Source organism: Catenuloplanes sp. NPDC051500, assembly GCF_044454585.1.
In the GTDB taxonomy this organism is placed as follows: Bacteria; Actinomycetota; Actinomycetes; order Mycobacteriales; family Micromonosporaceae; genus Catenuloplanes.
In genome coordinates this window covers 173,015-230,685 of record NZ_JBITDX010000002.1, presented here as the reverse complement: position 1 = coordinate 230,685, position 57,671 = coordinate 173,015, and the positions used below count along the sequence as shown (strand labels likewise).

Annotated in this window: 17 protein-coding genes (2 of these 17 running past the window's edge); 11 read left to right on the top strand and 6 right to left on the bottom strand. The window is 72.3% G+C overall.

Features of this window, described 5'->3' with window-relative positions; all coding sequences use genetic code 11:
• A protein-coding gene (locus tag ACIA8K_RS04035) for an NCS1 family nucleobase:cation symporter-1 (RefSeq protein ID WP_396054730.1) crosses the window boundary here: on the bottom strand, positions 1-295 show its start. Its footprint begins 1,217 nt before the window's first position; the window shows 295 of its 1,512 coding nt (coding positions 1-295); the start codon lies at positions 293-295; the stop codon falls past the left edge of the window.
• Between the two features lie 542 nt (positions 296-837).
• Between ACIA8K_RS04035 and ACIA8K_RS04030 the strand changes: the two genes are divergently transcribed.
• The 8 genes from ACIA8K_RS04030 to ACIA8K_RS03995 all read left to right on the top strand — a co-directional run bounded on the left by ACIA8K_RS04030 (position 838) and on the right by ACIA8K_RS03995 (position 51,155).
• Complete coding sequence (locus tag ACIA8K_RS04030) at positions 838-2,388, top strand: diguanylate cyclase (protein WP_396054728.1); 1,551 nt, start codon at positions 838-840, stop codon at positions 2,386-2,388.
• Positions 2,389-2,680: 292 nt separating this feature from the next.
• Positions 2,681-13,387, top strand: coding sequence for a hypothetical protein (locus ACIA8K_RS04025; protein ID WP_396054726.1), 10,707 nt, complete (start codon positions 2,681-2,683; stop codon positions 13,385-13,387).
• Between the two features lie 13 nt (positions 13,388-13,400).
• On the top strand, positions 13,401-15,470 hold the full coding sequence (locus ACIA8K_RS04020) for a hypothetical protein (RefSeq protein ID WP_396054724.1): 2,070 nt from the start codon (positions 13,401-13,403) through the stop codon (positions 15,468-15,470).
• A gap of 128 nt (positions 15,471-15,598) precedes the next feature.
• A complete protein-coding gene (locus tag ACIA8K_RS04015; protein ID WP_396054722.1) occupies positions 15,599-25,948 on the top strand; it encodes a hypothetical protein in 10,350 nt (3,449 codons plus the stop codon).
• A 10-nt stretch (positions 25,949-25,958) separates the two neighbouring features.
• Positions 25,959-27,965 (top strand): hypothetical protein, encoded by a 2,007-nt coding sequence (locus tag ACIA8K_RS04010; RefSeq protein ID WP_396054720.1) that lies wholly within the window; start codon positions 25,959-25,961, stop codon positions 27,963-27,965.
• A 124-nt stretch (positions 27,966-28,089) separates the two neighbouring features.
• Positions 28,090-38,595, top strand: a complete 10,506-nt coding sequence (locus tag ACIA8K_RS04005; RefSeq protein ID WP_396054718.1) for a hypothetical protein — start codon at positions 28,090-28,092, stop codon at positions 38,593-38,595.
• Between the two features lie 250 nt (positions 38,596-38,845).
• A complete protein-coding gene (locus ACIA8K_RS04000; RefSeq protein ID WP_396054716.1) occupies positions 38,846-49,111 on the top strand; it encodes a hypothetical protein in 10,266 nt (3,421 codons plus the stop codon).
• A gap of 13 nt (positions 49,112-49,124) precedes the next feature.
• Positions 49,125-51,155, top strand: a complete 2,031-nt coding sequence (locus tag ACIA8K_RS03995) for a hypothetical protein (protein ID WP_396054714.1) — start codon at positions 49,125-49,127, stop codon at positions 51,153-51,155.
• An 8-nt stretch (positions 51,156-51,163) separates the two neighbouring features.
• On the opposite strand, the gene ACIA8K_RS03990 is transcribed toward ACIA8K_RS03995, so the two are convergent.
• A complete protein-coding gene (locus ACIA8K_RS03990) occupies positions 51,164-53,143 on the bottom strand; it encodes an amino acid transporter (protein ID WP_396054712.1) in 1,980 nt (659 codons plus the stop codon).
• A gap of 125 nt (positions 53,144-53,268) precedes the next feature.
• Between ACIA8K_RS03990 and ACIA8K_RS03985 the strand changes: the two genes are divergently transcribed.
• Positions 53,269-54,243 carry an alpha/beta hydrolase gene (locus ACIA8K_RS03985; protein WP_396054710.1) on the top strand — a complete coding sequence of 325 codons (975 nt, stop codon included), beginning with the start codon at positions 53,269-53,271 and terminating at the stop codon, positions 54,241-54,243.
• Here ACIA8K_RS03985 and ACIA8K_RS03980 read toward each other — a convergent pair.
• The 4 genes from ACIA8K_RS03980 to ACIA8K_RS03965 all read right to left on the bottom strand — a co-directional run bounded on the left by ACIA8K_RS03980 (position 54,199) and on the right by ACIA8K_RS03965 (position 56,121).
• Positions 54,199-54,666 carry a hypothetical protein gene (locus ACIA8K_RS03980; RefSeq protein WP_396054708.1) on the bottom strand — a complete coding sequence of 156 codons (468 nt, stop codon included), beginning with the start codon at positions 54,664-54,666 and terminating at the stop codon, positions 54,199-54,201. The genes ACIA8K_RS03985 and ACIA8K_RS03980 overlap by 45 nt on opposite strands.
• A 181-nt stretch (positions 54,667-54,847) precedes the next feature.
• A complete protein-coding gene (locus tag ACIA8K_RS03975) occupies positions 54,848-55,537 on the bottom strand; it encodes a VOC family protein (protein WP_396054706.1) in 690 nt (229 codons plus the stop codon).
• 93 nt (positions 55,538-55,630) lie between these two features.
• Entirely contained in the window at positions 55,631-55,876 is a 246-nt protein-coding gene (locus tag ACIA8K_RS03970; RefSeq protein ID WP_396054704.1) for a hypothetical protein, read from the bottom strand.
• Positions 55,877-55,932: 56 nt separating this feature from the next.
• Positions 55,933-56,121: a hypothetical protein gene (locus tag ACIA8K_RS03965; protein ID WP_396054702.1), complete on the bottom strand. Its 189-nt coding sequence runs from the start codon at positions 56,119-56,121 to the stop codon at positions 55,933-55,935.
• Positions 56,122-56,244: 123 nt separating this feature from the next.
• Here ACIA8K_RS03965 and ACIA8K_RS03960 point away from each other — a divergent pair, with 123 nt between their 5' ends.
• Both ACIA8K_RS03960 and ACIA8K_RS03955 read left to right on the top strand, forming a co-directional pair.
• A complete protein-coding gene (locus tag ACIA8K_RS03960) occupies positions 56,245-57,615 on the top strand; it encodes an AAA family ATPase (RefSeq protein WP_396054700.1) in 1,371 nt (456 codons plus the stop codon).
• Between the two features lie 35 nt (positions 57,616-57,650).
• A protein-coding gene (locus ACIA8K_RS03955; RefSeq protein ID WP_396054698.1) for an HNH endonuclease crosses the window boundary here: on the top strand, positions 57,651-57,671 show its 5' portion. The gene runs 687 nt beyond the window's last position; only the first 21 of its 708 coding nucleotides appear in the window; the start codon lies at positions 57,651-57,653; the stop codon falls past the right edge of the window.

Sequence of the window (57,671 nt, the reverse complement as noted above, 5' to 3'; positions counted from 1 at the left end):
CCACCAGGTTGCAGAAGAAGTAAACGATCGTGATGCCGGCCAGCAGCGATACCAGCACCTGCCAGCTGGACAGCCCGAGCGCGAACAGGCTGCCTGCGGTGACGTACCCGCCGACGCTGTGCACATCGGACATCCAGAACGCGAAGATGTTGTACGAGCCCCACTTCTGCTCCCGCAGCGGGGCCAGGTCCTCGTTCGTCAGGGCCGGGTCGTAGCCGGGCTTCACAAGGCCGCTGCCGACCGGCAGGCCGGCCGCCTCGACGAGATCCTGCGGTGGGTGCAACGTATCGGCCATGGGTGCGCTCCTCAGGTCATATGCCTGGTCATCGGGTCCTCGCGGCCCGTGGAGCACACGCTATGAACGTTTGGTTTCGCAGTGATGAGCGGGAATATATATCTTTCCCCGGACCGCCCGCGGGCGGACAGGTCACGCGGCAGCGACGGGCGGGAGCGGGCTCGGCCCGTCGATCGTCCGCGGAGGCGCACGGCGGATCGGTGTCCGTCGACAGCCCGCCCGGTCAGGGCGCTACCTTCACTGTGCGTATATCCCCTGCGGTGACGCGCTAGAGTTTTCTGTCGTTAGCGGCCATTTTGCGGTCAATCGGGGCAGGGAGGCACACGGGTCTATCGGAGAGATCACGGGGAGATCTTGCGTACAATCCGCGTCTGCGGATCGATCGCCCGTTTCGTGAGGTCGGACCGCCGGATTTCAGCCGAAACGTACCAGCTCGGGGTTTTTGGATCCTGGGCTGGGACCTCTTACCTTCGCGGTTTTTCCGCCGACCGTAGGGGGCGACCGGAAGTAGAGCTTCACCAAGGGATCGGGAGGACACGCTGGTGACCAGTGACCGCCTGCCGGTGCCCGTGTCGCCCTACGGTCCATACCCCGATCTCGCGCTGCGCGTGCACGACCTGACCATCCGCGGCCACCACACCGAGGGCCTCGCCGCCGCGGACCAGGGCGAGGGCGTGCTGCTGCTCCTCGGCGACCAGCGCACCTGGCGCGTCGCCCGGCTCGGCCGGATGTACGCGCTCGCCGCGCTCGGCCGGCACGACGAGGCAGTGACGATCGGCGAGGCGCTGATCGCGGACACCTACTACGGTGGCCCGCGGGCCACCGATGCCAAGATCATGGCGGACACCGCGCGGGCGCACCTGAGCGTCTCCCGGGTGGACGAGGGCCTGCACTACATCGCCCGCGCGATGTCGGTCCTCGACACCACACCGACCGGTGGCCCCCGCTACTTCTCCGCGATGGCGTCGCTCTGCGAGGCCGCGAAGTACGCCGAGCTGTTCGAGCTCGCGGACAGCATCATGCGCCGGGCGCTTGCGGCCTACGAGGCACCTGAGCTGTGGCGTACCTCCGCCGAGCTGCAACATGCCGAGCTGCTGCTGGAGTGGGCGGTCCGCCTGGAGCAGGTCGACCGTGGCGAGGAGGCCGCGGTCGCGGTCGGCCGCAGCCTCGCGCTGGTCCGTGCATGGACGGACCTGGATGTCGACTCGCCGCTGGCGTTCGCGCTGCTCGCGCTGGGTGCGGCCAAGCAGGGGCGGCACGACGAGGCGATGGGCCCGGTCCACCGCTTCCTGGTCAGCATGCGCGACACCGGGCAGAACCACGAGGCGCGCCTGCTTCACCTCGCACACGGCATCGTGCTGCGCGACCGTGGCGACCTTCGGGGTGCCCGCCGTGAGTTCCAGGCCGGCCTCGAGCTGGCAGTGCTCGCCTCTCAGCGGCTGCTCTACCGGTACGAGCTGGCCCGCCTCGCGCTGTCCGAGTCGCCGGGCGAGGCCACCCAGACCGTGTTCGCGGCGCTTCGCGGTCACGTCGAGTCGCTGTGGCGGCTGCGGATGGACCGGCGCACCATGCTCCGGCAGGCCCACCGCCGGGTCGAGCTGGAGGCGGCCCGCGCGCGTTCGGACCACGCGGCCAGCTCGGACGCGCTCACCGGCCTCGGCAACCGCCGGATGTTCGACAGGCGGATGGAGTCGCTGCAGGACGTCGGCTCGCTGCTGCTCATCGACGTGGACGAGTTCAAGGGCATCAACGACCGCTACTCGCACGGCGTGGGCGACCGCGTGCTCGGCGAGATCGCGGCCGTGCTCCGGGCGCACTGCCGGCACGACGAGGTGGCGATCCGGTTCGGCGGCGACGAGTTCGCCATGTTCCTGGCGGTCGGCGAGCGCGAGGCCCGGGTGGTCGCGGAACGGATCCGCCAGGTGATCCTCAACCGTGACTGGCATCAGATCGCGCCCGGCATGCGCGTCACGCTGAGCATGGGCCTGGCGCAGTGCGTGGCCGGGGAGACCGCCCGGGAGCTGTACGACCGTGCGGACGCCCGGCTCTATCTGGCCAAGCGCGGCGGCCGCAATCAGCTCGCTGCTGCCTGACCCGGCGTACCGCCCGCTGCGGTGGATTTGGCGGCTTGTCGCGGTGCCATCCGGCGAGATGTGATGCGATCAGCGGTGAGCTTTACGAAACCTCACCGCAATCTACCTGCTGTTTCGCGTCAGGGGGTGCAGGTCAGCCATCCGGCCGGTCGGCCCGTGTTCAGCGCAACACGTCGGAAATGTTTCAAGAGTGAACCTTTAACAGACGCAGGGTGAACTGCCCCTGACTCCACGTCGTAATCCGGCTCGCACGGGCGCACGCCCGCTGGTACGCCGACGAGGGGATATGGACATGGCCAACCCGCTGGCGAGCCTCTGTCCGGACGGTCGGCTCATCCCGACGGGGAACGGCGTGCTGTTCCACCCGTACTCGATGGAGGTCCCGGTCGACCAGCTGGCCCTGGTCCGGGCCATGCAGGCGCCGCGGGAAAAGGGCCCGGTGTTCTTCCTGACCCACGAGGCGCTGGCCGACCCGAGTGCGCTCGGCACCACCGAACGTGTGGTGAGCGACCTGCTGACCGGCCAGCAGGCGCGCATCGCCACGGCCGCGGGCAAGGGAACGGAAGGCACCGCGATCGGCACCTGGCTCACGGCCGCCGACGCGGTGGGCGTGCCGATCAGCGTGCCGTACCAGTCCTGGATGGATCTGTCGCCGCGGGTGATCCGGGTGGACGCCACCGGCCGCCCCACGGCGAGCGGCGAGTTCGTCCGGGTGCTGCCGAAGGGCCTGACCCTGATGCGGGCCGCGCTCGGCACCGCGGCCGGGTTGGCCACTGACACCGGGCGTACCCCCTGGCAGCGGTTGCAGGAGCTGGTGGCGAGCATCGCCGTGCAGCGGGAGAGCCTTCAGGTGCCCCGCGCCGGCACGCTCGCCGGTGCGAAACGCTGGCAGGCCGGGTTCCAGTTGGCGGCCGGCATCGCGCTCGGTCTCCCGGGCGTGATCGCGCGGGACCCGCTTACCGTGCCGGAGCTGCTCCGGCTCTGGGGCGACCCGGCGCCGGCCGCCACCGTCGACCCGGAGTCGCTTGTCGCACGGCTTCTCGCCCGGCCGGGCCAGGTGGCGCTCGTGCACCGGCGCGCCTCGGCCGCGACCGGGCCGGAGTCGGTGCTCTGGCTGGTGGCGCACGACGGCGGGCTGCGGTGGGTCGACCTGTCCGCCGCGGACGGCGCCGCCATCCGCGAGTTCGACCCGTCGAACCCGCTGGACGCGGCCGCGCTTGCCGCGACCGGCACGTCGGTGCACCTGCTCGACCCGGCTTCCGTCGCCCGGCCGAAGCCTGTGGACCAGCCGGACATGTCGGACTGGCAGCCGGTGGGTTCGCCGACCGCGACTGACCTGCTGCGTGAGCAGTTCCCGCAGCTCGCCGGCCTGAACCAGGATCGCACCCCGGACTTCGACATGGACTGGCTCACCAACTGCGTGATCGCGTCGGTCGCCGCGGTCACCCAGATGTTGAACCCGGGCACGCAGCACCGGTCGATGCCGATGCCGCTCACCGACGTCGACCTGCTGGCGTCCGTCGTGGACAACGGCGAGACGCGGGACACCGACCGGATGGAGACGATCGCACGGTCACTCCCGGTGGTCGGCGCGACAGGTTTCGTCATCGTCGGTGCGGAGCCGGGCCGGCCCAGTCACATCCTCGTGGCGCGGAGGGTGGCGCCGGCGTTGGCGGGTGTGCCTGATGTGTTCGACGGCATCGCGTTCTACGACGCGCAGATGCACGCGCAGGCCAAGGCCCCGGTCGACCCGGTACGCCTGCGCTTCGTCGGGATCACCGGCACCGGCGTGGACACCGCGCAGATGGACAAGGCGCCGACGCGGACCCCCGCGGCGGTACGGCGTGGCCTGTTCTTCGACGGCCAGTCCGTCAGGGACGTCGCCGGGGTCACGCATTCGGCGCCGACAGGTGACCGCGCCGACCGGTTCGCCAGGCTCGCGGCCGATGCGACGGATCTGCTGACCCGGCCCGCGGTGACCGCGCTCCCGGCCGGGACCGCGCCGCTCGCCGGTAGCTCCACCACCTCGGACCTGACGAGCCTGCTCCGGTCCTTCACCGTGGAGAACGGCAAGAAGGACGTGCTGGAGCGGGCCGCGCGGGACGCCGGCACGGCGTTGAACACTGCCTGGGCCGCGGTCGACGCCGCCGACGTGACGGTCACCGATGCCCAGGCTGCTGTGCGCACCATCGCCCGGGAGCTTGCGGACGCCGACATTGAGGAGCTACGTCAACAAGGCCTGCTTCAACTGGCTCAGCTTGATGCTTCCCCGGAGGGCGTGGCGAAGCAGGCCGAGGTGGCCGGGGAGCTGCGAGAGGCCAGGCAGGAAAAGGCGGACGTGATCGTGCGCCAGACGGCGGCGGGCACCGCGCTGACGGCGGCCCAGAACGTCCATGCGGCCGCGATCACCCAGGCCGTGCAGGCAGACAGCGCCTTCCGGAAGGCGACCGCCGACCTGGCCGACAGCCGGGACGCGCTTGCGGACCTGCGGGTGCTGATCGACGGCGCGCAGGAGTGGCCGGCCGTCGCCAGCGGGACGACTACCGCACGGGCGGTCTCGGCCGGGACCGAGGGGCGCCAGATCCTGTCCGAGATCGCCGCGCACCGCACCGCTGCCACGAACCGGGCTCTGGGCCGACGGGCCCAGGTCACCGCGGTGCAGGCACTGGCTACCGCCGCCGCGCAGGCCGGTGCCGCCGTCAGTGCGGCGGAGGCGACTGTCGCCACCCGGCAGCGCGCGCACGCCGACGCGGTCGGCCGAGTGCAGACGGCGATGCCTGACTTCTTTGACAAGGTGTCGCAGTCGATGTCGGCCGATAAGGCGAGGGACGACGCGAAGACCGCGCTGGGACGGGCGAAGGCCGCGTTGGATGCCGCGGACGCCGCGGACAAGCTGGCGGGCGAGCAACTCGTCACGGCCAAGGCGGCGCTTGCCGACGCCCTCCAGGCACACCGGGCCCGGCCGGAAACTGTCTCGGCGCCGAGCAACGCCGGCGTCACCGCGCTGGAGAAGAGGATTCAGGCGTATGCCGCCGACAGGCCTCGGCTCCAGCTGGCGGTGACGTCCGCGGAGCGGGCATTGGCGACGGCGATGGAAGCCGCCACCAATGCGAAAAACGTCGCGAGAGCTGCGGATGTGGCCGGACAGGCCCTCGAGGCGGCGGCCGAGACCGCGGAGGAGGCCGTGAAGGAGGCCGAGACCGCGCTCGCCGCGGCCCTGACCGCGCTGCGGACCCACCAGCCGACAGGCGTGCTGGAGCAGAGGCTGCACGCGACCGGCCGGTCGCTGTCGGACGCGCGTGCGCAGGAGCACGTCGCACAGCGGCAGTTCGGCGACGCCAGGTCGCAGCAGACCGCGCTGGAGACGGCGATCAGGAACCTGCCCGACCTGACCCACTTCGGCAACCGGAGGGGGGACGGCGGCAAGAGCGCGCACAGCTACCTCGCGGTCGGCTCCGAGGTGTCAATGTCCGCCGCGGACGCCGTCAAGGTGCGGAACATGCTGTACGACCGGCTGCCGTCCGATCTGACCTGGGTGCAGCGCGACCGGATCAAGGATGAGCTGGCGCGGATCGCCACGACGATGAAGCTCGTCGGGATCCTGCCCTCCGCGGTCGGCCTGTCGGGCAGCGTCCACGTCGTCGGCACCGGCAAGCACGCGAAACGCCTGTACCTGACGGCCGAGATGATCCGCCATGACGAGCCCGACGTGCTGCCGGACTATCCGACGCCGGCGATGAACCAGAGCGAGAACCGCAAGTACCACGCCTCGTCGAACACCTCCGGCCAGCAGACGGCGAACCTCCGCGACATGCGGTTCTCCACCCAGCCGTTCATCCCGCTGGACTGGGGACCGTTCCGGGTCCTCAACTTCGCCGGCACGGCCCGGGTCACCCACAACAAGTACACCCGGACCACGAACACCGAGCTCGGCGCCGGGCAGGGCACCGTCGAGCGGCTGCGCGGACCCGGACACGGCCACTCGTACACGGTGCGGTGGTCGGCCCGGTACGAGTCGGCAAGCACGCCGGTGCCGGATCCCACCGCCACGCCGACGGCGGCCGTCCCGCCGGCGGACGCAGAACGGGACGCCGGCGGGAACCAGCCGGTCAGCACACGGGTGACAGTGAACTTCCCGGAGCACATGGCGGCCCCGCAGCCACCGGCCAGCCAGACGTGGCCGACCGACGCGCGGCTCGACGAGCTGCCGATGTCGCTCGACACGTTCCACGACCCGGCCGGGATCGGCCTGCGGATCCTCGGCGTCCTGCCCAGACTCGCCGGCATCCCCGGGCTGGTGCTTGATGCGGAATCGCAGCGCGAGGTGATGGAGTTCAGCGGGTTCGGCAACACGCACAGCGCCCTGCCGCCCCTGCGCCGCAAGGACGGCCTGCGCTCCAACACGCTCAAGGACGCCGACGGCACCGTGATCGGTACCCTGCGCCTCCGCGCGAAGCCGAAGGGGGGCGGAACTGGCGAGATCGTCACGCAGAGCACATTCAACGCGCTCGAGTTCTACCACCAGATCCGGCTCCAGGAGCGCGGCACGGCGCGGGTGCGCAACGCGGCGGAACTCGGGGTGAACCTCGGTCTCACCGGCATCATGAGCCCGATCGAGGAGACCACTGTCGCGGGTACGTACGGGTCGGTGAGCGGCTCGCTGACCGGCGCTGTCGGCCACGGCGTCGGCAGCGGCACGAACACCAGCGCGAACTCGGAGATGGGCCGTGGCCTGCGGTCCGGCAAGGACGCGGACGCGACCTGGAAGGGCGGCATCGCGCGGGCCATGGTCGCCGACATGGACACCGACTTCCATGTCGACCTGATCCGGCCCGACGGCACCGTCAGGACCGACTCGTGGACCGGTGAGGCCGACAAGCAGCAGGGCGCGCGGGCGCGCTGGCTGCCGTACACGCTGAAGGACGCCGACAAGAACCTCCACATGACCGCCGGCCTGCTCGACGGCGACGCACCCGGCCTGGTCATCTACGAGAACCTGACGCTCGGCACGCCGACCTGGACCAGGCCCGCGGCCACGGACACGACAACGGCCACGACCACGGGCGGGTCGCGGACCATGCCCGGTGCGTTCGATCCGAACGAGGACATCGCCCCGCTGCCCCGCGACCTGGAGACCGGGGAGTCCGGACCCGCTCCCAGGACAGGCGAGGACGCGGGGACCGTCGCGGCCCGCCCGGCACCTGAGGACATGGACACCTGGGTCGAGCGGAAGCTGCGTACCGGCGGGTTCCTGACGTCCAAGGGCGCCGGTGACACCAAGCAGGGCCTCAACCAGCGCCGGCTGCTGGACACCGCCTCCGACTTCTACCGCGAGGCGATGGCGGACGAGCTGCGCGGCGACGGCATCTGGGTGCCGTACGAGCGCGAGGCCAAGACCGGCATCGAGCGGGTGTGGGTCCGCTACTTCGCCCGGCCTGTGGACGGTGCGGCGCCGACGTACCACGGCAGCACCGACGAGCTGCGGCTGAACACGTCTGTGGACTCGTTCTTCCGGAACGACATGGTCCGGTCACACTTCACCACCAAGCGTGGCGGCGCCAACGTGACCGGCAACATCCCGCTGAAGGCGAGTGCGATCCCGGACATCCCGAAGGGGCTGAAGCCGGAACAGGTGGCCGACTTCATCAAGGAGCACGCGCCCACCCACTCGTTCAACACCGTGCCGATCACCGTGATGCCGATCGGGCAGGCGGCGGAGAACTCGGTGGTCTCGACGAACGGGCAGGTGGTGTCCCGTTCGGTGATCCTGTCCAGCAGCTCCGGCCAGCCGGTGCACAAGTGGACGATGGATCAGCGACTTGACGCGGAGATCTACGACGAGGGCGCGATGAAGGCGCGGACGTCGTACTCGAACGACGTCGGCGCGGTGCAGCCGGCCACGATGGACGTGTGGGCGTCCGACATGCGGGTGACCGCCACGGCGCAGACACGCGCGGCCATCGGGACCCCGCGGGACGCCACCCCGCAGGACCGTGAGCGGCTGATGTACGGCCCGGCCCTGCCCAACCTGTCCGGCGTCGTCGGTGTGCGGGGCAGCACCCAGCTCAAGGCGGCGTTCCGCGGCTGGACCAACAAGATCTTCAAGAGCATCTTCCAGAAGGACTTCTTCAAGGACACGCGCCTCGAGAATCTCCGGGCTGACTCACTGCTCGGGAAGAACCCGGCCAGCGACGCGACGGTCTCCGCGCAGGCCAGGCGGGTCTTCCTCAGCCAGGCACGCATGATCGCGACCATCGACGCGGTGATGCGCAGCTCGGAGTCCACCGAGCAGCCGTTCGAGGACGGCGCGTTGTCGGTTCCCGAGGGCCGGCACGAGCTGCAGGGTTACGTGGCCTCGCCGCCGCGACTGATCCCGCCCAGGCCGGGCGCGCAGACCAAGACCTACGTCGAGGACGGCAGCCAGGCATTCGGCATCACCGAGATCGGCGAACAGCACGCCACCGACCGCACCCATAACTTCGGCGCGGGCCTGACGATGCCGTACGGCAACATCGGCGGACAGTTCGGGTTCGGCCGCGGGCACCGGGAGCAGGAGTCGGACACGCTCACCGGCATCGACTACCGGATCAACAACTATGAACTGCCTGTGCACACGATCGCGGTGCCGGTCACGTTCGTCGGCACGTCCGTGTTCGCCGCGCGGAACATCATGAGCGGCGTACAGGCTGCGTTCACCTCCGCGTCGAAGACCGAGGCGTTCGCGCTCGACGTGCCGGACGCGATCGAGTCGATGGCAAGCGTCAACGACCTGGCGACGATCTGGCAGAGCCTGGAGATGACCTGGCCGCACGACACGACCCGGCCGATCGACACCGGCAGGCTGGACGGCAACGGCAACGCGGTGGGGCCGGAGTTCATCACCGGGTTGCCGGACGCGCTGCTCAACGACGTGATGAACGCGAAGCGGATCCTCTTCCACGCGCCGGACGCGGCACCGCCGGCAGGTGAGGACATCTACTATCCGCCGCGTCGCATCTCCGGGCGTCAGGGCCTCGGCGACGCGTCGATCCTCGACGTACACCTGGACTGGTTGACGCCCTCGGCCACCCCGGCGCCTACTACGGGCACCCCGGCCACCGCCACCGCTACGGGCACGGGGACCGCCGCGGCCGCGCCGGCGCCGATCCGGACCCGCACCCGGGGGTTGTTCGACGACGCGATCGCCGCGGTGAACCGGAAAATGCCGGGCGTGATGGACCCGGGCTCCACTGTGTACAAGGCCGGTCTGTACAGCGACGTCGGCAAGCTCGCGTCATCGCTCGGTCTCCGGACAGCGGTGCGCCGGTACTTCAGCGCCGGGAACACCAACCAGCCGGTACGGCTCGGCCGGGTCTCCCAGGTCGTCGCGGGCCCGGTAGGCCAGTGGGTGATCGAGGTGGAGACGATCGCCCGGCCCGCGGAACGGTACCGCTCCGGAACGGGCGACCCGACCGAGCTCTACGGGACCACGTCGGAGGGCGCCGACCTGGAGATGCACGGCATGTCCGGCCGCGCCAAGCAGTACGGCCGGGACAAGGGCAAGTCCAACTGGGCCTTCAAGGGCGCCGGTGTGCTCCATGACCGGCCCAGCCAGACCGACAGGCTCCGGCTGGCGGGTGCGGCAGTCGAAATCGACATCCTCCGGCAGCACAACCAGGGTGACCAGTTCAAGGAGCAGCAGACCCACAGGTTCATCACCAAGTCGTCGGGCAACATGGCCCGCGCACACATGCCGATTGAGATCGGCGTGCGAGTGAGCATGACACCCTACAGCGAGTGGGTGCCCACGCGGCTCACCTCGACGCTGTCCTCCACCGTGAGCGACTCGTACACGGCCGGAAGCCGTTGGCTGGGCTTCGCCGACCCACCGCCACAGGACGTGACGTGGCACAAGGGGCACGTGGCGCTTGAGTTCATGAAGAAGGACGCCAGTCGTGACCCGCTGACCAGGGACGCGCCCCCCGGGCAGAACCGGCCGGTGACGATCTTCCAGGCGGACGCCGCCGCTCCGGGCCAGGTCACCCGCCTGCCCGATGCCGACCAGCTGGCGCGGGAGACGACCCGGCAACGGCACTTCACCAACGCGGAGGTCCGGTCCTGGGAGCCGTTCGGCGGGCTGAAGGAGCGGTTCCGGGTCAGCCGGTTCGGTGCGGCGCACCTGATGGCCGACGCGGTGAGCCTGGTGCTGCCGAGCGCCCACCCCGCTGAGGTGCAGGACTTCGTGGACAACGAGGTCGGCGGCGGCAACACGTACGAGCTGATGAGTGACGGCGGCGTCGACCACACGCTGCTGAACTACACCGCCGGCCTGGCGCACGACCTCGACCTCGAGATCAAGCCGGTCAGGGCGAGCGCGTGGCGCAAGCCGGTGGACACGTACGTGGACAGCGCCGGGACCGAGCATCAGTTCACCCCGGGTGAGATCGCGTCGGCCAAGGCTCTCGGGTCGGCGGTCTTCGAGTACTTCCCGATCGTCGGCACCAGCACCACCGTGACGGCGAGCACGGGTCAGATCTACGGCCTCTCGGTCGCACCTGTGCTGTCGTGGAACCTGGGCGAGCCGACCCAGAAGATCGACGAAGAGTCGATGGTCCGCAGGCAGGTCGCGGCCCCGCCGAGTAACCCGAGCGGCGGCGGCTACTACAACATCCGCCCGGAGTACGGCGCCGCGCCCGGCAACCAGCAGTTCATGAACACCACCCTGCCCGGCATCAGGTTGCAGGGCGGGCAGAAGGTCAGCTCCGCCTCCGGGGTGGCCCACGTCGACAGGCGCGGTCAGCGGCTGGCCGCCGACGCCGGCGCCGGCACCGATCAGGCGACCCTGCCGTACGTGCTGCGTGAGCGGGACGTGCTCTTCGAGGTCACCGGGAAGACCCCGCGTGCCTTCTCCGAGCTGGCCGACACGCTGGCCCTGGCCGGCCGGTGGGTGGGCGAGTCCACAAGCGAAGGGCTCATCTCCAAGCTCTCGCCGTCCGCGAACCTCGCGACGAGGGCCGGCGAGAAGATCAACGAGAAGTTCACCGCGGCGGCCAAGCTCCTCGGTGGCAGCAGTGACAACAAGGTCGTCCGGACCAGGTACGTGGCGACGACCGTCCAGGTGCGGATCCCGCTTGCGGAGTTGCAGCCCGGCCGGGACATCCAGGCCGGTGAGCACCTGGGCAGCGACCGTACCAACGCCAATGACAACACCGTCGCCGGTACGCTCGCGGCGCACAACGGCTGGACGATGCTGATCGGTGAGGCCCGGACCATCTCCGGGGGACCGCTCGTCGGCGGCCGGACCACGGATTTGATCGTGCGGGAGCTGGACGCCATCCGCCCGCCGGCGGGCACCGGCGTCCCGGCCGTCCCGGCCGGCCCGGCCAACGTGACGCTGATCGGTGGCGACCACGGGGAGGCCGGTCTGCGGCTGTCCAAGGAGACCGGCGGCTGGGTGCTCGCGCAGACGACGCAGCCGAGCCGGGCCCTCAGCTTCACCGATCCGATCGAGGCTCAGCAGCACCGGTACCAGCGCGCGGTGTCCGCACCGTCGGGCTGGGTGCTCTACCACAACGGCACCTACCAGGACGGGTTCCGGGCACCGTCCCTCGCCAACGCGGTGGCGCATGCGGAGGGCGTCAAGGCCGGCCCGCCCGCGACTGCCGACGTGGCCGGATCCCATCCCGAAGCGTGGAAGCTCTTCGGCCAGTCGCGGCCGGTGGACCTGATCGGCGGCCGGAAGCCGTCGCCGGACGCGCTCACCGACACGCTCACGGACTGGCTCGCGGAGAAGCAGCCGCCCGTCACCACGCCTGTCGCGCGCCCGGCGGCACCGGCCCCGGACCCGCTTACGCTGCCGGGTCGCGACCGTGAGATCCGCATGCTCGGCGACTTCTCGACCCCGGCGGCGGTGAAGGCGCTGGCCCAGATCACCGCGGGGGTACGGGGTTCCGCGGGCGGCCCGGTGGTGGCGATCGACCTCGGCGGCACGACTGAGGCCGGGCTGAAGGTGGTCCGCCAGCTCGACGAGATGCTCCGGCACGATGCCTGGCTTGGCGAGTCGCCGATCCTGGCCGCGACAATGGGCACGAACGGGGTGCTCGACGCGTTCGCCGAGGTCCGGCTGGCCCGGAACGTGGTGACAGTGCTGCAGGGCATGGCCAAGTTCGACCAGGTGTGGCAGGTCTACGAGCCGGGCGGTGCGAACCCGTGGCGGCTCTACGAGGCGCCGGACGCGAACCTGTTCCGCCGGGCCGGGGAGCTCACGCCCGTCGTCGGGCACACGCTCGCGCGCCCGCTGGCCGAATGGCTCCGGCACACGGACTGGGCGGCGGCGGAGGCGTACCAGCGGGCGAACGACCTGCCGCTGCGTACCCCCGAGGTTCTTAGTGAACTGCGTGACGTCGTCGCCGGCGAGACCGGTGATCTGCGCCTGCAGGGCTTCCTGACCGCACTGTCGGTGGCGGACCGGGCGGGCGGATTTCCCGCGGAGGCGGCGCCCCGGCTGGTGCCGGCGGCGACCTCGTTCCTTGACGCGGAGCCGGCGTACGACCCGGCCAGGGGCCCGATGCCGGCCACGTTCGTCTACGACTACCTGCGCTCCTCCGGTGGTACGCGGCGCCAGCGGTTCGCACTCGACGGCGTGCTCTTCCAGTTGATGGTGGCCGGCCAGCTCACCCATGCGGAGACGGCCGCACTTGTCCGGGCCACCGCCGCGGACAAGCTCGACCGGGCGAACGCGAAGGTCTTCGAGATGGTCATGGACCTGACCGAAGTCTCCGCCGAGCGGCTGCTGACGGACTCCGACGCGGTGCTCAACGAGTTCCTGGCGCGCGCGGGGCGGGTGGCGAGCACGCTTACCGGCGTCCTGCCGGAGGACTGCCTCGATCCGATCGACCGGACCGCCTGGGTGGCGCGGCTTGACTTCCTGCGCGACAGGTGGCGGGACCACGGCGACCAGCTCGGCCGGCTGCGCGCCCAGATTCTCGACTCGATCACCTACACGCTGTCGAACTGCTGAACCGGGGGCAATCATGGACCTGTCGCTGGCCGCGAACCATCTCAGCTCGATCTGCATCGACCACGTGCTCCCCACCCACACCGGCGCGTTCGTGCACACCGAGCCGATCTCCACGCGCAACGGCGACCCGCGCGTCAGGCAGCTGGCCTCGCTGCCGGGCCGGGACGGGCACGTCTACCTGTCGTTCGGCTCGGAGATCGACGTCGCGATGACGATGCCTGCGGAATCGCCGGGCGCGGGCCGGGGCAAGGCCGTGCTGTACCAGTTCCTGCGCCAGACACCGCCGGAGGTCACGGACCGGGCCGTGCTGCGCCCGCTGTCCCCGGCCGGAATGACGCTTGGCGAGATCGCGGCGCGGGCCGACGCGGCCGGGCTGCCTGTCGAGATCCGCAGGTCGGACCTGGCGGAGCCGAGACCCGGTGAGACGCCTGTCGCCGCGGCCCGCCTGCTCGGCTTCACCGCGACGATGGAGCTGACCACGATCGCGGACGCTGACGTGCTGTGGGTCGCGCCGCTGCGGCACTGGGCGCCGGGGGCGTACACGGGCGCGGATCCGGAGGTGCTCGACACGGTGCTGTCCGTGCCGTACCCCGTCGCGCGGATGGTCTTCGACGGCGACAACGGCGTGCAGCTCGGCCTTCCGCCCGCGCTCGTGCAGCACCTGTACGGCGCCCCGCTGGCCGCGCTTGGGCGTCAGCTCGGCGCGGCAGATCTGCCGGACACGCCGGCGCAGCGGATCGGCGGGTACGGCGACCTGCTGGCCGCGCTGGCGCAGCCGGGCTCCCGCGGGTTCGTCCAGGTGGAGACGGCCGCCGGGATCAGTTCAGTGTTCCTGGCCATGCACGGCGAAAGCGGCCTGGCGTTCCTGGACCCGGCCACCGGCAGTGCGGCGAGCTTCCCACCCGTGCCGGTCCGGATCGGGCTGCACCAGGTCGAGGGCGCGGGAGACCTGGCCGGCTGGCTGTCGGAGATCGGCGGCCGGCAGGTGGCTCCGGTGGCACCTGTGGCAACGCGCACGATCAACCGCTCGTCCCGCATGCACGCGGTCCCGATCGGTGACGGCACCCGCGCGTTGGACGTGATCGGCGGCCCGGGCGCGCTGAAGGGCCCGCTGCTTGCCGAGATCACCACGGCGGCCGCGGAGGTGGAGGCGCCGGTGGTGCTGATCGCCACCGACCGGCCGGGCGCCGCACCGACCCAGCGGCAGCTCTACGATCTGGAGTGGACCCTCCTCCAGCACCAGCGCAACGTGCAGGCAGGCGGCGCCGCACCGATCGTGGTGATCCGCGGTGACTCGCCGCAGGTCATCTCGCACCTGCTTGACAGGTACGACTTCGCGGTGGTCCAGCAGCCGAGCGGCGCGCAGGGCCGGCCCGGCGGCGGGCTCCGGCTGAACCTGGAGAACCCGTGGGTGGGCCGAAGCGCGGACGGCGCCCAGCTCTCCGCACCGGTCCGGGCGATCACCGGCGACTTCCTCAGGTCGGTGGCGGGCAACCGGCCCGCGCAGGCCAAGCAGGTGTCCGTCGACGAGACGGTGGCGGACTTCCTGTCCACGCCGCTCGAGGACGTGCCCGCGGTCAAGTCGATGCTTGCCGAGCACGGCTCGTCGTTGAAGGCGCTGGCGTCGCAGATCGGCACGCTCGGCGTGCAGAAGGACATGTTCGCGGCGTGGGAGGCCATTCTCCGCATCGACGGGCGGCGCGACACCGAGCTCGCCGGGGCCGCGTTCGGCTACCTCGGCGCCGGGGCGGAACCGGAGCGGAAGCAGAAGGCGCTCTCGTTCGTACCCTCGCTGATCGGAAAGGCTCCTGAGGCGCGTGGCGAGGGCTTCGCCGACCTGATCGACCTGACCAAGGGGCCGCTCGACGACGGTGCCAGCCGGGCGCTGTTGAGCGCGATCCAGCTCGGCATCGAGGGCGGGTCGATGGAGCAGATCAAGCATGAGATCTACCAGCACTCCAGGTATCTTCCGGAGACCGGCCGTACCGACTGGATCCGTGAACTGCGCGGTCTGATGCAGCGCAGGCCCGAACACAGCACACTGTTCGAGCAGGTGGCGGTGTTCGTGGAGACGTGTCCGTAAACATTTGAAACAGGTGCGGACTTAATCATTTAACAACTCTTGGTGAACCAACCCTGACAGGCCGTCGTTAACCGGCGTTGAGGCGGGCTCACGCGCCCGGGCGGCGATCCGGTGAAGGGAAGGCGACCATGGCCGGGCTTGATCCCTTTTCCATGCTGTGCCCGGACGGGCGGCTCATTCCCACCGGCAACGGAGGCGTGTTCTTCCACCCGCACCCGATGAGCACCCCCGTCGACCTGGTCGGCCTGGTGCACGCGATGAACGCGCCGCGCGAGGCCGGTCCGGCGTTCCACATGAGCCATGAAGGGCTGCGCGACGTGGGCGCGCTGGAGACCGCCCAGCGGGTCGTCCACGACCTGATCGGCAGGCTCGGCGCCGGCGCGCGGATCACCACGATCCCGGTCGACGGCACCGAGCGGACCGCGGTAAGCGACTGGCAGAAGGCGGCCGACATGGTCGGCGTACCGGTCGGCGTGGCCTATCGGCCCTGGATGGAGCCCTCGGCCCGGGTCGTCCGGGTGGGTACCGAGGGCCGGCCCGACCCGGCGGGCGAGTTCGCCCGGGTGCTGCCGAAGGGCCTGGCGGCGATGCGCGCGGCGCTTGACACCGCGCGCACCCTGGCCGCGGACACCGGGACGGCGCCATGGGACCGGCTGCAGGCGCTGGTGAGCGGCATCGACGCGCACCGGAGCGAGCTGCGCATGCCCAGCTCGGCGCGGCTGCCCGGCGCGTCGCTGTGGCAGGCCGGGTTTCAGCTGGCGGCCGGGATGGCGCTGGGTCTGCCCGGCCCGGACGGCGATCTGACCGCGGTGACCCCGGTCTCGGTCGCGGAGCTGGCCCGGCTCTGGGGCGATCCGGAGCTGCTGCCGGGGACCGAGGCGCTGACGGCGGCACCGGGCACTGTGCTCGTGGTGCATCACGAGCCGCGGGTCGGCGACGGCGAGGTACGGCTGCTGGTGTCGCACGACGGTGCACTGTGGTGGGTGGACCTGGCGGCGCCGGCGGACCGGGCCGTGACCCGCTTCGACCCGGAGAACCCGGCGCACGCCGGCGCGCTGACAGCGCTCGGCACGACCGTGCGCAGCGTGCGCCCGCCCGTCGCGCCGGCTGCCGCGCCCCGGTCCGGCGAGCCGTCCTTCGCGCCGCGGTCCGGGCTTGTGGACGCGCTGCTCGACCCGGAGGTGGGCCGCCGGTCCGCCGGAGCGCTGCAGGCCACCCGTCCCCGTCCCCGGCCCGCCGACGGCAGTGGGGTCACCGAGGGGGCGTCCGGGCCGGAGGCGCTGATCCGGGCCGCGTTCGACGCGGTCGCGGCCGATCTGCGCGGCAACGACGTGGCGCGCCAGTTCGACGCGGTCGACGATCTGCTGACCAACCGCATCCCGCCGATACGGGACAGGTTCGCCCGGGACCGCGACGCGCACGAGCAGGCCCGGGTGGCCGCGGAGAGCGCGATCACCGGCCACGACACGCGGATCGCCCAGCTGACGAAGGACCTGACCGCCGCCCAGGCCGAGCTGACGACCCGGCAGGAGGCCGCCGCCGCGGGTACCCGGAGCCGGGAGGAGGCCGAGGCCGTGCTGGAGGTGGCCCGGTCCGCGCACCGGGACGCGGTGGCCGGGCGGGAGCGGGCACAGCGGGCGTTCGCGGCCGGGCCGGCAGCCGAGCGTCAGCGCCTGGCGCAGGCCGCGCAGACCGCGCTGCAGGACGCGGTCCGGGCCGGCGAGCAGGCCGCCGCGGCCGAGCGCCGACTTCAGCGACTCCGCCGCGAGGAGGGCTTCCTTGAGGACGAGGTCGCGGAGCAGCAGCTGGTGATCGCCAGGGACACCGCTGCCCAGGTGCACGAGCGGGGGGCCCGGGAACTGCGCGTCCAGGACCGGGACCGGGCGATCGAGAACCGGGGTACGGCGGGCGCGAACCGGACGCTCGCCGCCGTGAACCTGGACTACCTGAGGTCGCTTGCCGCCGACTGGGCCGGTCTGGAGCTCGGCGACGCGCGCCGGACCGCGGCCCGGGTCGAGGCGGACCAGGCCCGGCCGTCCTTCGACGCTGCGGCCGCCGAGGTCGCCGCGCTCCTCGCCCGGCCCGTGTCCGAGCTGACGCCCGACGAGGTGGGCCGCCTCGCCTACCTGGCGCACCTCGACGGGGTCCGCGCCGCGGCCGAGACCGCGCACCAGGCCGGTCTGCCGGCGCTGCGGGCCCGCCTGCAGCAGCACCTCACGCGAATGGCCGGTTACACGGGAAGCCCGATCGCGGCGCCGGAGCTGACCCGCCTGGTCGACGGCGCCGTCACGCTGCACCTCTGGACCGCGCTCTCCGACGCGTTCGACGGGGCCCGGGGCGCCGCCGAGCAGGCGCGCACGGACGCGGCCGACAGTGCCAGGGTGCGGCTTGACCGCCCGAACCCGGACCTGGGCGCGCTCGTCGACAGCTTCTCCGACCCGGCCACCCGGCAGGCCCGGCTGCCGCAGACCGGTGGCCACGTCGCAGGCCTCGGCCCCCGGATCGAGCTGGTCCGCGCGCCGTCCGCGCCGTGGTTCCTGCGGGAGAAGCACGTGCTCGGCGACGGGTACGTCCGGAAGGTCAACGACCCGGCGCAGGTGAACGGCATCGCCACGTTCAGTGCCGCGCTCACCGGCGACGCGGCGACAGTGCTCGGCACCTCGAAGATGCCCGGGAGATCGGTGCGCGGCAAGGTCGAGACGTGGCTGACCAAGCAGCTGGTCAGCCAGGACGTCCGGCACTGGGAGAAGCTCATCGAGTCCGGCGTCGGCCGGGACTTCAACGGCCGGTTCGTGCGCCTGCACGTCCGCCCGGCCAACCCGGTCTACCAGAACCTGCCGCAGCCGGGTCTCAAGGCCGGCGACTCGAACATGCACATCAAGGGCGGCGACGTCTCGTACTCCCGGGCCGTCGGTGGTGGGACCGGCTGGGGACTCCCGTTCTTCGCCGCCGTCTTCGTCGGGACCGCGAACGAGGTGGTCCGGTTCGCCATCGGCCCGATCGCGCGGTTCTTCGCCGGTGGCTCGCGGCGCTGGTCGGAGTCGGCAGGCGGCGGGGTCCAGGCGGAGAACATGATCTTCACAGGTGACTTCGCCACGTACCAGTTCGGCGCGGACGCCGAGGTGGTGCTGGAGATCGACGGTCAGGAGGCGGCGAGCCGGCCGCTCAACGACCACCTGGTGCTGGCCATGCCGCAGATCCTGTCAAGCGCGCGCGACGAGGTCGACCCGGCCTCGGTCGGCGTGCCGACCCGGGTGACCAACCCGGCGGCGCTGAACAAGCAGGACTTCGCACTCAGCGCGGCCGCGTTCGAGGACCCGCTCCAGGAGCTGCAGGAACAGCTTCGGCAGCACCCGGATTTCCGGCTCTCCGCGAAGCACGCGGCCCGGGTGGTCGACAAGCTGCGCCGCGAGATGATGAACCCGCAGGGCGCGAAGGACGCCGGCGCGTGGTGGACCACGAACAGCTGGCTGTCGCCGAACGTGTCGATGAAGGTCGGCAAGTGGCGGCGGTTGGAGGGACACCTGCGCAGCGGCGGTCAGCTCGTCGACCTGCGCCGGATCACCGACACCAAGGGGCTCGTGCGCAACGACATGGCGTCGGTCGCCACCCGGGGCGCGGGCCGGGGCGGCGGCTCCGTGGCCGGACGGCGGCTGGGCGCCGAGCCGCCGGTCCTCGTGGGTGAGCACCTGGTGCTTCCGCGCTGGGACGTCGCGTTCCTGAACACCAGCCGGCGGGTGAACCGGTCGATAAACGTCGAGGCGTCGGCCCGGACTATGCCGACCCGCAAGACGGAGCTGATCCGCTACCTGGCCACGGTCTCGGCCGGGCTGACCTTCGACTCCAGCCGCGGGCAGCTCGACGTGCGGCGGAACACGACAGTCGAGATCGCGGTGCCGGCGGCGTACGCGGACGCGTTCGAGGAGCAGGTGATGGCCACGCCCGCGCTGCGCGAGGTGTTCGCGCGGCCGGACGACCCGGTGGTCACCATGCCCAAGGCCGGCCGGAGCGCTAGGCCGTTCCCGCGGAAGGGTGCCGCCTCGCCCGGTGACCTGCGGACGATCGCCGACCGGCACCGGATCGAGGTGTCCTTCGCCGGCGCGGTCAACCCCGGCGGCCGGTGGGCCTGGGCCGACGCCCACCCGAACGTGACGATCCGGGACCTCGACGCGACCGACCACGAGTACGCCGACGTGGACTCGGTGCCGGTATTCCGGTACCTGGTCGACGCCACGAATCCGGAGCTGATCGACGGCGCCACGGTCTTCACCCGGGGCACCGTGCACGTACCGGGGGAGACGCCGCGGCCCGGGATCGTCTCGGCCGAGTTCGTCCGCAATCCCGCGCGGCCGGTGACCAGCCGGGCCACTGCCGCCACACCCGCGTCCCCGGCCGTCGCGACACCGCCGCCGTTCCGCAGCTCCGGCGTGCGGAACGTGACAGACCTGATGCTCAACGCCCGGATCCACCCGATCGAACTGGCCGTGACCGGGAGGTCCGGCGAGGACACCCCGGCCCGGATCGAGGACCTGCCGGCGTCGCTTCATGCGCTGTGGCCGGTGCGCAACCGGATCCTGCTGCGCGGCGACGGCGACTACACGTACCCGGCCACCGCGCCGATGGAGGCGCGGTACCGGTACCTGATCGACGACCGGGGCACGGTCACCGCCGCGATCCCGCTCGGCGACCCGGCCGGCACCGGCGCGCAGCGCACCCGCACGGCCGGCGACCCGCAGCCGAACCCGGCGCTCTACCGGCCCGCACGACCGGCCGGGCCTGTCACACCGGAGCAGGCGCTCGCCGCGGTGCGGTCCTACCTGGACGGTTTGACCTCGTACACCCAGGTGCAGCTCACCGCGGGGGTGCCAGCCGAGGTGGAGGCCGCGCTGCGTGCGGAACCGCTCGTGGAGCTGCTGGACCGGACCGGTGCGCGGGTCCCCGGGCAGACCCCGCCGGCCACCGCCGCGCCGGCCGCCACCCGCAGCACGGTACGGCCGGACGGCGCGCTGAGCGTGGGCCTGCCGCCGCTGACCGGGCCGAGCCGCGAGCCGTGGGCGCTGGCCAGCCGGGCAGGTCTCGGCCCCGGCACGATGAAGGAGATGCCGGGCGCGGAGCTGATCTTCGCGGACCTGCTGCTTCTTGTCGAGCAGCAGATGCGCGCGGTCGGCCGGAAGCTCAAGGGCGAGGAGCGGCAGGAACGGTTCTACGAGCTGGCCGCGAAGTTCGGCGTGCCGGGCATGCGCGGCAGCCAGCGCCCGCTCTTCGACGGCGGCGTCTCGGACTCGTTCACGATCGGTAAGTACACGTTCCACGTCAACCTGACCGGCGCGCTCGGCGACCTGCTCGACATCGACACCGTGCCGGACTACTGGATCGACAACCGGGTGATCGGCAAGTCCGGCGCCGCGATGAGCGAGCGGCTGACCCGGCGGTGGGGGACCCGGCTGGACATCTCCGCCCGGCTCGCCATCCAGGACTTCTTCGGCATGCAGGTGCGGTTCGCCGACCTGCAGTACGCCTGGGACCGGTCCCAGGCGCGCAACACCGGGCAGAGCACGGCCGGTGGGCGGCGGCGGAAGGTCGGCGGCATCGTCACCGAGTTCCTGTACGGCGCCTCGTACCAGCTGAACGTGTCAGTGACCGACGAGGACGGGAAGCTGGTCCGGCCGGCCAGCTCCCGCGCGTACGGCGGCGAGGGCTTCGAGGCACCGGTGCACGTGGCCGCCGAGGACCTCGCGCCGGTCCCCACGCCGCAACCTGCGGGCCATGGCATCACGCCTGTTACTCCGCCCCTGCCCACCGGACCGCCGCCGCTGCTCACCGACGACGAGGCGGTGGACCGGCTGAGCGTGGCCGAGGCGGACGACCTGCGGCGCTGGCTGGCCGGCGAGGACGTGACAGGCGGCGACGGGCAGCTGGTATCAGGCGTGCGCGACGGCATCGACGGCATGTACGTCTGGCTGAACCGGGTCGGGAAGCTGGCCGAGCGGGCGCAGCGGTTCATCGACGTCGTCGACGGCCGGCTCACCTCGCCGGACAAGGGCAGCCTCGGCGAGCTGCTGCAGGATATCGCGCCGGGTGGCAACCGGGTCACCTTCGAGGCCGGCGTCGCCACAGGCGTCACCGCGGACTTCCTTGAGCCGCTGGCCGCCGAGTTGATGAGCCGCACCGGCGCGGTCGTGCCGCTGGACCGGCGGGGCAACGAGATCCGCCAGCTGCGCATCCACCTGGTGCCGGCGCACGCCAGGTACAGCCACCCGACGGACGAGCCGCAGACCAAGGAGTACGCGGCCGGCGCGGTCAGCGCGGGTGCGTCCACGACCAAGGGGCAGCGGGTGCGCGGGCGGGTCGGCCCGTCGCTGTTCGTCCAGACGGGTAAGGGCGCGGCCGGGCTCGACTTCGCGGACCGGGACGTACCCACCTCCACCCGGCTCGCCGACCACGTCAACGTGAACCTGCTCAGCGCCGCGATGAGCAGGCGGAAGGGCGCGTCCGAGGCGATCATCCTCGGCGGCCGGGAGGGGACCCGGGCGTCGTACGAGGGCCGCAGCTTCATCCACTCGTCGGACGCGCTCTTCCTGATCACCTACGAGCGGTACGTCGACGGTGTGCTGTGGGCCTCCGACGTGGACATGAAGATCAGGAGCGGTGTAGAGACGTCCACGCCGTACGTGCTCGCCGCCGACCTCGGCCTGCCGGTGCCGGCCGCGGACGTGCCTGTCGTCCCGCCGGAGACGCGCGACGTGCAGCCGATCCACTCGGAGATCGCCTACGCCACCTCACACGTGGAGAAGCTCACCGCGTCGGTGACGACGCGGGAGCGGCGTACCGGCACCGCCCTGCGGGACGACGAGCCGATCCGGGTGACGAAGGACGTCCCGGTCCACAAGGACGTGCTCCAGGTGGTGCTCGACAACCTGACGGAGTTGGAGGTGGACGTCCGCGATCCCACCATCTCCGGCGCGGTGGCCACGCTGTTCCGGGACAGCGCGCTCAAACGGAACTACCGGACCATCCGCAAGGAGGGCGTGACGCAGGTGATCACGCTGAACCACTCGTCAGGCGCGGTCCGGCGGGTCGGTGTCCGGATCGTCGCGGCCGATGACGACCTGACGTACGAACGCCCCCGCCCGGACGTCAAGACCACGATCTTCGGCGCCGGTACGACTGTGGACAGCAGGACCGACAGCGTCGACACGGCGATGGTGGCCGGGAGCGGCGTGGACGGCCGCTTCCTCGGCGAGACCGCCCGCCTGGCGTTCGGGGCCTCGGCCGGCTACGAACGCGACTCCGAGCAGGCGGTCACGCAGTCGCTGGCGTCGGCACGCAAACGCCGGGGCGGCCCGCTGGAGCTCGGCAGCCAGCAGTTCGGCGCGGACACCCGGTTCACGCTCGAGTTCTTCGAGTCGTCTGCCGCGCCGCAGTTCCTCAGGTCAGTTGTGGACGCCGCCAGCTGGGCCGGCAAGGTGGCCGACACCCTCGCCGACGGCCGGCTCCGGAAGCCCGCGCTGGACGCCGCGCACCTGACCGTCAACGTGATCGACACGGTCACCGACGGCAAGCTCCGCAAGCACCTGCCGAGCCTGTTCCCGAGCCTGAAGACACCTGTCCGGAACGCCGCCGTGAACGCCCGGCTCAGCCTGGTCGCCCCGTCGCACCTGACCCGGATCGGCCCGCCGCGCCCGCTGGACGGGGCGGACCCGCTGCCGGAGCGGCTCTCCGACCTGCCGCCGGCCACGGTGAAGCTCTTCGACGGCCGCGGTGGCGTGCCCGCGGACCTGGCCGAGTCGGTGACGAAGACCGAGGCGATCGCGCCGCACCTGCACGGTCTGGAGACCTACAGCTTCGACTCGTTCATCAACTGGCTGCCGGCGACCCGGCTGGCCGGCGCGGAACGGCTTGACACCGAGGCCCCGCCGCCCCGGATCGCCGACTACGGGCCGATGTCCACTGTCGCCGCCGAGATGTCCGCGGCCCTGGGCGGCGCGAACGCGGCCACCCACATCGAGGAGCTGCTGCGCGGCCGGTACGTCGTGAAGGGCGACGGCAGCGACGAGTTCACGGTGCGGGCCGTGCTCGGCAAGGGGCGGTGGCTGACCCGTGGCGGCTACGACGCGTCGAACGCATGGCTGCACGCGGAGGAGCAGGAGAACGAGCAGGGCAAGGCGTCCGGCTTCGCGCTCACGCCGTTCGACTTCGGCGCGGGCCCGGCGTCCGGAAGCGACCGGATGTTCTCCGGCACCGGTCTGGGCGTGGCGAAGGAAGGCGGAGCCGGTGGCACCAGCGCGGTCGGCGGATTCGCCATCGACATCGAGCGGCGCAAGGGCGACCAGGACTACATCTGGTTCGACGTCACGCTGATCGGCACGTCGCGCAACGGCAGGTCGTGGATCCGGAGCGAGGTGCCGTACGGTCTGCTCGCCCGGATCCCGTCGGCGCGGGCCGCGGAGGTCTTCGCACCGCGGCCGGGCACGCTCGGCGTGGTGGACCAGGCGCTGCTGACAAGCCTCAGCGATGACGTGGTGGTGGCGTACCCGGACCGGCGGTTCCTCGTCGAGCAGCTCGCCAAGCAGCGGAACACGCCCCCGCCGAACCTGCTCAAGCCGCTTGACCTGCACACGGCCACCCGCCGCGCGCTCGACTGGACCGCCGCGGTCGAGCTTCCGCCGCGGGTGGCGGGCACGCCGGCGCCGACGCCCGAGGACTGCGTGGAGCGGGCGTTCGGCCTGTTCGTGGCCGTGCACAGGCGCACCACGAACGTCACCACCGACACCAGGGTGGCCGAGCAGCGGACCGCGGACGACCTGGCGCGGACGCTCGGCGGCGAGTTCGTCAGGCTGCGCGACCCGGACACGCTCCAGGAGTACCTGCGCAACCGGCCCGGCGCGATGGTGGCGGTCCGCACGCCGGCTCCCTCCGGCGGCATGTCCCACCTGTTCTGGGTGATGTCGGTAGGCGACCGCCGCCTGCGGATCTTCGACGGCCAGGAGAACGGCGTCTCGCGTACGGATGCGCACCTCGGCACCCGGCGGCAGGCGCTGACGGACGGGCTCACCACCGCGCACCAGCGGCTGTTCTTCCACGCCGGCGCGGAGGCGATGCTGCTCGACGAACGCGGCAGGTCGGTGGACCTGCGAACGGCGGTGCCGGGCGCGGTGACCACGCGGCAGTCCGGCGACCGGATCGGCCGCCGGGAATCCGGCAACCTGCCGTCCAGGTCGCTGTCCACCGCGCCCGTGGCGGAGCTGCGCGCGGTGCTTGACGCCGGTGACCTGGCGCGGGCCAAGCAGCCCCCGCCGCCTGTCGCCCCGGTGGAGGAGCCCGGCCGCGATCGTCCGATCCGGACGCTCGGTGACTTCTCGTCGCCGGCGGCCAGGAGCGCGCTCGCCCGCATCAACGCGGCGGCGCGCGCGTCGGCAGGTGGCCCGGTGGTGGCGGTCAGCCTCTACGGGACGGCGGCGACGGACGCGATCCACCGGCTTGACGAGATGCTCCGGCACGACGGGTGGCGCGGAGAGCTGCCGGTGGTGGCGGCGACGCTCGGCACCGGCCCGGCCACGAAGGCGTTCCGTGAGGTACGGCTCGCGCGCCGGGTGGTGACCGTGCAGCAGGACATGGCGGGCTTCGAGGCGGTCTGGAAGCTGCTGCCGCCGGGTGCCGACAACGCGCAGCGGCTCGCGGAGTCTCCGGACGTGCCGTTCCGGCAGGCGGCGGAGATCCCGGCCGAGCCGGTCGCCACCCTGACCCGGGTGCTCGCCGACTGGATCGCGCATCCGGACTGGGCGGCGGCGGAGGCGTTCCAGCGGGCGCACGACCCGGAGCTGCGGTCCGGCACTGTCGTCGAGGAGCTGCGCGGGGTGGTCGCGAGCCACCCCGGCGACCTGCGGCTGCGTGCCTTCCAGACCGCGCTGACGGCAGCTGTCCGGGCCGGCGGCTTCCCCGCTGACGACGCTCCCCGGCTCACCCCGGTCGCCGCGTCGTTCCTGTCGGTGGAGCCGGCCTACGACGCGGCCGCGCGGGGCCCGATGCCCGCCACCTTCGTCTACGACTACCTGCGGTCCGCCGGCGCCGCCCGCCGGGACCGGTACCGGCTGGACGGCCTGCTGTTCCAGCTGATGACGGCCGGGCAGCTGACGCGCGAGGAGACGACCTCGCTGGCGCGGGCCGCGTCCACGAACCGGCTTGACGGCGCGAACGCACGCCTCTTCGAGCTGCTCGCCGACCTGCTCCGGACGCCTGATGCGGAGCTGCTCGCCGACTCGGCCGCGATCACCGGGCGTTTCGTCGCGCTTGTGCGCCCGCTTGCGGTCCGGCAGTTCGGCGCCGTTCCGGAGAACTGTCTCGATCCGGTCGACCGGACCGCCTGGGTGGGGCGGCTCGACGCGTACCGGGACCGGCTGCGCGCGCACGGCGGCGCGGCCGAGGGACTGCGCGCCGAGATTCTCGAGGCGATGACCTACACGCTGTCGAACTGCTGACGGGGAAGACATGAGCCTGCCGCTGATCAACCAGAACGCGAACTCGATCTGCATCGACCATGTGCTCCCGACCACGGCCGGCGCGCACATCCACACCGAGCCGATCTCGTCGCGCGACCGGGACCCGCGGGTGCGGCAGCTGACCACGTTGCCCGGCCGCGACGGGCACGTCTACCTGTCGTTCGGCGCGGAGATCGACGCCGCGCTGACCGAGGCCGAGACCGGGAGCGGTCGCGGGCGGGCCGTGCTCTACCAGTTCCTGCGGGGTCTGCCGGCCGAGGTGACGGACCGGGCGGTCGTGCGCGTGCTTGATCCGGCCGGGCTCACGCTCGCCGACATCGCGGCCCGCGCGGACCTGGCCGGGCTGCCGATCGAGGTCAGCCGCGCCGCCCTGGCACCTGATCGTCCGGGTGGGCCGGTCGTCGACCCGGGACGGCTGCTCGGGTTCGGTGACGGCATGCGGCTCACGCCCGTCGCGGACGCGGAGACGCTGTGGGTCGCGCCGGCGCGGCACTGGTCGCCCGCGGCCTACGCGGACGCGGATCCGGCGGCGCTGGAGGCCGCGCTGCACACGGCGTACCCCCTGGCCCGGATGGTCTTCGATGGTGCGGGCGGCGTGCACCTGGGCCTGCCGGGCGCGCTCGTGGCCCACGCACACGGCGCCGGCCTGGCCCGGTTGCGCCGCCCGCTCGGCCCCCGGGATCTGCCGGACACCCCACGACAGGACCTCAGTGGGTACGGTGACCTGCTCGCCGCGATGGCCGTGCCCGGCACCCGCGCGTTCGTGTCGGTGCGCTCGCCGTCCGGCGCGAGCCTCACCGTGCTGGCCCTGCACGACAGGCACGGACTGTCCTTCCTGGACCCGGCGACCGGCGGTGCGGCGGTGTTCCCGGAGTCGCCGTCCTCGATCGGCCTGCACCCGGTGCCGGGCGAGGCGGACCTGGCCTCCTGGCTGACCGAGATCCGTCCGGTGGCGGCGGAGCCCCGGCCGATCAGTCACTCCTCCACCGTGCGGGCGATCCCGCTCGGCAACGGCCGGGCGATCGACGTGGTCGGCTCGCCCGGCGTGCTGCCCGACCTGTTCGTGGCCGAGCTGACGGCCGCGGCCGAGGGCGTGGACGCGCCGGTCGTGGTGGTGGCCACCGGCAGACAGTCCACCGCGCCGACGGTACGCCAGCTGCGCGGCCTGGAGTGGGTGCTCCTCCAGCACCGGCGGAACCAGCTCGCCGGTGGTGCGGCGCCGATCGTGGTGATCCGCGGTGACGCTCCGCCCGAGGTCACGGCGTTGCTTGGCGGGTACGACTTCGCTGTGGTGCAGCAGTCACGCACGTCCGGCAGCGGGCTGAGCCTGAACCTGGACAACCTGTGGTCCGGCCGGGACGTGGCGGGCAACCCGGCCGCCGCGCCGGTCCGGACGCTCACGGCGGACTTCCTGCGCACTGTCGGCGCGACCCGCCCGGCATCGGCGAAGACCGGCCGCCAGGCCGATGAGCGGCTGATGTCGTTCCTGTTCACGCCGCTCGAGGACGTGGCGTCGATCAGGTCGGCGGTGGCCGAGCACGGCTCCGCGCTGAAGACGCTTGTGCCGGAGATCAGCCGTTTGGGCCTGGTGAACCAGGACCTGTTCGCCGGGTGGGAGGCGATCCTGCGCATCGAGGAGCGCGCCGACCCGGTGCTCACCGAGGCCGCCTACGGGTACCTCGGCACCGAGAGCCCGACGCTGTCGTTCGTGCCGTCGGTGCTGGAGAAGGGCCCGGAGGCGCTCTCCGACCTGATCGACCTGACGAAGGGGCCGCTCGACGACGGTGCCAGCCGGGCGATCCTCGGCGCGCTCCGGAAGGGCATCGCGGGTGCGCCGATCGAGGAGATCAAGGCCGAGATCTTCCGGCACTCCGTCTACCTGCCGGAGACCGGGCGTACCGGCTGGATCCGCGAGCTGCAGGACTTCAGCCGGCGGATGCCGGAGCACAATGCCCTGTTCGAGCAGGTAGCGGTCTTTGTGGAGACATGTCCGTGATCGACCGTGGGCGATGGGCGCGCCTGGCGAATTTATGAAGACTATGTAAAAGCTGTGTGAACCAACCGCGTCGGCGAGACGTTGAGCAGGATTCGTACGCCTCGCAGCATGGTTGGGGGACGGCATGTCCGGTACCAGCACACGTGACCCGTTCATGGCGTTGTGCCCGGACGGCCGGCTGATCCCGATCGACAACGGCGTCTACTTCCACCCCTATCCGATGGCGACGCCCGTCAACGGCCTCGCGCTGCAGCACGCCATGAACGCGGGCCGGCAGGCGTTCGGCCCGGCTTTCTTCCTGGACGCCGAGGCACTTCGCGACGCGGCCGCGCTGGAGACCGTTCAGCGTGTGGTCCGGGACCTGCTCGACGGGCTCGGCGCCGGTGCGCGCATCACCACAGTGGCACCTGATCGGCCGGACCGGACGGTCGAGGTCTGGCAGAAGGCCGCGGACATGGTCGGCGTGCCGATCACAGTCATCGGCGCACCCCGGCTGGAGACCTCCGCGCGCGTGGTGCGGACCGGCGACACGGTGAACGTACTGCCGAGGGGCCAGATCGCGATGCGGGCCGTGCTTACCGCCGCGGCCGAGCTGGCCGCGGACCGGGAGATGCCCGCCTGGACCCGGCTGGAGCGCCTGATCACGCAGGTCGCCGAGGCGCGCGACGTCCATCGCGTGCCGCGCTCCGGCTCGGTCTCCGGAGCGGAGTTCTGGCGGGCCGGCTATCAGCTCGCGGCCGGGCTGGTGCTGGGCCCGCCGCCCGGGACGGACGCCGCCGCGCTCGCCGGGTCCGGTCAGCCGATCACTGTCGAGACGCTCATCGGAGCGTTCACCCGGCAGGACGGCGAGGCGGTGACCGACCCGGCGGAACTGGCCCGGACCCTGCTCGGCACGCCTGGCGGGCGCGCGCTGGTCCACACGCCGGACCGGGACGGGCGGCCCGCGCGGGTGCGGTGGCTTGCCGCCCACGACGGTGCACTGTGGTGGGTCGACCTGGCGGCGGACCCGGATGACGCGCTGTCGGCCTACGATCCGGCTGATCCGGCGCACACCGAGATGCTCGCCGGCGCCGGGACCACCGTGCGGGTGATCACCCCGGCCGGGCAGCCGGAACAGGCGGGGCCGCGTTCCGGATCGCGGGCGGATCAGACGCCGCTGGAGCAGCCGCGGGCCGGGGCGACACGGTCCGGCTCGCCGCGCTCCGAGTCGTTGCGTGACGCGTCCACCAGCCTGGTGGACGCGCTCACCGATCTGCCGCTCGGCCGCCGTGCCGCAGGCACGCTGCAGACCGGCTCCACGCCGGCCACCACGCCCGGCCGACTCGAGACCCGCCCCCGCCCGGCGCCCGGCGGCGGCGTCACCACCGGCACGGGCGGCCCGGAGGACCTGGTCCGGACCGAGATCGACGCGGTCGCCGCCGGCCTGCGCGACGGCACGCCGGAGCAGCAGTTCAACGCCCTCGACGACCTGCTGGGCAACCGGCTCCCACCGATCCGCGGCCGCTTCCACCAGGCCTGGACCACCCACGACGGCACGGTACGGACTGCCACCGCCGCGATCGCCGTGCACGACGCCCGGCTCGCGGAACTCACCCGGCTGCTCGATGCGCTGGCGACCCGCAGCGGCCAGGCGGACCTCCAGGCCACGACCGCGACGACCGCCCACTCCGCTGCCCTGGAGGAGCGCGACGACCTCCGCGTCCGGCTGGGCGAGGCCACCGAGGCCCGCGACGCCGCCCGGCGGGCCGCCCACCAGGCCGCGAACCGGCCCCCGGCCCAGCCCGCTGACCAGGCTGCCGATCTGGCCGCTAATCAGGCCGCTAATCACGCCGCTCATCAGGCCGCTATCGAGGCCGCCAACCGGGCCGTCGCGGACGCCGACCGGGCCGTAACTATGCTGACCGATCGGATCGCCGCGCTTGAGAAGCGGCTGCCCGGCCTCCGCACCGCCGAGCAGGAGGCGATCGACCACGCCGCCGGCCTGCGCAGCGAGATCGCCACGCTGACCGCGGAGCAGGCCCGCACTCCCGGCCTGCGGGACGTGGAGACCACCCGGCGGGACCGGGCGGTGGCGGACCGCGCCACCGCCGAGGCCGACCGCGCCCTGCTCGACGCGCACCTCACCTTCCTCCGCGGCCTGGCCGCCGACTGGGCGGCGCTTGAGCTGGGTGACCTCCGCCGGCTTGCGGAGAGGATGGACGCGACCGAGGCGCCCGGTGCAGCGCTGCGGCAGGCCGCCGGCCGGGCCGCCACCGCGGTCGGCGACCTCTTCACCCGGGACGCCGCGCTCACGGCCGAGGACGTCGGGCGGCTCGCCTACCTGGCGTACCTCGACGGCGTCCGCCGGGATGCCGAACAGGCGCACGCGTCCACCGCGGACACGGCCCGGGGGCGGGTCTCCGCGCACGTGGACCGGCTCGCCGGGTACACCGGCACCGAGGCGGCCGACGGCGAGGCCGCCCGGCTGGCGTACCGCAGCGTGGATCTGGATCTGTGGAACACGCTCGCGGCCAGGTTCGACGCCGTCCAGGCCGGTGCCGAGCAGGCGCGCGCGGACGCGATCCGGGCGGCGAACGACGAGCTGGCCCGTGCCGGGCAGGCGGACCGGCGGCCGGACCTGGCCACCGTCGCCGCACGCGCGATGGGCGTGCCGGCCGGCCGGGACTGGCGCGGTGAGTCGGCCGGCGCGCAGGCGTTGCGCACCGGCCTGGCGCACACGGCCGGCCAGATCGAGACGCTCGGCGTCCGGATCGAGTTGGCCACGGCGCCGTCCGCCCCCTGGTTCCTGCGCGAGCGGCACCTGCTCGGCGACAGCTACGTCCGCCGGGCCAAGGGCGCGCCGGACGCGGAGGTCCAGGCGCTGACCGGGCTGATCCGGCCGCACCTCGGTACCACGTCGCTGCCCTGGCGGTCGCCGGATAAGGGCCTCACCCAGTGGCTGACCGCGCAGCTCGGCTCGGCGGAGGTGACCGACTGGGAGCGGCTGATCGAGTCCGGCACCGCGCACGAGTTCAACGGCAGGTACGTGCGCGTCTTCGTCCGCCCCCGCAACCCGGAGTACCGGCCGGCGACGCAGCAGCCGGCCGAGGGCGTGCTCGAGTTGCAGCTCCGGCTGACCGAGCGGGGTTTCACCAGGTCGGCCGGCGGCGCGCACTCCTGGAACATGCCGCTCGGCCTGACCTTCGTGATGGGCGTGGCAAACGAGGTGATGCAGGCGCTGATCGGCCCGATCGGGCGGTTTTTCATGGGCGGCTCGCGGCGCTGGGCCGAGGCGACCGGCACCCGGATCTCGGCCGACAACTTCGGCTTCGCCGGCGACTGGGGCATGCACGAGTACGGCGTGGACGCCCAGGTGGTGGTGGAGGTCGACGGCACCGAGGTGGCGACCCGGGACCTGGCTGACCACCTGGTGCTCCGGGTGCCGAAGATGCTCTCCACAGATCGTGACGCGGTCGACCCGAGCACTGTCGGCGAGCCGATGCCGGTGCGGAACCCGGGTGCGCTGCAGGCCGGCGACCACGTGGTCAACGCGGTCGACTTCGAGGACCCGCTGGCCGGCCTGCAGGAGGCGCTGCGCACCGACCCCGCGTTCGGGTTGAGCGCGACGCACGCGGCCCGGGTGATCGACCGGCTCCGGCAGCAGATGATGAACCAGCGCCGGGCCAAGGAGCACAACCAGTGGTGGTCGTCGAACAGCTGGGTGTCGCCGCACATCATGATGAGCGCGGGCCGGGGCCGGAACCTCGACGGTCACCTGCGGGCCGGCGGCACACTGATCGACCTGCGCCGGATGATCACCACGCCGGACGCGATGATCCGCAACGACATGGTCACCCAGACGATCCGGCTGGCCGGGCGGGGCGCCAGCTCGCAGGCCGGCCGCCGGGTCGGCTTCGAGTTCCCGCTGAGCGTGGACGACCACCTGGTGCTGCCGCGGGTGGACGTCGGCTTCCTGACCACCGAGCGCGCCGTGGACCGCAACACCACCACCGAGTCGCTGGCCCGGAACACGATGACCCGCAAGGGCAAGCTCACCCGGTACGTCGCGACGCTCGCCACGGATCTGACGCTCGACGCCAACCTCGGCCAGCTCAGCGTTCGCCGCAACACCACGATCGAGTTCGCGGTGCCGGAGGAGTACGCGGCCGTGTTCGAGCAGCAGATCATGGCGACGCCCGGGCTGCGGGAGGCGTTCCACAGCCCGAAGGACACTGTCGTCACGCCGTCCACACCGGGCCCGAGGGCGTTTTCGCGCCGGGGTGCCCGTACCCCCGGAGATCTTCGGGTGGTGGCGGAGAAACACCTGATCGAGATCGTGCTGCCGGCCGGGCATGTGCGGGACGGGCGCTGGGCGTGGGCGGAGGACCACCGGAACGTGCGGTTCAGCACGCCCGACGACGCGGCGGCCTACCCGGCGGTCGAGGACGTACCTGACTTCCGGTACCAGGTCGATCCGGCGGCGCTGATCCCGGTGCTCGGCGCGACTGTGTTCACCAAGGGGACTGTGCACGGGCGGCCCGAGGTGGTGTCGGCCGAGTACGTGGTCAACCCGGCGCACCGGCGGACGGCTACGGCGGCGCCTAACGGCCGGGCGCCCGCACCTGCCACCGAGCCGTGGGGAGCGCGTGGCGTCAAGGATCCGGTCGACCTGTTCCTGCTTGCCAAGAAGGGGCCGATCGAGGTGGCCGTGCGCGGGCGTGCCACCGCGCCGACCTCGCTGTCGGACCTGCCGCGCTCGCTTGCCGGTCTGTTCCCGGTGCGGGACAACATCCTGCTGCGCGCGGACGGCGTCTACCCGGCCACGGAGGAGCCGGCCGCGTTCCGCTACCTCTTCGACGAGCGGGGCCTGGTGATCGGCGCGATTCCGCTGCGCGCCGCCGAGGACGGGACTGTGACGCCGGGCGAACTGGTGCCGAACCCGGCGCTGTACCTGCCCCGGCCGGTGGCGGGCCCGGTGCCGCCCGACCGTGCGCTGGCCTCGGTCCGCGCCTTCCTGGACGGGCTGAACGTCCCCGGGTACGCGCAGGCCCAGCTGACCGAGAGGGTGCCGCCGGCGATCGTCGACGTGCTGGCCGCGGACCCGCGGATCGAGGTGGTCCTGGCCACCGGCGAGCGACTGCCGCGCCAGACGCTGCCGGCCACCGCGCCGGTGGCGGCCGCGGACGGCACGATCCCGCCGATCCCGTCAGGTGTCCGGCGGCACGTGGTCTCCGCGGACGGCTGGGTGAACGGCGATCTCGCGCCGCTGTCCGGCCCGGCCCGAGAGCCGTGGGCGCTTGCCACCCGCAGCGGTCTCGGACCCGGCGTGATGATGGAGATGCCCGGCGCCGAGTTGATCTTCGCGGACGTGTTGCTGCTGGTCCAGCAGCAGATGAAGTCGGTCGGCCGGAAGCTGAAGAAGGGCGCGCGGCAGTCGCGGTTCTTCGAGCTGGCGCTGAAGTACGGCGTGCCGGGCATGCGGGGGCAGCAGCGGTCGCTCTTCGACGGCGGCATCACCGATACGTACACGGTCGGCGGCTACACGTTCCACGTGAACCTGACCGGCGCGTTCGGGGCGCTGCGCGACGTCACCACGGTCCCGGACTTCCTGATCGACACCCGTAACGTCGGCCGGTCCAGCTACAACATCCGTCAGGCGCTGGCCCGCCGGTTCGGCGCGCGGGTGGACATCGCAGGCCGGGTGAGCGTCAAGGACTTCTTCGGCATCCGGATCAAGCTGGCCGACCTGCAGCTGATGCTCGAGCGGGAGCGCGCGGTCCTGTCCGGCCTGGCGCAGTCGGCCGGGCGTCGACGCAAGATCACCGGCACCGCCACCGAGTTCAATTACGACGTCAACTACCAGCTCACCGTCGCCGTGACGAACAAGAAGGGCAAACTGCTCAAGACCAGCTCCCGCGCGTACGCCGGTGCGGACTTCTGGGCCCCGGTCCGGGTCGGCGAGGAGGATCTCGCACCGGCCCCCGGCGGGACGCACAGCCTGGCGCCACCGCTCCCGGCGACCGAGGCGATCTCCCGGCTGACCGCCGCCGAGGCCCGAGCCGTGCAGCAGTACCTGGACGGCGGTGATCCGCCCGGCCTGGTGTCCGCAGTGGACGCCGGCACCGAGGGCCAGTACGTCTGGCTGAACCGGGTCGGTGCGCTGGCCGAGACGCTGCAGCGGTTCATCGACGGCGTCGACCGCAGGCGCACCGCTGCCGCCACCGGCCTGAGCACGCTGCTTGCCGACCTCGCGCCGGGCGGCGGGCGGACCGCGCTCGAGGAGGGGGTCTCCTCCGGCATCACGCCCGACTTCCTTGAGGCGCACGCGGACAAGCTGATGACCCGGACCGGCTTCGTCGTGCCGCTCGCCCGGACCGGCGGGGTGACCCGGCAGCTGAGACTGCACCTGGTACCCGCGAATCCGCGCTTCACCAGGCCCACGGACACCGCAAGCCAGCGTGACTACCAGGAGGCGGGCGGCCAGGCCGGCGCGAGCGTCATGCGCGGCAACACGTTGCAGGCCACGTTCGGGCCGGGCGGCATCTTCCAGTTCGGGTCCGGGGCCGCCGCGCCGCCGGGAGCCGAGTCCGCGCAGGGCTCGAACTACGCCACCCAGTCCGGCCCGGCGCCGGGAGAGTCGTTGCCCGCGGCCAGCCGTGGCGCCGACCACGTCAATATCAACATCGACCTGGCCGCGGCCCGGCAGCGTACCGCGGCCGAATCCGCGCAGGTGGGAGGCAGGGAGACGAGTCGGTCGCTCTACAAGGGCCGCAGTTACAGCCACTCCGCGGACGCGATCTTCGTCGTCAGCTACGAGCAGTTCTCCCGCGGGACGCTGAAGAAGGAGCGCTTCGACCTCAAGATCAAGCACGGCATGGAGATGTCCACGCCCGACGTGCTTGCGAAGGAGTTGGGCCTGCCGATCCCGGCGGCCGACGCGGCGCCCACCCCGGCCCGGACCGGCACGCTCACGCCGCTGCACCGCGAGCTGGCATTCGCCGCCTCCACGGTGGAGAACGTGACCGCGTCCGCCGAGCGCCAGGTGACCTCCCGCGGCGTGACCCGGACCGTCACGCTCGACACGCTTTCGGTGGTCACCGAGCAGCTGCGCGCGATGAAGGTCAACATGGACGACCCGGCCATCGCCAACGCGGTCGAGAACCTGTTCCGCACCAGCTCCCTCAAGTCCCACAGCCGGGCCCTGCGCCGGGACGGCATCTTCCAGCTGATCACGCTGAACAGGGCGCTCGGCGGCGTCCGGCGGATCGGCATCCGGCTCACCGCCCGCCACGGCCCGCTCCGGTACCACCGCCCCCGGCCGGACGCGAAGGGCACGGTCATGGGCATCTCGATTGGTACGGAGAGCCGGACCGAGGCGCTGTCCCACACGGTCAAGGCCGGGGTGACAGGCGACGCCAAGTTCGGCGCCGGCCCGCTGCGGATGGGCGTCGGCACCGGCGCGGAGGCGGAGTGGGGCCGGAAGCACGCGGACACGACCGGGAACACCGACCTGTTCGTCCAGCGCGTGTCCCCGGCAGACCTGGGCAGCCAGGAGTTCCGCGCGGACACCGAGTTCGACCTGGAGTTCTACGAGGACTACGACCTGCCGCAGGCGTTCTCCTCGCTCGCCGACGGCGCCTCGTGGACCGGGAAGGTGGTGGACACGCTCACCGACGGCCGGCTCCGCGCGTTCTTCCAGAGCACCTTCACCGGCGCCGCGCGGCCGGAGCGGACCAGCCGGCTGCACGGGGAGACGCGGCTGCTCACGCCGAGCCACCTGACCGTCGACACCGCGCACGTCGAGGCGGCGCCGCAGACCCGTACCACGCCGCTGCCCGCGGACGCCGCGTCGCTTCCCGCGCCCACGCTTTGGGTCTTCAACGGCAATCCGCCGGCGGCCGGGCCCGCGGACCTGGCGGACGACCTGGCCGTCACCGCGCTGCTCGCACCGGACCTGCAGGCGCTTGAGATCTTCAACTTCGACACGTTCGTCGACTGGCTGCCGAGCACCAGGCAACCCGGCGCGGAACGGTACGACACCACCGCGACGCCGCCGCGGATCCCCGGCTACGGGCCGATGTCCAACGCGGCCACCACCGTACGCACGGCGCTGAACAGCGAGAACGTCACGCCGAGCCTGCACCGGCTGCTTGCCGGCGACTATGTCGTCAAGGGCTTCGGCCGGGACGAGTTCACCGTCCGCGCCGTGCTCCGCACCGGGCGATGGCTTACCCGCGGCGGGTACGTCAAGACCAACGTGCCGCTGAAGGTGCTTGACATGATGCGCCAGCGCGAGCAGAAATACGGCGCCAGTGTCCGGCCGATCGAGGTGGACATGGGCCCCAAGGCGGGCGACGCGAAACTCGTCGGCGGCACCAACCCGGCGCTCGGCCTGTCCGGCGTCGACGGGTCCGGCACCGTCACCACAGGCCTCTCCATCGACGTGGACAAGCGCTGGTACGACTACGACTACTTCTGGTTCGACGTGACGCTCATCGGCACCTCGGCGAACGGCCGGTCCTGGGTGCGCAGCGACATCCCGTACGGCGTGCTTGCCCGCCTCCCCGCCGAGAAGGCCACCGAGATCTTCGCGCTCCGGCCCCGGGACCTCGGCATCGTCGACCACGCGCTGTCGGTGGCGCTCGGTGACATCGCCGCCCCGATCGGCGACCGGCGCTTCCTGGTCGACCGGCTGGCCGCCCGGCCCGCCACCACCGCGCCGAACCTGCTGCACGCGGACGAGCTGGCAGCGGCCGTCCAGCGGGTGAGCGCGTGGACGTCCGCGACCCAGGCAGCACCCCGGCCGGCCGGCGCCCCGGCACCGGCCGTACCGGCGGAGGACTGCGTGATCCGCGCGTTCGGCGCGTTCGTCGCTGTGCACCGCCGGACCGCGAACGCCACCACCGACACCGAGGGCATCGGGCATCGTGGCGCCGACGACCTGGCCACCTCGCTGCGCGGCGAGTTCTTCCGGCTGCGCGACGCGGACATGCTGTGGCGGTACGTGTCGCAGCGTCCCGGCACCATGCTCGCGGTCCGCGTCCCACCGCCGCCCGGCGGCATGTCCCACCTGTTCTGGGCGATGTCGGTCGGCAACGGGGAGATCCGCTGGCTGGACGGCCAGCTGCACGGCGTCTCGGACGCGCCGGCCACGATCGGCACCCTGCGCCAGCACCTGCTCGGCGAGGACACCGGCTATCACGCGCGGGCGTTCCGTGCCGCCGGGACCGAGGTCCTGCTGCTTGACGAGCACGGCAAGCCGGTGAACCTGCGCGGCGCGCTGCCCGGCGTGCTCGGCAACCGCGAACCGGGCGACCGGCTCGGCCGCCGCTCCTCCGGCCAGATGATGCGTACCGCGCCGTTCGCGCCGTCGTTCGACCTGCCGGCGCAGGCGGGGAAGCCGGCGCCGGCGCTCACCCCGGTCCGCGAGGTGCGGGAGGTGCGCGCTGCGCCGGATCGGGAGGTGCGGGAGGCGCCAGATCGGACGGTGCGGGAGGCGCCGGATCGGGAGGTGCGGGCGCTCGGTGACTTCAGCGGTGCGCATGGCCGGGAGACGCTGCGGCGGATCACCGAGGCGGCCCGCGGCTCGGACGGCCCGCCGGTCGTCGCGATCAGCCTCGGCGGCGACCCGGAGACCGCGCTCGCGGCAGTCCGGCAGCTCGACGAGATGCTTCGCAACGACGCCTGGCGGGGCCGGTTGCCGGTGGTCGCCGCGACAAGCGGCACCAAACGGTCCGAGGACGCGTTCGCGCAGGTCCGGCGGGTTCGGCGGCCGGTCACCGTACACGAGACGGCTGTGGGTTTCGATCGGGTGTGGCAGTTGCTGGAGCCGGGCGCGGAGCAGGCCGTCACGCTGCAGGCCGAGCCGACGGTGGCACTGTTCGCGCGCGCGGACGCGATCCCGCCGGCGCCGGTCCGCACGCTGACGCCGGTGCTGGCCGGGTGGATCGCCACGCCGGACTGGGCGGGCGCCGAGGCGTATCACCGGGAGCACCCGGCGGAGCTGCACGCCTCCGGCCTCGCCGCCGAGCTGGCCCGGGTGATCGCGGAGAACCCGGCCGACCGCCGCCTGCCCGGTCTGCAGCTCGCGCGGGAGACCGGAGCGCGGGCCGGTGGTGTCCCGGAGTCCCGGCTCACCCCGGTGGCCGTGTCGATGCTTGACGTGGAGCCGCCCTACGACGCGGCCCGGAGCGGCCCGGTGCCGCCCACGTTCATCTACGACTATCTGCGGTCCGCGGGGCGGAGCCGGCGGGAGCGGTTCCCGCTGGACGGCCTGCTCCTCCAGTTGATGCTCGCGGATCAGCTCAGGCCGGAGCAGGCCCTGACGCTTGCCCGCACCGCGTCCGTGACCAGGGTGGACCGTGCCAACACGAAGATTTTCGAGGTGGTCGCGGAGCTGCGGGCGCTTGACGGATCGGCGCTGCTCGCGGACCCGGCCGGGCAGACCGCGCGGTTCACGGCCCTGGTCGGTGCGGTGTCGAGGGTCCGGCCCGGTGCGCTGCCGGAGGACTGCCTCGACCCGGTGGACCGCGCCGCCTGGGTGGGCCGCCTGGACGCGCTGCGTGACAGGTGGCGGGCCGCGGGGGACCGGGCCGGCCTGCTGCGCGCCGAGGTGCTCGAGGCCGTCACCTACACGCTCTCGAACTGCTGACCGTTCCGGATGCTGTGAGGTTTCCTTTACCTTCCGGAAATCGGGTGCGCAGGCTCAATCCCATGGAAAGCGGGCTCTCCCGGAGCACGATGTCCTGTTCGCAGCGGCCGTAGAGGTGTGGCCATGATCATTCTGGACAGTTGGTACAAACTGCAAGGTTATGAAGACTTTGTAAAAGCTGCGTGAACCAACCGCGTCGGCGAGACGTTGAGCAGGATTCGTACGCCTCGCAGCACGGTTGGGGGACGGCATGTCCGGTAGCAGCACACGTGACTCGTTCATGTCGTTGTGCCCGGACGGCCGGCTGATCCCGATCGACAACGGCGTCTTCTTCCACCCCTATCCGATGAAGACCCCGGTCAACCTGCTCGAACTCCAGCGCGCCATGAACGTCGGCGCGCGGGCGGGCGGCCCGGCGTTCTTCATGGACGGGCAGGGGCTCGGCGACGTGGCCGCGCTCGAGACGGTCCAGCGGGTGACCCGTGACCTGCTCGGCGATCTGGGCGCCGGCGCACGGATCACCACGGTCGCCACCGGGCGCGCGGAGAAGTCCTGGCTCACCGCCGCGGACATGGTCGGCGTACCGATCACAGTGGTGGGCGCCCCGGCGACGGAGCCGTCCGCCCGTCTGGTCCGGGACGGCGACGCGCTTCACGTGCTGCCGAAGGGCCTGGCCGCGATGCGCGCCGTGCTGGCCACCGCCGCGGAGCTGGCCGAGGCCCGGGACACCCCGGTCTGGGCCCGGCTGGAACAGCTGGCCGACCGGGTCGCGGAGGCGCGCGAGGAGCACCGGGTGCCGCGCTCCGGCTCGGTCTCCGGCACCGTGCTGTGGCAGGCCGGCTACCAGCTCGCGGCCGGGCTGGTGCTCGGCGCGCCGGCCGGTCCGGAGGCCGCGGCGCTGACCCGGTCGGTGCAGCCGGTCTCCGAGGCCGCGCTGCTTGACCTGTTCGGCGGCACGACGGTACGCGGAACCCCGCCGCTCGGCGAGCCCACGCTTGTGCACGTCCCGGGGGTGGACGGTGCGCCGGGCCGGGTGCTGTGGCTGGTGCCGCGGGAGGGCGCGCTGTGGCGGGTGGACCTTTCGGCCGACCCGGCCGACGCGCTGCGCCGGTTCGACCCCGCGGACCTCCCGGCCGGCGCCACGGTGCGCACGCTCCGGCAGTCCTCCGCCGCATCGAACGGACCCGGTGCGCGCGCCTCGGTGCTTGACACGCCCACGAGCCTGGTGGACGCGCTGCTTGACGCGCCGGTGGGCCGCGCCGCGGCCGGTGGCCTGCCGCCCACCCGGCCCACGCCGCGCGCGGACCCGGCCGCCGGTGTCACGACCGGCGCGCAGGGCCCGGCGGAGCTGGTCCAGGTACAGGTCGATGCGGTCGGGAACGCGCTCCGGGACGGCACGCCGGAGCAGCAGTTCACCGCGCTCGACGATCTGCTGACCCGCCGGCTGCCGCCGATCCGGGCCGGGTTCGAAACGGCCAGGGCAGGGCACGACGCCACGGTACGGTCGGCCACCACCGCGATCGCCGGGCACGACGCCCGGATCGCCGCGCTGGACGCCCTGATCCCGGCCGAGGAGGCGCGTGCCGTCGCCGCGGACGCCGCGTACACCACGGCCCGGGACACGCTCATCGCCGCGAAGCAGGCCCGGGTGGCGCTGGCGGCCCGGATCGACGCGGCGAGGGTCGCGCGTGGCAAGGCCTTCGACGCGGCGGCCCGCGCGGTGCCCGCCGACCACGCCCGGCTCAGCCAGGCCTCCGTCGAGGCGAGCCGGCTCGTCGACCAGCTCACCCGGCAGGGCCTCGCCGACGACCAGGAGATCGTCCGGCTGACCGGCCTTGAGGAGGACGCCCAGGAGTACGCCGACGGCCTGCGGAGCGAGATCGCCGCGCTCCGCGCCGAGCACGGCCGCATCCCCGGCCTGCGCAGCGTCGAGGAGCAGCGCCGGACCGACGCGATCGCGGCCCGGGACACCGCGGCCGTGGACCGGGACCTGCTCGACGAGCACCTCGCGTACCTGCGGAACACGGCCGCCGACTGGGCCCGGATGGAGCTCGGCGACGCCCGGCGGCTGGACGCCAGGATGCAGGCGGCCGAGGCGGACGGCTCCCCGCTGCGCCGGGACTTCGGCGCCGCGGCCGGCGAGGTGGCCACCATCGCGGCGCGCGGTGCGGCGATCACCGTCGAGGACGTCGGGCGCCTGGTCTACCTGCACCATCTGGCCGGCGTCCGGGCGTCCGCGAGGGCCGATCACGGCGATACCGCGCCCGCCCTGGAGGCGGCGCACGTCGCGCACCTGGGCCGGCTGACCGGGTACACCGGCACGGCGGCGGTGGACGGCGAGGCCGCGCGGCTGGCCGGGCGGCAGTCCACACTGACGTTCTGGAGCGCACTCGCGGACCAGTTCGATGCCGCGCAGTCCCCGGCCGAGGCGGCGCGCGCAGCGGCGATGCGCCGCGCCCGGGAGGAGATCGAGGCCGCGCAGTCCGCCGGGCGTCAGGCGAACCTGCCCGGTCTGGTCACCCGCCTGATGGACCCGGACGGCCGGCTCCGGGGCGAGCCCTGGCACGGTGCGTCCGGGACGGCCGCGTCGCTGCGGCGGGCGCTAGCCGAGACCGCCGGTGAGGTGGCGACGCTTCGCGCCAGGATCGAGGCGGCCACCGCGCCGTCCGCGCCGTGGTTCCTGCGCGAGCGGCACGTGCTCGGCGACAGCTACGTCAAGGACGTCCAGCCGCTCGGCGCGGCCGACGTGCAGGCGATCACCACGCAGGTCCGGCCGAGCGTGGGCGACTCCGCCCGGCCGTGGCGGGCCGACGGCGCGGACATCGCGCCGTGGCTGACCGCGACGCTCGGCTCGCAGAGGGCCGACGACTGGGAGCGGCTGATCGACACCGGCGTGGCCGAGGAGTTCAACGGCAAGTACGTCCGCGTCTTCGTCCGCCCGTCGAACCCGCAGTTCCGCCGGGTCCGCCCGATCCGCCCGGGCCGAACCGGCCAGGACGTGCAACTGCAGCTCCGCTTCGGCGAGAAGTCCTTCAGCCAGTCGCGCGGCGGCTCGCGCGCCTGGAACCTGCCGCTCGGCGTGATCACCGTGCTGGCCGTCGCCAGCGACGTGCTCCAGGCCGTGGTCGGCCCGACCCTGCGGCTGTTCACCGGCGGTTCGCGGCGCTGGGCCGAGGCGGCCGGGGGCAGGGTCAACTCGGAGAATTTCGCGTTCACCGGGGACTGGGCGCTTAACGAGTACGACACGGACGCCCAGGTGGTCGTGGAGGTCGACGGCCGGGAGATCGTCACCCACAACCTCGGCAACCACCTGCTGATCCACTCGCCGCAGCTGGTCTCCACCCACCGGGATGCGGAAGACCCGATGACCGTCGGCGAGGCGACGAAGGTCCGGAACCCGGGCGCGCTGCTCGGCCAGGACTACGTCTTCAGCGCGGCCGACTTCGAGGACCCGCTCAGCGAGCTCGGGAGGCAGTTGCGCGCCGACCCCGCCTTCCTGCTCAACGACACCCAGGCCGCGCGCGTGGTGGACCGGCTCCGCCAGCAGTTCCTCAACCCCCGGATGGTCAAGGAACAGAACCAGTGGTGGACAGCGGACGCCGGGGTGTCGCCGCACATCACCATGGGGCTCGGCCGGGGCAGGAACCTCGACGGCCACCTGCGGACCGGCGGCAAGCTGCTCGACCTGCGCCGGATCACCGAGACGCCGCCCGCGATGATCCGTAACGACCTGGGCGGGGCCACCTCCCGGACGGCCGGGCGCGGCGGCAGCTCGGCCGCGGGTGGCCGGCTCGGCGCCGAGTTTCCACTGAGCATCAGCGATCACCTGGTCCTGCCCCGCCTGGACGTCCTCACGCTCAAGTTGAACCGGGACGTGGACCGCTCCGCCTCGATCGAGTCCTCCGCGCAGTACCTGCTGGTTCGTGGGGACAAGCTCATCCGGTACGCGGCCACGATCTCCACCGAGCTGACGCTCGACACGAACCGCGGTCAGCTCACCGTGCGCCACCCCACCGTCGTCGAGCTGGCCGTACCCGCGCGCTACGCGGCCGCGTTCGAGGAGCAGTTGCTGGAGTCGCCGGCGCTGCGCGACGCGGTCGAGCTGCCGAAGGGCACGCTGACGCTCGCGGCGAAGGGCGCCAAGCAGGTCAAGCCGTTCCCGCGCGGCGGCGTCACCTCGCCGGACCAGCTGCGGAAGATCGCGGCGACGCACCGGATCGAGGTCATGCTTCCGGAGGACCGGAACCCGGACGGGGCCTGGCAGTGGGCGGCCGGGCATGCCTCCGTGCGGATCTCCCGGCCGGACGACACCTACGCGACAGTCGCGGACGTGCCGGACATCCGCTATCAGGTCGACCCGGAGAATGCGGACCGGATCCTGGGCGCGACAGTGTTCACCAGGTCCGCCGATCCCACGCACCCGGAACCGGTCTCCGCCGTGTACGTGCCCAATCCGGCTCATCCGGTCAGCGGCCCGGCCGGGCGGCGGGAGACGGCCGCCGACCCGTGGGGCGCGCACGGCGTCCGGGACGCGGTGGACCTGTTCGCACTTGCCAAGAAGGCCCCGATCGAGCTGGCGATCGCGGGCCGGGCCGCCGCGCCCGCGTTCACCGACCTGCCCGCCGCTCTGCAGAGCCTGTCCGTGCTGACCGGCCAGGTACGGCTGCACGGCGACGGCGACCACCAGCCGACCCCGGCAGGGCAGGAGGCCGCGGCGTTCCGGTACGTGGTCGACGACCGGGGCCTGGTACTGCGCGCCGTGCCGCTGCGCACCTCCGGCGGGGCGGTGCAGCCCGGTACGCCGGTGCCGAACCCGGCGCTCTACCTGCCGGCGCAGGGGCACACCACCGTACCGGCGGATGAGGCTCTGGCGTCGGTCAATCGGTTCCTGGACGGGCTCGACGTTCCCGACTATGCACAGGTGCAGGTCGCCGACGGGGTGCCGGCCGCGATCGTCACCGCGCTGTCCGCGCATCCGCGGGTGGAGGTGGTGGACCACACAGGCGTCCGGCTGGCCGGGCAGACGCTTCCGGACGCGATCAGGAACGACACGAACCCGGCCGGGATCCGGCGGCACGTCGTCACCACTGACGGCTGGGTGAACGGCGATCTCGCACCACTTGCCGCACCGACCCGGGAGCCGTGGGCGATGGCCGCCCGTACCGGCCTCGGTCCCGGGGTGATGAAGGAGATGCCCGGCGCAGAGATGATCTTCGGGGATGCGCTGCGGCTGCTCGAGCACCAGATGAAGAAGGCCGGCCGGACGCTGAAGCGGGGACGCCGGACCAAGCGGTTCGCCGAGCTGGCCGCGAAGCTCGGCGTGCCGGGCATGCGCGGGTTCCAGCGGTCGATCTTCGACGGCGGGATCACCGACACGTACACGGTCGGCGACCTCACGTTCCGGGTGAACCTGACCGGCACGCTCGGCGACCTCCGCGAGGTGCGCACCGTGCCCGACTACCTGCTCGACACCAAGCGGACCGGCCGTTCCGGGCTCAGCGTCCGCGAGCTGATGGCGTACCAGATCGGCGCGCGCGTGGACGGCTCCGGCCGGGTGAGCATCAAGGACTTCTTCGGCCTGCGGGTCAGGCTCGTCGACCTCCAGGCGATGTTCGACCGGGAGTACGCGAACCAGGTCGGGCTGTCCCAGGCCGGCGCGCGGCGGCGCAAGGTCCGCGGCACGCTCACCGAGTTCGACTACGACGTCCGGTACCAGCTCACCGTGTCGGCGATCGACAAGAACGGCAAGGTGGTCAGCGACATCAGCACCCGCACGTACGGCGGCGAGGCGTTCCACGCCCCGGTGCGGGTGGCGGAGGAGGATCTCGCACCGGCGCCCGGCGGCACGCACAGCCAGGAGCCACTGCCCGGCGACAGTTCCCCGGTCACCCGGCTCAGCCCTGACGAGTCGCGCGCCGCCCGCTCCTGGCTCGACGGTGGCGAGCCGGCCGGCTACCTGTCCAGGGTGGACGGCAACACCGAGGGCATGTACGTCTGGCTGAACCAGGTCGGGACGCTCGCCGAGTCGGTGCAGGCCTTCATCGACGGCGTGGACGGCACTCCCCGGACCGCCTCCGCCACCGCGGCCCTGCTGCGTGACCTCGCCCCGGACGGCGGCCGGCTGACGATGGAGTCCGGCGTCGCGGACGGCCTCAAGCCCGACTACCTGGAGCCCCGGGCCAGCGACCTGATGACCCGCCTCGGCATCGTGGTCCCGCTGAGCCGGGGGAAGGACGGCGCGGTCCGCCAGCTCCGGGTCCGCCTGCTACCGGCGAACGCGCGGTTCACCCGGCCCACCGACGGCGCCACCAACCGCGACTACCAGGACTCGAACCTGCAGAGCGGCGGCAGTGAGGGCGACGCGGTCAGCGCCCAGGCCACCCTCGGCGTCGGCGGCATCTTCCAGTGGGGGCCCGGTGCCGCGGCGCTGCCGGACGACGGCGACGGCGCCCAGGGCAGCAGCTACCTGCCCGGCCAGGATCCATCGCCCGGCCAGCAGGTGCCGGCGGCCAGCCGGGGCGCCGACCATGTCAACCTCGGGCTGGACGCCGCGATCTCCGCCCGCCTGGGCGAGACCACGTCCGCGCTCAACGGCGGCACCTCCACCACCCGCGCCGGGTACGAGGGCCGCTCCTACAACCACTCGGCGGACGCGGTCTACCTGGTCACCTACGAGCGGTACTCGCGCGGCGGGGTGCTGAGCAAGCACGAGCACGACCTGAAGATCGCGCACGGGCTGGACACGTCCACGCCGCACGTGACGGCGAAGGAGCTCGGGCTGCCGATCCCGGCCGCGGACGAGCGGGTGATGCCGGCGAAGACCGTGGAGCTGTCTCCGATCCACAAGGAGCTCGCGTTTGCCGCCTCTCCGGTGGAGAAGCTGACCGCCGCCCGGAACCGGACGGTGACCCGGGGCGGCGTCACCCGCACAGTGCGGCAGGACGTCCTCGGCGTGGTCAAGGAGCGGCTGCGCGGCATGGACGTCGCGGTGGACGACCCGTCGATCTCGCTTGCGGTGGAGAACCTCTTCCGTACCAGCGCGATCAAGACGCACTACCGGACCATCCGCCGGGACGGCCTGGAGGCGCTGATCACGCTGAACCGGGGGATCGGCGGCGTCAAGCGGATCGGCATCCGGCTCACCGCCGACGACGGGCCGCTCAGCTACGAGCGGCCGCGCCCGGACGTCAAGGGCACGATCAGCAAGGGTGGTCTCGACCGGAAGAGCCTGACCGAGGTGTTGGACCAGTCCGTCAAGATCGGGCCGGCCGGTGATGCCCGGTTCGGACCCGGAGACGCCCGGATGGCGATCGGCGCCGGCGCGGAGGCGGAGTGGGGCCGGACCGCCGTCGACAGCCGTTCCCGGTCGGACCAGCCGTACCTGCGTGTGTCCCCGACCAACCCGGACAGCCAGGAATTCAGCGCGCACACCGTACTCAAGCTGGAGTTCTTTGAGGCTTCTGACCTGCCGCAGGCGATCGAGTCGGTCGTCTCGGCCGGGTCGGCGACGGTCAAGATGGTCGACACGATCTCCGACGGCTGGCTGCGCACGCTGCTCCAGGACGCGGTGACCGGGACGCGGAAGCCGAAGCACGTCGATACGGTTCCCGGCCGGCTGCGGGTGATCACGCCGAGCCACCTGACCCAGGACAAGCCGCACTTCGAGAGCGTGCCGCACCTGCGCAGCGACCTGCCGGAGTCGGCCGGTGACATCGTGCCCGCCTCCGTGCAGGTCTTCAACCGCAATCCGCCACCGGGCGGGCCTGCCGACCTCCAGGCGGACCTGGCCATGACCGCGCAGCTGGCACCGCACGTGCAGGGGCTGGAGATCTTCGGGTTCGACAGGTTCACCAGCTGGCTGCCGACCACCCGGATGCCCGGCGCGGAGCGCTACAACACCGCCAAGCCGGTACCGCGCCTGCCCGGGTACGCCGCCTTGTCCACCGCGCTCACCTCGGTGAAGGCGGCACTCACCAGCACAAACGTCACCCCGAACATCGGGCGGTTGCTCAACGGCAGCTACACGGTCAAGGGCGAGGGCTCGGACGAATTCACGGTACGGGCGGTGTTGCGCGCCGCCCGCTGGCTGTCCCGCGGCGACTACCGGGCGACGAACATGCCGATCACCGTGTCGGCCCTGAACCAGCAGCGGGACCAGCGGTCCGGCCTCAGCATCCGGCCGCTCGAGGTGGAGGCGGGCCCGCGCGAGGGGGACGAGAAGGCGATCGGGTCCACAGGTATCGCCGGCAGCGGGTCCCGTACCGGCGGGGCCGCGGGCGGCGCCGCCAACGTGGAGATCGTCTACGAGAAGAAGGCCGGCGACTACGACTACTTCTGGTTCGATCTGACGCTGATCGGCACGTCCGCAAACGGCCGGGCCTGGGTGCGCAGCGACGTCCCGCACGGGCTGATCGCGCGCATCCCGTCAGAGATAGCCGCCCAGGTCTTCGGCCCGCGCCCCACGCTCGGGATCATCGACCAGGCGCTGGTCCAGGCGATCGCGGACGACGTGCCGCCGGCCTTCGTCGCAGACCGCCGGTTCATGGTCGAACGGCTCGCCGCCGCCCGCCCGGCCACGCCTAACCTGCTGCGGCAGGCAGAGCTGGACGCGGCGGTGCAGCGGCTCCGCGACTGGACCGCCGCGACCGAGACCCCGGCACTCCCCGCCGGTGCGGTGCCGCCGGTGAACCCGCCGGAGGACTGCGTGATCCGGGCGTTCGGCGCGTTCATCGCGGTTCACCGCCGCACCGCCAACGGCACCACAGACACCGACCGCGTCGGGCACGGAGCGGCGGAGGACCTGGCCACGTCGCTGCGGGGCGACTTCGCCCGGCTCTACGACCCGGACCTGCTCTGGCAGTACGCGGCCGGCCGGCCGGGCAGCATGATCGCGGTCCGGGTGCCGCCGCCGTCCGGTGGCATGTCGCACCTGTTCTGGGTGATGTCCGTCGGCGGCGGCCGGATGATGTGGGTGGACGGCCAGCGGCACGCCGCGTCGGCCGCGCCGGCGACGATCGGCACGTCGATGGACAACCTGCGCGGGCGGATCACCGACCAGCACGCGCAGATGTTCCGCAAGAGCGGCACCGAGGTGCTGATGCTCGACGAGCGCGGCCGGTCGGTGAACCTGCGCGAGGCGCTGCCCGGCGCGCTGACCAGCCGCGCCGCGGGCGACCGGGTGGGCCGTCGCGCGTCCGGCCAGCTCGCGGCGCCGTCTGCCGTACCGCTGATGGATCTCCCGTCGCTGACGCCGATAAAATCGCTGACGCCGGTGACGCCGGTGACGTCGCCGACGCCGGTGACGTCGCCGACGCCGGTGACGTCGCTGGCGCCGGTGACGTCGCTGGCGCCGGTGCAGGAGTCCTCGACCCGTGAGATCCGCATGCTCGGCGACTTCAGCTCCCCGCGCGCCGCGGGGGTGCTGCGGGAGCTCACCGCGGCGGCGCGCGGTGCGGACGGGCCGCCGGTGGTGGTGATCAACCTGGGCGGCCCGCCCGGGACAGGGCTGGAGGCGGTCAAGCAGCTCGACGAGATGCTGCGCAACGACGCCTGGCGGGGCGTGATGCCGATCGTGGCCGCGACCTCGGGGGCAAAGCCGGCCGAGGACGCGTTCGCGTTGGTCCGCCGCGCTCACCGGCCGATCACCGTGCAGGAACGGATGCTCAAGTTCGACGTGTTCTGGCAGCTCTTCGAGCCAGGAGCGCCGAACCCGGTCAACCTGCCGGAGGACGCGGTGACCGCGCTGCGGGAGGCGGAAATGCTGCCGCCGCCGATCCGCCACACGCTGACGCCGGTGCTGGCCGAGTGGATCGCCTCTCCGGACTGGGCGCATGCCGAGGATTACCAGCGCGCGCACGACGCCGGGCTGGGCGATCCGGCCGTCGCGGGCGAGCTGCGCCAGGTGATCGCGGAGAATCCGGACGACCAGCGCCTCCCCGGGCTGCTGCTGGCGCTTGAGGTCGCGCGTCGCGCGGGCGGCGTCCCGGCCGGCCGGCTCGCACCGTCCGCGACCTCGTTCCTGCGGGTGGAGCCGGTCTACGACGCCGGAACACAGGGCCCGGTGCCACCCACCTTCGTCTACGACTACCTCAAGGGCGCCGGGGGTACGCGCCGGGACCGGTTCGCGATGGACGGGCTCCTCTTCCAGCTGATGCTTGCCGGGCAGCTCAGCCACGACGAGACGCTGACGCTGCTGCGGTCCGCCACCGCCAACCGGCTCGACCAGGCGAACACGAAGGTGTTCGAGGTGGTGACGAAGCTGCTCGGCCAGGTCTCGCCGGAGCAGCTGCGCACCGACTCGGCCGCGGTCACCGCGAGCTTCGTGGCGATGGTCGGCTCGGTCTCCAGCCGGCAGCCGGGCTCGCTGCCCGAGGACTGCCTCGACCCGGTCGACCGGACCGCCTGGGTGGGCCGGCTCGACGCGCTGCGCGACCGGATGGCCGCTCACGGCGACGAGATCTCCCGGCTGCGCGCCCAGATCCTCGACGTCATCACCTACACACTGTCGAACTGCTGAACGGGGGACCGTCATGGACCTGCCCATCGCGATCCGGCACTCGGACGCCATCTGCATCGATCACATGCTGCCCACCTCGACCGGTGCCCACGTCCACACCGAGTCGATCTCGACCCGTAACCGGGACCCGCGCCTGCGCCGGACGACCGGGCTGCCGGCCATGGAACGCTATGCGTACCTGACGTTCGGCAAGGAGATCCAGGACGCGCTCGGCAGCGGCACCCGGCTCGGCGGGGACCGTGCCCAGGCGGTGCTGTACCAGTTCCTGCGCGGCGTCCCGATCGAGTCCGCGGACCGGTACGTGGTGCGGCTCGATCCGGACGGCCTGTCCCTGTCCGACGTGGCCGCCCGCGCCGACCTGATCGGCCTGCCGATCGAGGTCCCCCGGGCCGGTCTGGCCCCCGGCGCGCCGGTCGACCCGCACCGGCTGATCGGTGTGGACGGCGGCATGCGGCCGGCCCCGGTCGACGGTGCGGAGTTCCTGCGGGTGATGCCGATCCGGCACCGGGCGGCGGACGCCTACGCGGCGGTCCCGGCCGAGATGCTCGACCTGGCGCTGCGCACGCCGTACCCCGGGGCCCGGCTGGTCCTCGACGACGACGGCGTCCGGCTCGGCCTGCCCGCGCCGCTCGCCCGGCACGCCTACGCGGACACGCTTCGCACGCTGTCCCGCCCGTTGCGGCCTGCGGACGCGGTGGGGGCGCCACCGACGGAGATCACCGGTTACGGGGACCTGCTCGCCGCGATGGCCACGCCTGGCACCCGTGCTTTCGTGACAGTCCTGGCCCCGTCCGGCGCCGAGACGACAGTGCTCGCGTTGCACGACGCGCACGGCGTGTCCTTCCTGGACCCGGGTACCGGGGGCGCGGCGCTGCTGCCGGCCGCGCCGGAGCGGATCACGTTCACCCCGGCCGCCGGTGAGCCGGGCCTGAGCCTGGCCGACTGGCTCGCCGAGATCCGCGCGGCCCGGCCCGCGGCCGCGGCCCGTCCGGTCAACCGCTCGTCTGCGATCCACGCGCTGCCGGTCGGTGGCACCGGCCGCACCGTCGACGTGATCGGGTCGCCAGGTGCGCTGACCGCCCGGTTCCACTCCGAGATCACGGCCGCGGCCGAGGGGGTGGACGCGCCGGTGGTGGTGATCGCCACGGACCGCCAGCAGCGCGGACCATCCCGGCGCCAGCTCGCCAACCTCGAATGGCAGCTCTTCCAGCACCGGCAGAATCAGCTGGCCGGCGGCGACCCGCCGATCGTGGTGATCCACGGCGAGGCGCCGTCCGGCCTCCGCGAGCTGCTCGGCGGCTACGACTTCGCCATGGTGCACCAGCCGCGTACCTCCGGCGGCGGGCTGAACCTGAACCTGGACAACCTGTGGTCGGCCCGGGACGCAGCCGGGAACACGGTCTCCGCGCCGGCGCCGACGATTACCGCGGACCTGCTTCGCAAGGCCGGTACGGCCCGGCCCGCACCAACTCCGGCCGGGGAGCCGGCCGACGAGCGGCTGCTGTCGTTCCTCTCCACGCCCGTCGACGACGTGGCGGCGATCAAGTCGGTGCTTGACGAGCAGGGCTCCGCGCTGAAGTCGCTGCTTCCGCAGATCGGCACGCTCGGCGTGGTGCAGAAGGACCTGTTCGCGGCGTGGGAGGCGATCCTTCGCATCGAAGAACGCGGTGATGCGGCGCTCTCCGGCGCCGCGTTCGGCTACCTCGGCGCCGGGGACGCGCGGAACACGATGTCGCTCTCGGTCGTACCGTCGCTTCTGGAAAAGGATTCTGAGACACGTGGCGGCGCGTTCGACGACCTGATCGACCTGACGAAGGGGCCGCTCGACGACGGCGCCAGCCGGGCGATCCTGGACGGGATCCGGCGGGGACTGGCCGGCGCCCCGGACCAGGAGCTGAAGCAGCTGATCTACCAGCACTCCGTCTACCTGCCGGAACGAGGCCGCACGGACTGGATCCGGCAGCTTCGCGATCTCGCCGGCGAGAAGCCCGAGAACACCGCGCTGTTCGAGAAGATCGCGCTCTACGTGGAGACGTGTCCCTGACCTGAGGCTCAGCCCACGTGGATGCCGGGCCGGTTCGCCGCGTCCTTCTCGGTCTGCCGGATGATCTCGCGGACCACTGGCGCGGTGTCGCCCCGGCCGAACAGGAGGTAGCGCAGCAGATGCACGACCGGGCTGCCCTCGGCCCACTCGAAATAGCAGTGCGGGCGCACGCCTGTCGCGTCCCGCAGCGCAAGCAGCACGGCCGCGATCGCGTTCGGCGCGGCCGGGCTCTGCGTGCGCAGGATCCGGTACGGCCCGACCTCCGCGCCTGTCACCCGCAGCACGCCGCTGAACTCGGACGGGTCGGCCACCTCGACCTCAAGGAACATCACGTCGGCGCGGCCCGGGACCGGGTTCATCCCGCGCTGCTCGCCCTCCTTCTCCGCGTACTCCGACTCCTCGCAGGTGCGCGGCCGGTGCGCGATCAGGTTGAGCGCGCCGTCGTGCGCGATCGAGTCGGTGACGAACCGGCGGGCCGCGTCGTCGAACTCGATGCGCTCCGCGCGCAGCTCAGTGGTGCGGGTGACCCGGGAGATCAGCGACACCACGATGATGCCGCCGATGAACAGTGCGGAGATCGCGATGCCGTCCGGCTTGGCGATGATGTTCTCCGCCATCGCGTAGCCAAGCACAAGCGTCAGCGCGATGAATCCCACGCTCGCCAGGCGCTTGCGGTGCCGGATCGCGAACACGGTCACCGCGACCGCGCCGGAGACCATCATCGCGAGGATTCCCGTGGCATACGCGCCGGCCTGCGCGTTGACGTCCGCGCCGAACGCGATGGTCAACACCACGCTGATCAGCGTGTAGACAAGCACCACCGGCCGGACCGCGCGCGCCCACTCCGGCGCCATGCCGTAACTCGGCAGGTAGCGGGGCACGATGTTGATCAGACCGGCCATCGCTGACGCACCGGCGAACCACAAGATCAAGATCGTGCTGATGTCGTACGCCGTGCCGAACGCCTCGCCGAGCCGCTCATGCGCCAGGTAGGCGAGCGCGCGCCCGTTCGCCGGACCGCCCTCCTCGAACGCTGACTGCGGGATCAGCACGCTGGTCACGAAGCTGGTCGCGATCAGGTAGAAGCTCATGATCACGGCGGCCGCGGTGAGCAGCCGGCGGGTGTTGCGCACCCGGTTCTCAAGCCGCTGCGCCGCGTCCTCGCCCTTCGCCGCGACCAGCGGCATCATGCTCACACCCGTCTCGAAGCCGGACAACCCCAGCACCAGCAGCGGAAACGCGATCACGGCGGTGGTCAGCACGCCGAAGAAGCCGTCCTGGCCGGTGGTCAGCGCCGTCGTCCAGCCCTCGAGCGCGCCGGGCGTGCTGAACACGTCCGTCAGGCCGACGCCGACCACCACCAGGTTCAGGGCCAGGAACACGGCCACCAGCGGGATCGCGACGCCGACCGCCTCGCTGAAGCCGAGCAGGAACACGCCGCCAAGGACAAGCAGCATGGCCACCGTGATCGGTACGGCGAGGCCGTGGAACGCGGTCGGCACGTACGGGTTCTCCAGCAGGTGCACCGACGCGTCCGCTGCGGAGAGCGTGATCGTCACGATCCAGGACGTGGCCACGAAGCCCAGCAGGATCAGCACGAACAACTTGCCCCACCAGAACGGCAGCAGGTTCTCGAGCATCGCCACCGAACCCTGGCCGCGCGGGCTCTCCCGGGCCACCCTGTGGTACATCGGCAGCATGCCGAGCAGCGTCAGCGCCACGATCAGCAGCGTGGCGAGCGGCGACAGCACGCCCGCGGCAAGCGCCGCGATGCCGGGCAGGTAGGCGAGCGTGGAGAAGTAGTCCACGCCGGTCAGGCACATCACCTTCCACCAGGCCTGGGGCGTGGCGTGCGAGTCGGTGCTCTCCGGGCCGACCGGCTGCACCCGGTCCTTCAGCAGCCACCGCCCAAGCGGGGTGCCCGGCGGACGCTCCCGCGCAGGGCTCTCCACGTACGCCGGAATCGCCAGCTCAGGGCTGCCGCCCATAGTCTCCCCCTCGATCGATGACGCCGTCCGGCACGGTACCCGCTCGCGTCACGCGCCAGTCATCGCGCTCCGGCCTGGCGGCGCATGTCAACCGCGCGTATACGTACCCCCTGTTGAATGGCGCTGTGATTCGACCTCCCTATGACGCGGGCGTCGGGGCCGTGCTCGCCGCGGCGGGCCTGGACCGGGACGTGCCCGCGCCGGCCGCCGAAGACCTGATCGCCGGGCTGCGAGCGGGAAACTCCGAAGACCTCAGCGGGTACGACGTGGTCCGGCGGGACATCACCGCCGACGGGTTCCGTGGCGCGGCGCTCACCGCGTCCGTGTACAGCCGCCCGGACCATTCCGGAACCGGTCCGGGACTGTTCGTGCTGCACGGCGGCGGCATGGTCGGCGGCACCCGGTTCACCGGCCTGTCGATGCTGCTGCCGCTGCTTGCCGCGCACGACGTCTCGCTTGTCACAGTGGACTACCGGCTCGCACCGGAGCACCCGGACCCGTACCCGGTCGAGGACGCCTACGCGGCCCTGGTCTGGACCGCGCGGAACGCCGGTGACCTCGGCATCGATCCCGGCCGCCTGATCGTGGCCGGCGTCAGCTCCGGCGGCGGGCTCGCGGCCGGCACCGCACTGCTGGCCCGCGACCGCGGCGGACCCGCGCTGCTCGGCCAGCTGCTGATCTGCCCGATGCTCGACGACCGCGGCCGGACCGTGTCGGCCCGCCAGTTCGACCGCAGCGGCACCTGGACCGGCGGGCACAACCGGGCGGGCTGGTCCGCGCTGCTCGGCACGCGGGCCGGAACGTCGGACGTGTCCGCCTACGCCGCACCGGCCCGCGCCGCCGACCTGTCCGGGCTGCCGCCCGCGTTCCTCGATGTCGGCTCCGCGGAGGTGTTCCGCGACGAGAGCGTCACCTACGCGAGCCGGATCTGGGCCGACGGCGGCGACTGCGAGCTGCACGTCTGGCCCGGCGGCACGCACGCGTGGGACGCGCTCGTCCCGGACGCCCCGATGGCCCGGCAGGCGGCCGCGGCCCGGTCCGGCTGGCTGGGACGGCTAATCGCCACCCCCGCCGCCGTCGCCTCCGCCGTCCCCGCCTGAGTCGCCCCAGTCGCCGCCGTCCCCGTCGCCGCTGCTCCAGCGGCCCCGGCGACGGGAGAACGGGAGCCACAGGCCGGCCAGGATGAACAGCAGCGGCGTGCAGTAGAGCGCGAGCGTGAGCGGCTCCGGAATCACGATCGCCGAGTCGCCGTTCACGCGCGCACTCACCTGCGTGCTCTGCCGCAGCCCTTCACCGCTGATCTCGCCGGAGACGGCCGCGCCGTCCACGGTCCACGAGGCGTCGCAGACCTGGTGGCTCTCGTTCAGGCCGTCCCGGCACGGTCCGTCGACGGTCACAGTGGTTTCCGGGTAGGTGAACGCGATCAGGTGCGGCCAGGCGAGCTGCGAGAACGCGAACGCGCCGACCACGACGAAGATCAGTCCCAAGAGGAGGCGGCCGGCGGCCGACAGAAGTCTGCCCATGAGCGGTGAGGCTAGCCGGGGCGGGCAACGCGCGGCCGCCGGAGGACCAGCCCGGACGGCACCGGATGATCCGGCCGCCTACCGGGGTTTCGGTGGCCGCCGGGGTGTCGGCGGCTGCCGGGGTGTCGGCGGCTGCTGCGGCGGGCGCGGCAGCCACCGATGCCGTCCACAGGCGAGGGTGTCACCCGGTCGCGCGGGCGTGGAAGCGGTTCCCCTCCGGATCCGCAAGCAGCCAGCCGTCCGCGTCCGACTCCGGCCCGGCGAGCAGCCGCGCGCCGTGCGCCAGCAGATCCGCCGGGGACTCGTCACGCAGCTGGACGTGCCAGTGCACGCGGTTGCGGGACGGCCGGGGATCCGGCACCGGGTCGAAGACCATGTAGTCCCAGGGGAACCCCGGCGAGCCGGTCACCGACACCGCCTCGCCCTCGTAATCCACCCGCCCGCCGAGCACCACGCTCCACCAGTGGGCCAGATCCCGCGCCGACTCGCACTTGACGACCAGCTCGAAGATCCCCGGCGGCCGGTCGTCAGTCGCCGGGAACGCGCAGAACTCGTTGCCCTCGGGATCGGCAAGCACGTACCAGGGATCTGCCCCCGGTCGCCGGATCACGGCCACGCCCGCCGCGATCAGCTCCGTCGGCCGCTGCCCCGGCAGCCGCAGATCCACGTGCACCCGCGCATCGTCCGGCGGCAGCGACTCCACCTGGTGCAGACGCAGGATCTCCGCGTCCGGCCGTTCCGGTATCCGGTCGATCCGCAGCTGTAGCGCATTCTCCTGCCGCAACATGCCACCGCCGAGCGCGGTCCGCCAGAACGCCGCCTGACCGCCTAGATCGAGAACATCGAGTGTCAGTCCGTCGAATTGCGCCATCGGCCGGGTCGCTTTGATCAAATCTTTGGAAAGCATGGCGCGCAAGTACCACATCCTTCGGCGTCGTAAACGACCGCCTCGAAAGAGTTAGCATCAGAGCAATTGTGGTTCCAGTCGATCCCGATACCACGATTCCAGGATCGGCCAAAGGCCCGCATCCCCGTCCTCGAGAACCGCCGCCGCGCGCTCCCCGTGGGCCGCCGGAAGGTATTCCCACAGGTGGTTACCGTCGTTGGCCTGCACCGACCCTTTGGCAAGCAACGGCTCGTACCGCGCACTGCCGGCCGGCCCCGAGACCGTGAACACCCCGTTCTGACGCCGCCTGATCACATCCGCCATCGTCTTTGCTCCTGTCATTCCGGAATCTTCGGGTTGTACCCCCGCAGATACGGAACTCACCACACCTTCGGGTGATTGCCGTCCATTGTCATGATCACCCGGACCCGGGTGATCATGACAATGGAACCGCAGTACACCGCCGCCGGTCTGGCCGCGGCCCGCGTCGCCGCCAGAGCCAGAGCGAGAACCAGCCCACCGACAACGGGGAGATCGTCGGCGCCGACGTCGACCTCACCACCGCGCACCGCGACTCCGACCCCACCCCGGTCGGCGAGGCCGAGGCAGACCGGCGACGGGCGGCCGACTTAGCCCCTGGGCGCGTGGCCCGGGCACCCCGCCCGGGCCACGCCGGCGACTAGGGTCGGACCATGTACATCGCACGGATCCAGGTGGAGAACGTTCGCGGGTTCTACGACCGGCGCGCGGTGGATCTCGACCTGACCCGTCCCGACGGCACCTACGCCGGCTGGACCGTGATCGCCGGCCGGAACGGTTCCGGAAAGACATCGTTGCTGAGGGCACTCGCCCTGACCATCAGCGGTCCATTCATGCGAGGGCTCGCACCGAGCCTGCCGAGCTGGATCTCGGCCGATCGCCCCGCGGGCAGTACGACGGTTGCCGTGGCCGTCGATCACGATGTCGATCGTGCTCGTCAGGAGCTGCCCTTCTCTTTCGCCTCGTTCTCGGTCCGATGGGGAACACTGCGGCCGAACGCGTCGGCATCGATGTCAGCGTTGTCGTCCCTCAGGGCGGGCGCCGGATTTGAGTTGCAGGCATCTGTCGACAACGAGGTCCAAGGCGAGCGACTGGGTCCCTGGGACGATCGCTCCGGGGGCTGGTTCTGCGCGGCATACGGACCATTCCGTCGTCTCACGGGCGGCTCCGGGGACGTTCAGGGGTTGATGCAGGCGCCCGGGCCCATTTCCCGGATGGCCAGTCTCTTCCACGAGGACGCCTCGCTCGCGGAGGGGGTTTCCTGGCTCATCGGCTGGCATCTCCGGTCGCTCGAGCAACGGCCCGGTGCCGCCGAGTTGAAGAAAGCCGCGCTTGCGGTGCTGGGCGACGGTCTCCTCCCCGACGGTTTCGCTGTACGCAGCCTCGATTCCGAGGGTCTGTGGGTAGAGAACGGCGGCCGGCTCTTCCCGCTCAGGGAGATGAGCGATGGATATCGGTCCGTCGCCGCCCTGGTGGTCGATCTGCTGAAACAACTGCACGAGACCTACGGGGAACTCGAGATCGACGAGAGCGCGGGCTTCCCGAGGGTGATGGCGCCCGGCGTGGTGATCATCGACGAGGTCGATGCCCATTTGCACGTCTCCTGGCAGAAGCGCATCGGCACCTGGCTGAAACAGCATTTTCCGAGAATTCAGTTCATCGTCACCACGCACAGCCCGTATGTCTGCCAATCCGCCGATCGCGGGGGACTCATCCGTCTTCCCGGTCCCGACGAGAACGAACCGCCTACGGTGGTCGATGAGGATCTGTACGAGCGCGTGGTCTACGGCAGCGGTGACGATGCGGTTCTCTCCGAGCTGTTCGGCTTGGATACCCCGTACTCCGACGCGGCGCAGCACCTCCGCCGTGAACTGGTCGAGCTGGAGCATGCCGTTGTCGTCGGCACCGCGGCGCCGGAGCAGCGCGAGCGGTATGGGTACCTGTCCCGCCTGCTCACCAGTTCACCCGCGACCCGTGTCGCCGAGGTGGCAGCTCGGCTGACTGACCGGTCAGCCGAGCAATGATCAGGCTGTCCAGGATCGCCCTTCCGGATGGGCCTGTGGTGCGCCTGACTGAGCTC

Bases quoted from the DNA above. Each gene is read 5' to 3' on its own strand.
- ACIA8K_RS04010 (WP_396054720.1), top strand. From the start codon at position 25,959: ATGAGCCTGCCGCTGATCAACCAGAACGCGAACTCGATCTGCATCGAC.
- ACIA8K_RS03980 (WP_396054708.1), bottom strand. From the start codon at position 54,666: ATGGGCAGACTTCTGTCGGCCGCCGGCCGCCTCCTCTTGGGACTGATC.
- ACIA8K_RS04005 (WP_396054718.1), top strand. From the start codon at position 28,090: ATGTCCGGTACCAGCACACGTGACCCGTTCATGGCGTTGTGCCCGGAC.
- ACIA8K_RS04020 (WP_396054724.1), top strand. From the start codon at position 13,401: ATGGACCTGTCGCTGGCCGCGAACCATCTCAGCTCGATCTGCATCGAC.
- ACIA8K_RS04015 (WP_396054722.1), top strand. From the start codon at position 15,599: ATGGCCGGGCTTGATCCCTTTTCCATGCTGTGCCCGGACGGGCGGCTC.
- ACIA8K_RS04025 (WP_396054726.1), top strand. From the start codon at position 2,681: ATGGCCAACCCGCTGGCGAGCCTCTGTCCGGACGGTCGGCTCATCCCG.
- ACIA8K_RS03970 (WP_396054704.1), bottom strand. From the start codon at position 55,876: ATGGCGGATGTGATCAGGCGGCGTCAGAACGGGGTGTTCACGGTCTCG.
- ACIA8K_RS03990 (WP_396054712.1), bottom strand. From the start codon at position 53,143: ATGGGCGGCAGCCCTGAGCTGGCGATTCCGGCGTACGTGGAGAGCCCT.
- ACIA8K_RS03975 (WP_396054706.1), bottom strand. From the start codon at position 55,537: ATGGCGCAATTCGACGGACTGACACTCGATGTTCTCGATCTAGGCGGT.
- ACIA8K_RS03960 (WP_396054700.1), top strand. From the start codon at position 56,245: ATGTACATCGCACGGATCCAGGTGGAGAACGTTCGCGGGTTCTACGAC.
- ACIA8K_RS04000 (WP_396054716.1), top strand. From the start codon at position 38,846: ATGTCCGGTAGCAGCACACGTGACTCGTTCATGTCGTTGTGCCCGGAC.
- ACIA8K_RS03995 (WP_396054714.1), top strand. From the start codon at position 49,125: ATGGACCTGCCCATCGCGATCCGGCACTCGGACGCCATCTGCATCGAT.